The organism is Erwinia typographi, from assembly GCF_000773975.1.
Taxonomy (GTDB): Bacteria; Pseudomonadota; Gammaproteobacteria; order Enterobacterales; family Enterobacteriaceae; genus Erwinia; species Erwinia typographi.
In genome coordinates this window covers 1-57671 of the sequence record NZ_JRUQ01000026.1, presented here as the reverse complement: position 1 = coordinate 57671, position 57671 = coordinate 1, and the positions used below count along the sequence as shown (strand labels likewise).

At 58.7% G+C, this 57671-nt stretch carries 56 protein-coding genes (1 of these 56 running past the window's edge); 40 read left to right on the top strand and 16 right to left on the bottom strand.

What is annotated here, in order from left to right:
- From NG99_RS07275 to NG99_RS07250, 6 genes are all read left to right on the top strand, one after another.
- Nucleotides 1-165, top strand: partial view of a hypothetical protein gene (locus tag NG99_RS07275; RefSeq protein ID WP_052130606.1) — the 3' portion only. 219 nt of this gene lie to the left of the window's left edge; only the last 165 of its 384 coding nucleotides appear in the window; its start codon lies off the left edge, out of view; it ends in the stop codon at nt 163-165.
- A gap of 60 nt (nt 166-225) precedes the next feature.
- Nucleotides 226-525 carry a hypothetical protein gene (locus NG99_RS07270; protein WP_034890202.1) on the top strand — a complete coding sequence of 100 codons (300 nt, stop codon included), beginning with the start codon at nt 226-228 and terminating at the stop codon, nt 523-525.
- 83 nt (nt 526-608) lie between these two features.
- A complete protein-coding gene (locus NG99_RS07265; RefSeq protein ID WP_034890201.1) occupies nt 609-758 on the top strand; it encodes a hypothetical protein in 150 nt (49 codons plus the stop codon).
- On the top strand, nt 755-1120 hold the full coding sequence (locus NG99_RS07260) for a DUF5983 family protein (protein WP_034890200.1): 366 nt from the start codon (nt 755-757) through the stop codon (nt 1118-1120). Before NG99_RS07265 ends, NG99_RS07260 begins: the two co-directional genes overlap by 4 nt.
- Nucleotides 1121-1128: 8 nt before the next feature.
- A complete protein-coding gene (locus tag NG99_RS07255; protein ID WP_034890198.1) occupies nt 1129-1437 on the top strand; it encodes a hypothetical protein in 309 nt (102 codons plus the stop codon).
- Between the two features lie 23 nt (nt 1438-1460).
- A complete protein-coding gene (locus NG99_RS07250; protein WP_052130604.1) occupies nt 1461-2039 on the top strand; it encodes an LPD29 domain-containing protein in 579 nt (192 codons plus the stop codon).
- 263 nt (nt 2040-2302) lie between these two features.
- On the opposite strand, the gene NG99_RS07245 is transcribed toward NG99_RS07250, so the two are convergent.
- Nucleotides 2303-2803, bottom strand: coding sequence for a lytic transglycosylase domain-containing protein (locus NG99_RS07245; protein ID WP_034890196.1), 501 nt, complete (start codon nt 2801-2803; stop codon nt 2303-2305).
- A 431-nt stretch (nt 2804-3234) separates the two neighbouring features.
- Here NG99_RS07245 and NG99_RS28810 point away from each other — a divergent pair, with 431 nt between their 5' ends.
- Nucleotides 3235-3639, top strand: a complete 405-nt coding sequence (locus tag NG99_RS28810; protein WP_052130603.1) for a relaxosome protein TraM — start codon at nt 3235-3237, stop codon at nt 3637-3639.
- Between the two features lie 88 nt (nt 3640-3727).
- On the opposite strand, the gene NG99_RS07235 is transcribed toward NG99_RS28810, so the two are convergent.
- Nucleotides 3728-4843 (bottom strand): helix-turn-helix domain-containing protein, encoded by a 1116-nt coding sequence (locus NG99_RS07235; RefSeq protein WP_157032579.1) that lies wholly within the window; start codon nt 4841-4843, stop codon nt 3728-3730.
- Between the two features lie 523 nt (nt 4844-5366).
- Between NG99_RS07235 and NG99_RS07230 the strand changes: the two genes are divergently transcribed.
- The 31 genes from NG99_RS07230 to NG99_RS07085 all read left to right on the top strand — a co-directional run bounded on the left by NG99_RS07230 (nt 5367) and on the right by NG99_RS07085 (nt 36456).
- A complete protein-coding gene (locus NG99_RS07230) occupies nt 5367-5696 on the top strand; it encodes a type IV conjugative transfer system pilin TraA (RefSeq protein WP_052130602.1) in 330 nt (109 codons plus the stop codon).
- 14 nt (nt 5697-5710) lie between these two features.
- On the top strand, nt 5711-6007 hold the full coding sequence (gene traL, locus NG99_RS07225) for a type IV conjugative transfer system protein TraL (RefSeq protein ID WP_034890192.1): 297 nt from the start codon (nt 5711-5713) through the stop codon (nt 6005-6007).
- 13 nt (nt 6008-6020) lie between these two features.
- Entirely contained in the window at nt 6021-6596 is a 576-nt protein-coding gene (locus NG99_RS07220) for a TraE/TraK family type IV conjugative transfer system protein (protein WP_034890190.1), read from the top strand.
- Nucleotides 6586-7317, top strand: coding sequence for a TraK domain-containing protein (locus NG99_RS27500; protein ID WP_052130601.1), 732 nt, complete (start codon nt 6586-6588; stop codon nt 7315-7317). The genes NG99_RS07220 and NG99_RS27500 overlap by 11 nt, the downstream gene beginning before the upstream one ends.
- A complete protein-coding gene (locus NG99_RS27495) occupies nt 7307-8629 on the top strand; it encodes a TrbI/VirB10 family protein (RefSeq protein ID WP_052130600.1) in 1323 nt (440 codons plus the stop codon). Before NG99_RS27500 ends, NG99_RS27495 begins: the two co-directional genes overlap by 11 nt.
- A gap of 53 nt (nt 8630-8682) precedes the next feature.
- A complete protein-coding gene (locus tag NG99_RS07205) occupies nt 8683-9237 on the top strand; it encodes a TraV family lipoprotein (protein WP_157032578.1) in 555 nt (184 codons plus the stop codon).
- A 9-nt stretch (nt 9238-9246) separates the two neighbouring features.
- On the top strand, nt 9247-9630 hold the full coding sequence (locus NG99_RS07200) for a hypothetical protein (protein WP_052130599.1): 384 nt from the start codon (nt 9247-9249) through the stop codon (nt 9628-9630).
- A complete protein-coding gene (gene traC / locus NG99_RS07195) occupies nt 9627-12233 on the top strand; it encodes a type IV secretion system protein TraC (protein WP_052130598.1) in 2607 nt (868 codons plus the stop codon). Before NG99_RS07200 ends, traC begins: the two co-directional genes overlap by 4 nt.
- The gene (gene trbI / locus NG99_RS07190; RefSeq protein WP_052130597.1) at nt 12230-12598 is read left to right on the top strand and encodes a type-F conjugative transfer system protein TrbI; all 369 of its coding nucleotides are present in this window, start codon (nt 12230-12232) and stop codon (nt 12596-12598) included. Before traC ends, trbI begins: the two co-directional genes overlap by 4 nt.
- Nucleotides 12599-12635: 37 nt before the next feature.
- On the top strand, nt 12636-12839 hold the full coding sequence (locus NG99_RS07185) for a hypothetical protein (RefSeq protein ID WP_034890186.1): 204 nt from the start codon (nt 12636-12638) through the stop codon (nt 12837-12839).
- On the top strand, nt 12836-13465 hold the full coding sequence (gene traW, locus NG99_RS07180; protein ID WP_034890183.1) for a type-F conjugative transfer system protein TraW: 630 nt from the start codon (nt 12836-12838) through the stop codon (nt 13463-13465). The genes NG99_RS07185 and traW overlap by 4 nt, the downstream gene beginning before the upstream one ends.
- 24 nt (nt 13466-13489) lie before the next feature.
- The gene (locus tag NG99_RS07175) at nt 13490-14344 is read left to right on the top strand and encodes a DsbA family protein (protein ID WP_232298221.1); all 855 of its coding nucleotides are present in this window, start codon (nt 13490-13492) and stop codon (nt 14342-14344) included.
- Nucleotide 14345: 1 nt separating this feature from the next.
- Nucleotides 14346-15332, top strand: a complete 987-nt coding sequence (gene traU, locus NG99_RS07170; protein ID WP_034890180.1) for a conjugal transfer pilus assembly protein TraU — start codon at nt 14346-14348, stop codon at nt 15330-15332.
- Nucleotides 15302-15757 carry a type-F conjugative transfer system pilin assembly protein TrbC gene (gene trbC, locus NG99_RS07165; RefSeq protein ID WP_232298219.1) on the top strand — a complete coding sequence of 152 codons (456 nt, stop codon included), beginning with the start codon at nt 15302-15304 and terminating at the stop codon, nt 15755-15757. Before traU ends, trbC begins: the two co-directional genes overlap by 31 nt.
- A 16-nt stretch (nt 15758-15773) precedes the next feature.
- On the top strand, nt 15774-17615 hold the full coding sequence (locus NG99_RS07160) for a conjugal transfer protein TraN (RefSeq protein WP_052130596.1): 1842 nt from the start codon (nt 15774-15776) through the stop codon (nt 17613-17615).
- Between the two features lies 1 nt (nt 17616).
- Nucleotides 17617-18393 carry a type-F conjugative transfer system pilin assembly protein TraF gene (gene traF / locus NG99_RS07155; RefSeq protein ID WP_034890178.1) on the top strand — a complete coding sequence of 259 codons (777 nt, stop codon included), beginning with the start codon at nt 17617-17619 and terminating at the stop codon, nt 18391-18393.
- A gap of 3 nt (nt 18394-18396) precedes the next feature.
- Nucleotides 18397-18942 carry a type-F conjugative transfer system pilin assembly thiol-disulfide isomerase TrbB gene (gene trbB / locus NG99_RS07150; protein WP_034890175.1) on the top strand — a complete coding sequence of 182 codons (546 nt, stop codon included), beginning with the start codon at nt 18397-18399 and terminating at the stop codon, nt 18940-18942.
- A complete protein-coding gene (locus NG99_RS07145; protein ID WP_052130594.1) occupies nt 18942-20309 on the top strand; it encodes a conjugal transfer protein TraH in 1368 nt (455 codons plus the stop codon). The genes trbB and NG99_RS07145 overlap by 1 nt, the downstream gene beginning before the upstream one ends.
- 2 nt (nt 20310-20311) lie before the next feature.
- Entirely contained in the window at nt 20312-23146 is a 2835-nt protein-coding gene (gene traG, locus NG99_RS07140; protein ID WP_034890173.1) for a conjugal transfer mating-pair stabilization protein TraG, read from the top strand.
- Between the two features lie 22 nt (nt 23147-23168).
- Nucleotides 23169-23939 carry a hypothetical protein gene (locus NG99_RS07135; protein ID WP_034890170.1) on the top strand — a complete coding sequence of 257 codons (771 nt, stop codon included), beginning with the start codon at nt 23169-23171 and terminating at the stop codon, nt 23937-23939.
- 233 nt (nt 23940-24172) lie between these two features.
- Entirely contained in the window at nt 24173-25123 is a 951-nt protein-coding gene (locus tag NG99_RS27490) for a DUF6012 family protein (protein ID WP_052130593.1), read from the top strand.
- Nucleotides 25111-25389, top strand: a complete 279-nt coding sequence (locus NG99_RS07125) for a hypothetical protein (protein WP_034890167.1) — start codon at nt 25111-25113, stop codon at nt 25387-25389. Before NG99_RS27490 ends, NG99_RS07125 begins: the two co-directional genes overlap by 13 nt.
- Before the next feature lie 124 nt (nt 25390-25513).
- Nucleotides 25514-25771 (top strand): hypothetical protein, encoded by a 258-nt coding sequence (locus NG99_RS07120; protein WP_034890164.1) that lies wholly within the window; start codon nt 25514-25516, stop codon nt 25769-25771.
- Nucleotides 25768-27876, top strand: a complete 2109-nt coding sequence (gene traD, locus NG99_RS07115; protein WP_052130592.1) for a type IV conjugative transfer system coupling protein TraD — start codon at nt 25768-25770, stop codon at nt 27874-27876. Before NG99_RS07120 ends, traD begins: the two co-directional genes overlap by 4 nt.
- An 8-nt stretch (nt 27877-27884) precedes the next feature.
- The gene (gene traI / locus NG99_RS07110) at nt 27885-33089 is read left to right on the top strand and encodes a conjugative transfer relaxase/helicase TraI (protein ID WP_034890162.1); all 5205 of its coding nucleotides are present in this window, start codon (nt 27885-27887) and stop codon (nt 33087-33089) included.
- Between the two features lie 5 nt (nt 33090-33094).
- Nucleotides 33095-33604 (top strand): hypothetical protein, encoded by a 510-nt coding sequence (locus NG99_RS07105; protein WP_034890159.1) that lies wholly within the window; start codon nt 33095-33097, stop codon nt 33602-33604.
- Nucleotides 33605-33688: 84 nt separating this feature from the next.
- Nucleotides 33689-34222 carry a phospholipase D family nuclease gene (locus NG99_RS07100; RefSeq protein ID WP_034890156.1) on the top strand — a complete coding sequence of 178 codons (534 nt, stop codon included), beginning with the start codon at nt 33689-33691 and terminating at the stop codon, nt 34220-34222.
- Nucleotides 34223-34314: 92 nt separating this feature from the next.
- Nucleotides 34315-34707: a hypothetical protein gene (locus NG99_RS07095; RefSeq protein ID WP_034890153.1), complete on the top strand. Its 393-nt coding sequence runs from the start codon at nt 34315-34317 to the stop codon at nt 34705-34707.
- Nucleotides 34708-34856: 149 nt separating this feature from the next.
- Nucleotides 34857-35105, top strand: coding sequence for a replication regulatory protein RepA (gene repA / locus NG99_RS28090; RefSeq protein WP_072017554.1), 249 nt, complete (start codon nt 34857-34859; stop codon nt 35103-35105).
- 90 nt (nt 35106-35195) lie between these two features.
- Nucleotides 35196-35411 carry a hypothetical protein gene (locus NG99_RS30335; RefSeq protein WP_034890150.1) on the top strand — a complete coding sequence of 72 codons (216 nt, stop codon included), beginning with the start codon at nt 35196-35198 and terminating at the stop codon, nt 35409-35411.
- Entirely contained in the window at nt 35404-36456 is a 1053-nt protein-coding gene (locus NG99_RS07085; RefSeq protein WP_034890147.1) for a hypothetical protein, read from the top strand. The genes NG99_RS30335 and NG99_RS07085 overlap by 8 nt, the downstream gene beginning before the upstream one ends.
- Before the next feature lie 1279 nt (nt 36457-37735).
- Here the strand turns inward: NG99_RS07085 and NG99_RS07075 are convergent.
- The 13 genes from NG99_RS07075 to NG99_RS07010 form a co-directional block, all read right to left on the bottom strand.
- Nucleotides 37736-38317 (bottom strand): hypothetical protein, encoded by a 582-nt coding sequence (locus NG99_RS07075; protein WP_052130591.1) that lies wholly within the window; start codon nt 38315-38317, stop codon nt 37736-37738.
- A gap of 93 nt (nt 38318-38410) precedes the next feature.
- A complete protein-coding gene (tssG, locus tag NG99_RS07070; protein WP_052130590.1) occupies nt 38411-39451 on the bottom strand; it encodes a type VI secretion system baseplate subunit TssG in 1041 nt (346 codons plus the stop codon).
- Nucleotides 39448-41238 (bottom strand): type VI secretion system baseplate subunit TssF, encoded by a 1791-nt coding sequence (gene tssF / locus NG99_RS07065; RefSeq protein WP_034890141.1) that lies wholly within the window; start codon nt 41236-41238, stop codon nt 39448-39450. The genes tssG and tssF overlap by 4 nt, the downstream gene beginning before the upstream one ends.
- A 2-nt stretch (nt 41239-41240) precedes the next feature.
- A complete protein-coding gene (gene tssJ / locus NG99_RS07060; RefSeq protein ID WP_034890138.1) occupies nt 41241-41777 on the bottom strand; it encodes a type VI secretion system lipoprotein TssJ in 537 nt (178 codons plus the stop codon).
- Nucleotides 41764-45090: an ImcF-related family protein gene (locus NG99_RS07055; RefSeq protein ID WP_034890136.1), complete on the bottom strand. Its 3327-nt coding sequence runs from the start codon at nt 45088-45090 to the stop codon at nt 41764-41766. The genes tssJ and NG99_RS07055 overlap by 14 nt, the downstream gene beginning before the upstream one ends.
- Nucleotides 45083-46498, bottom strand: a complete 1416-nt coding sequence (locus NG99_RS07050; protein WP_052130589.1) for a hypothetical protein — start codon at nt 46496-46498, stop codon at nt 45083-45085. Before NG99_RS07050 ends, NG99_RS07055 begins: the two co-directional genes overlap by 8 nt.
- The gene (locus tag NG99_RS07045; protein ID WP_034890133.1) at nt 46499-46753 is read right to left on the bottom strand and encodes a PAAR domain-containing protein; all 255 of its coding nucleotides are present in this window, start codon (nt 46751-46753) and stop codon (nt 46499-46501) included.
- Between the two features lie 43 nt (nt 46754-46796).
- On the bottom strand, nt 46797-47528 hold the full coding sequence (locus NG99_RS07040) for a T6SS immunity protein Tli3 family protein (RefSeq protein WP_034890131.1): 732 nt from the start codon (nt 47526-47528) through the stop codon (nt 46797-46799).
- A 15-nt stretch (nt 47529-47543) separates the two neighbouring features.
- A complete protein-coding gene (locus NG99_RS07035; RefSeq protein WP_052130588.1) occupies nt 47544-49646 on the bottom strand; it encodes a T6SS effector phospholipase Tle3 domain-containing protein in 2103 nt (700 codons plus the stop codon).
- Nucleotides 49647-49649: 3 nt separating this feature from the next.
- The gene (locus NG99_RS07030) at nt 49650-52154 is read right to left on the bottom strand and encodes a type VI secretion system Vgr family protein (protein ID WP_034890128.1); all 2505 of its coding nucleotides are present in this window, start codon (nt 52152-52154) and stop codon (nt 49650-49652) included.
- A 34-nt stretch (nt 52155-52188) separates the two neighbouring features.
- Nucleotides 52189-52854, bottom strand: coding sequence for a type VI secretion system protein TssL, short form (gene tssL / locus NG99_RS07025; RefSeq protein ID WP_052130587.1), 666 nt, complete (start codon nt 52852-52854; stop codon nt 52189-52191).
- A 1021-nt stretch (nt 52855-53875) separates the two neighbouring features.
- Nucleotides 53876-54490 carry a recombinase family protein gene (locus NG99_RS07015; protein ID WP_034890121.1) on the bottom strand — a complete coding sequence of 205 codons (615 nt, stop codon included), beginning with the start codon at nt 54488-54490 and terminating at the stop codon, nt 53876-53878.
- 504 nt (nt 54491-54994) lie between these two features.
- Nucleotides 54995-55594, bottom strand: coding sequence for a hypothetical protein (locus tag NG99_RS07010; protein WP_052130586.1), 600 nt, complete (start codon nt 55592-55594; stop codon nt 54995-54997).
- A gap of 424 nt (nt 55595-56018) precedes the next feature.
- Here NG99_RS07010 and NG99_RS07005 point away from each other — a divergent pair, with 424 nt between their 5' ends.
- The gene (locus tag NG99_RS07005) at nt 56019-56648 is read left to right on the top strand and encodes a ParA family protein (protein ID WP_034890118.1); all 630 of its coding nucleotides are present in this window, start codon (nt 56019-56021) and stop codon (nt 56646-56648) included.
- A gap of 2 nt (nt 56649-56650) precedes the next feature.
- A complete protein-coding gene (locus NG99_RS07000; RefSeq protein ID WP_034890115.1) occupies nt 56651-56965 on the top strand; it encodes a hypothetical protein in 315 nt (104 codons plus the stop codon).
- Between the two features lie 55 nt (nt 56966-57020).
- Here NG99_RS07000 and NG99_RS06995 read toward each other — a convergent pair.
- On the bottom strand, nt 57021-57671 hold a 651-nt coding region (locus NG99_RS06995), incomplete at its 5' end, for a DinB/UmuC family translesion DNA polymerase (protein ID WP_034890112.1).

Below are 57671 nucleotides of genomic sequence, written 5' to 3'. Positions count from 1 at the left end.
CGTCCGCAGCTGCCGCTGGCCGCTGTCAGTGCCTGGGTGGCCGCCGGTGAGTTTGTGCTGGCGAATTTTGGTGACCTGGGCGAGGCAGCCTGGGATTACGCGGTGCGTCACCTGCGCGTGCAGCTGGCTGCCGGGCACGCGATGTTCACCGCAGACGTGGCCTGAATCAAAACACGGTCTGTCCGGTATGGCCGGGCAGTCCCTCAACCAGCAGGAGAAAACAGTATGCAGACACACGACGTCAACACCAGCGGGCTGACCGGCGGCCAGTTTTCTGACCTGTGCGCCCACATCCGGGAACACGGGAAATATACCGGCTGGGCGGGCATTGACTGGCAGGAGCTGAGCCATCTGAACGAAATCCGCGAGCCGGGTGACCTGCCTGAGCCGCTGACGGTTTACATGGCCGACGGCTGGCCGGTGGCGGTGTTTCAGTTTGATACCGGCTACACGGTTATCCCGGCGGCGCTGGCTGATGTCCGGGCCAGGCTCGCCACGTCAGGGGAGGGGAAACAGCAGGCGTAAAAAAGCCGGGCATACGCCCGGCTTCTTCACCGGTCAGTCCGCTGAAAGAGCTGACCGTTTTCATAACCACACGGAGGAAGTATATGAAAAATGACCCGGAAATCCTCGCACACGCGAAAGCCTTTGTAAATGGCCTTAAGGCCGGAAAAAACGCGCACGTTCCGGCGCTGCGCTTCGCCCAGTGGCAGCAGTTCATGACTGCCGTCCGTTGCCAGAAGGAACTTGCCGCATGAAAAACACGCTGAAAAAACCACAGCACGGGATGACTGAAGCTGGTGATCGCGGGCCGGAAATCGTCCGCTGTATGCTGCTGAGTGCATCACATATGACCTTTGAAGATGACGCCGTGCTGACCATGCTCACCAATCTGGAAGGGCCGGAGGAGGAGGACTGGTGCTGGATATACGAGACGGCCGCCGGTTTTATTTTCCGCCTGAATGCCTGCCCTGATGCCTGCGAACGGCTGGAGGAAAACGGGTTGTCTGCCGCACTGTGCCACCTGCTGGAGACGGTGGCGCGGGATTATGACGTGCAGCATATCCAGTTTGAAATCGGCGCAGCGGTGCTGCCCGGCTGGCCTGTATACGAATGGTAGGGGCGATCATGGAACTCACCGGAAGGACAACAATGCAGGAGGCCGCCGGGGAACCGGCGGTAACCGGACGGGGCGTGCTGACGGTGCTGGAGACCCACACGTCACGCGGCCGGGGCATTCATTTCTGCAATCATCCGCTGCTGACCGGCAGTAATTACAACCTGTGGTTTCCACTGGCGCCGGAAGAGGATGTATTTACCACGATCGAGCGCATCCTGGTAATGAACGGCGTGGCTGTTAACCTGACGCGGATAAGCCCGCTGCTGAGCTGTACGGAATACACCGACTGGCTGGTTACGTTCAACCGGTTGCAGTGAAACTGACTGAGAGGATCATCATCATGCACATGCATAACCCGTATGAGTCCCGTCCGGCGGCAGACAATAAGGACGCAGAGGTGACGGTATACCGGGCAGAAACAGACTACCTGAAAGCCGCCCCGGAATATAAACATCTGTCACAGGAAAAAAACGGCGCGGTTCAGGTTGCCGTTAATATCCGCCGGGAATTAAAAAAGGCTTTCCCCGGCGTTAAATTTTCCGTGACAACGCGCAGCTGCGACTGCGTTAACATTAAGTGGACGGACGGGGTGACGGAAGAACGGGTAAAAGCTATAACAGATAAATACCGCGACAGTTATTTTGACAGTATGCAGGATCTGGCCGTTTCCTGCCGCTCCCGGTTTAATGAAATTTATGGCGGGGTGGGGTACGTTTTCACTAAGCGCGAATACAGCGGGCGACTGAAAGAAAAAGCCAATGTCATTTTTATGCAGAAATACGGTCATGCGTTTACGGGGGAAGAAAAAACGCCGGAGATGCTGAAACGTGGCGAACTGTGGAAAGAGGGGCACTATTTTCACCGCAACGGTTTTGCGGTGCAGACGGAAATAAATAAAATTCTTTATCAGACTGAATGATAACCGGGGCCATACGGCCCCTTTTTTTATGCCGCGCTGTTATCCGTTTCCGGCATCGAACCGGTAACGGATAACCTGGTTGAACCTGAGTCGGACGGGTTGCCTGGTGTTTTTAATTTAACAACGGAAATAAAACATATGATAAATTACCGGGTGGTTATTATATTTGTGGTGATTAAAATTATTTTCATGGCACCGGACTGAAAAATTAATGTGCCGACAACGGGCGGGGCGTTCTCTTTACTCAACCTGATAATACACAGTCACTCTCCGATCGCCGTCCTCGGTATGCTGCCCGCTTTGATCCGTTTGTAATGGCTGTCGATGAGCATGGCGTATTTATGACGGTTCGCGATAGTTTCCTTTCTGTTTTTTACCCCTGCGTTGTACATCCCCACCGCCAGCCATGATGCGCCATATTGATTCATATTACGGCGCAGCACCATCGCTCCCACAAAAATATTCAGACACGGATCGTCCAGCAGCTTCTGTGTGGTCAGTCCGGGGTATTCTCGCCGGAATCCGTTCACGGTCATACTATTAATCTGCATGACGCCGTAATCGGTACTGGTGATTTTTCCGTTCCCGTCCCGGTTACTGTTTATGGCGCCAGGGTTATAACGGGATTCCTGCCAGGCGATGGCGCGAAGATAATCCGGGTCAATCTGATACCAGACCCCGGCACGGTAAAAACAGTCCGCCATCACAATCGGTGAAAAGATGCCTGATGCCAGCAGGGCGGCAACGCAGAAAAATATCCGCATAGGGGCCTCGGTTTTGAAAAGGGCGTGCAGAGATTATACCAGGAAAATAAAATTAAGACGAAATAAAACCACACCACTCGCAAAAGTTTTTTTGCAGATTTTTCCGTTTTTAAACAGTGATATGATTAAAAATCGTATGAAATTTAATCAATTTAATGGTTGCCACGGGGAGGCTTTAAAGTTGCCACAAGGTTGCTTTACGGCAACCATAAGGCATGTTGTTATTTATCAATTAGATATGTAATTTATCACAAGGAGTGGGCGTTATGGTTGCCATGCAGGGGCTTGCGGGATGCCATAAAGTTGCTTTAAGGTTGCCTGATGGGGGCCATGTGGTGGCCAGTAGTTGGCGGTTTTTCTGCCAGGTATCTCTCAGCATCAGAGGTCTGACCATGTACCAGTTTCACCTTTAAACCCGAAGGAAATATCCGATGAGCAATTTTGAAGATTCAACAAAAAGAAACCGTATCTATCTGACCGTTCCTTACTCTTTGCTGGAGAAGGTGGACTTTCATTTAGAAAAGAAGCTTGAGGATGGTGAATCCCGCGAAACGGCTAACCGGTCAGCATTCGTCCTTGAAATGTTCAAGCTCGGGCTTCGCGTATATGAAAACAAGATTAATAAAGATGCCAGCGAAAAAACACTCGACCAGAAGCTGGAGCTGATCGCCAAAAATGTCATCATCAATGGATTCATTACCGAGGCCATTTTTGCTATTCAGAAGGAAACTGTTGACACTGAAAAAGTAATTAAAAACGAACAATTCCTTGATCCTGAATGGATAAGAGCGGTAGAGGAGAGAGTTGCGGGTAAACTCAAAGAGTATTTTAAATAAACTGTTTTTACGTCACCAGGAGAGGTCGGTTATTTTCTGCCTTCCTCTCCGTGCTGTTTTTGTTCTGACTGTTATCGTTTTTTAAACGCTATGGCTTCTTCTTTTTTGGTTGCGGATTGTTTTCACCGATCTTGTCGGTAATATTACGTATCGCCTCAACTTCGCGATCCTTAAATTTCTTTATATACCGCCTCAACGTCAGTGCATTAATACCGTACTGCTCTGCGATCTTTTTACGGGTGATGCCTTCGAACAGCACGGCCTTGACTGCCCGGTCCTGATCGTGTTTGTTCAGTCTGTTACGGTTGTCATATTTCACTCTTTTACTGACGACCTCATCACTGTTCCGGTATTTTTTCCACACTTCCTTGACGTAATCCACGCTGACATTCAGGAGGCTGGCTGTTTCGGCAAGGGTCTTTCCTGCGACTCTTAGCTTAACGACTTTTTCCTGATACTCCTGTGGATAAACTTTGTGATTCTCATCCGGGCCAATATATTTAATCAGCGTGGCGCCGGTTATTTCATAGGCCCAGCAGATAACTTTACGCGTCACGCCATCCTTCAGCGCCTGACGGATATGCGCGACATCATCTTCCGTGAGCTTTTTATTGCGGTATTCTTCTGACAGCGTTATACCTTCTTTCTTTGCCACGTTCCTGACCGCGTTATATATCTGCCAGCGGCTGACGTTACAGAGTTTTTCTATTTCGTCCACGGTCCGGCGGGGTTTGGCGAAATACAGGTCCGCAATCATTTTCCAGCGCTGATAACGCAGATCCATCGCGGATATGCCTTTTATCCGCTTGATGGTCTGGTAAACGTAAGCCTCTGAGCAGTTCACCTCATCTTTAATTTCCTGCACCGTTTTCCCTTCGTAGAATTTCTGCATCAGCAGGTAATCATCCACTTTCTTTTTACGCGTGCTGACCTTACGGACTTTCCTTTCTTTTTTCTCCGGTGGAGGCGGAACAATCGGCGGCATCAGGTGGGGAAGGGGCCGTTCCGGGGTATTTTCAGACGGTGGGATCATGTCTCCACCCGTCAGGCTTTTTGTCAGAGCGGCGGCTTCCCGGGCGAACGGGACAGTCCTTACCATTGGGCTGAAGAAGTCCGCCCGGATACCGATATACACATCCGGGTCGGTGGCGCCGGAGGACAGATCGATGTGGACCATCGTGCGGCGAAAATACTCTGCGGCCATCTCACCGCCCGGGCGGTTTTCCATAAAATAAATGAAAGGAAGTGGTACCACTTTACAGACGTTCCAGGTCACTCCGTCATGCTTTACCTCAAACCAGCCGGGGGTCCGGTGGTAACGGAGCAGCGCATAAATGAGAATGGAATATAAGCATTCCTCATCTTTTTTTTGAAAAAACGTGGCGGTAATCCGGACTTTTCCGGCGGTGTGCACAAATAACTCAGCCCGACTAAGCATTAATTCCCCTTATATATCAATCTATTAATTATTCTTCTGTGTTGTTTCGTTTAATCGATCAATTTCATCGATCTATAAGATCGATTTAACTAATTTGATGTTCCAAAAAAAAGGGCGTAAATCTTCCCTGTTTCGTAAAGAAACCGCTCAGAACTGTAATTAATCATTCACGAAAACGCGGGAGGGCGACATCACAACATTCCTGAAATGAGAGATGAACACACCGGAAACGTCCGGCGCATTAAGAAAAAACTGACGTTAACTATAACCCCTTTCTGAGGATCTGAATATGAAAGGCAAGGCTCTGTTGTTTATGAAGGACTGTCGCAAGGCAGGGGCGGTAGCGTGGGAGAAGGTGAAGGAAAAGGCCTTAATGCTGACGGTTGCAATGCTCAGCGTACCGGCGTTGTCAGCCCACGCAGAAGACCTGTTTTCTGGTGGAAAAACAACGATTAACGATACGTTCGGCGGCTCAAGTACAATTGTGTGGGTGCTTTATTTGCTTGAGATCCTGATGGCCGTCTTCACCTACGTGAAAACTAAAAATCTCATTATGTTTGGCGGGATTGCAGCGGTCATGGTCTTCATCAATATCGCGTTCAGCATTATCCCATCTTAACTGAAAGGTGCCTGATGGACAAACGTAACCGGTATCAGTACGCGGCTACGTTTTCCGGACAGAGGCGCTTTGTGGGGCTGCCACCGGACGAGTTCTGTATCTACGTACCGCTCGCGCTGATGGCAATATTCATGAACCTGTGGATATTCGGCCCCACGCTTCTTATCGCCATTGTCGGAATTCGTCACCTCAAAAAAGGCCGTGGTTCTCAGTACCTTCTCAATCTCGCTTACTGGTGTCTGCCCACCTCCGTGATGCGCTTTTTCATCAACGCGCTGCCGGAGAGCTACAAGCGGCACTGGGTCTCCTGACCACTGAGGTCCTATGGAATACAGACTGCGTACGGCGGGCAACCGCAACATGGCCATCGCCCTTATGGTGCTGCTGGTCATGGTTATCCTCGCGCTTGGCCTGTGCTGGCGCATGTACAGCGACAACCGTGCGCTGATGGCACGGCTCGTGAATAACCGCGAAACCATCCTTATCCCGTATGGCGCAGACACGCCGTTCAGCTTCACCGGTCAGCGGGGCGATGCCCGCTACCTGCGCCTGATGGCGCTGAGCTGGCTGAACCTGCGCCTCAACATCAACAGTGAAAACGCCGCCGACAGCCATGAAATGCTGCTGGCGTCCGCCTGTGACGGCGCGGAGAAAACCCTGAAGCCGGTGCTGGCGGAGGAGAAGGCCCGCGTCACCACCAACGACGGCGGCTCGGTGTTCTACCCGAAAGACTTCCGGGTGTGGGCCGGGTCGGGGGTGGTCGACATCACCGGCCAGCTCTCCCTGACCTACGGCATGCACACCGCCGCCCCGGTGCCGAAGCACTACCGCATCCGCACCGATATCCGTAACGACCGGCTCTGCTGGAGCGCTTTCCTGGAGGTTCCTGATGCGCAGTAAACGTCTCCTTACCGGCACGCTGCTGCTGTTATCCGCGCTGCCCGCCCTGGCCCAGCAGCTGACGCTCAACCCGGGCGCCCGTGTGGTGCTTGCGGTCAGTAACACCGACCCCAACGCCATCCGCGTGAACGATGACCGGATTGTTGCCGTGCAGGCCACGCAGGGCGTGCTGACGGCAAAATCGCCGACGCCGGACGGCGGGGTGCTGTTCTCCACCGTCTCACAGAAGCCCTTCACCCTGTTCGTGCAGACCGCCTCGGGCTACAGCTTCTCAGCGCAGGCGACGCCGGGTAAACGTCCGGGCCTGACGCTGACCGTCGATAACCCGGCCATCCGGGGAACGGAGGAGGCGGCCAGGTGGGAGCAGACCCAGACCGGCTACAGCGGACTGGTCAGCACTCTCGTGAGCCGCTTTGTCAACAACCGGCTGCCCGCCGGTTACGTGTACACGAAGAACACGGCGATGCCGGTCAGCGACAGCGTGCTGCAGTCGTTCTCCCTGCGGCCGGTCAGCGCCTGGCAGGGCCGGAGCGTGCGCATCGTGCGCACCGATATCACCGGCATCACCTCACAGCGCATCAAACTCAGCGAGCGCTACTTCTGGTCACCCGGCGTCATGGCGGTGGCCTTCCATCCCCGTCTGGACGTGCTGGAGCCGGGCGGGCGCGTGTCGGTCATCGTGCTCTACCGCACGAAGGGGGAGGTGAGCGATGAACATTAACCGGCTGATTCAGGGTAAGCAGCGCCGCCTGCTGGCCATCATCGCCGGGGTGTTCATCCTGGTGGTGGGGGCGCTTTACTTCCTTAACCACCGGGCCAGCGCCCCGAAAGAAAAGCCTGCCGGTGACGCCGCGACGGCTGAGCCGGACCTGACCGGCGGCTCCGTGGCCAACACCTTCGACGGGGCAGGGCAGAACTCGGTGTTGCTCGATGCCCAGCTCAGGGAGAAGCAGGCAAAGGAGGGGCTGGAGAGCATGAAGAAGCAGTTCGGCTCGCTGGAAGAGCAGATGAAGCAGATGGCGCAGAATAACCAGACGCTCACGCAGCTGGTGACCAGCCTGCAGGCGAAGCTGGACAAACAGCCCCCGGCCGGGGCGCAGACGGCAGCGCCGGGCGCCACTCCGGCGGGCGTGCGTACGGAATATCGCGTGGGGCCGCCGCCGGTGGTGCCGGGTCAGATAGACAACGCGCTGCTGGACACCGACCAGTGGAAGCCGCCGGTGAAGGACACCTCGTTCTGGATACCGACCGGCACCTTCTCGGATGCCATCACCATCGAGGGCGCCGACGCCAACGCGTCTGTCAGGGGGGAGAACAACCTGGTGCCGATGCAGTTCAAGCTGAAAGGTCAGGCGCACCTGCCCGGCAACCAGAAGCTCGGCCGACTGGATAACTGCTTTGTCACCGCTGCCGCCTACGGCGATATCTCCAGTGAACGCGCCATCGTCCAGCTGCAGCGCCTCTCCTGCATCATTGACGGTAAGCACATTGACCAGGCGGTGAAGGGACACGTCGCCTTCTACGGCAAAAACGGCATTAAGGGCGTGCCGGTGATGCGTAACGGCAAAATCCTCGGGCTGGCCTTTACCGCCGGTGCCCTGGGTGGCCTCGGTAACTCAGTCTCTCAGGTTGGCCAGACCGCCGTCGGCGTCGGTGCCACCGCCAGCGTCAGCGGCGGCGATGTGGCCCGTGGCGCCATCGGCGGCGGGGTGAGTAAGGCGGCCGACAAGCTGGCGGATTACTACATCGAACGCGCCGAGCAGTATCACCCCATCATCCCGATCGGTGCCGCCAACCGCGTGGAGGTGGTGTTTATTGAGGGCTTTAAGGCGGAGTTCGTGGAAGACAAAGCTGCTGCAGAGCTGGCGAAGAAAGCCACCACGAAGGTGGCCGACACAACCACCCAGGCCGCCGGTAACAGCGGGCTGCCGCCGGAGCTGGTCGGCAAGCTTGGCGATGCACAGACCCTACAGATGGATGACTTTGTCACCCCGGGCAGGCAGGCTCCGCAGCAACCGAAGGGGGCGCAGTGAACAGCGCCTGCTCCACAACATCTGACTCATTCATCATCAAACTGGAGAACACCATGACTGATGCACGCAGCGTTATCGTCTGTCTGCTGGCGCTGGTACTGACCGGCTGCGCGGGCATGAACGGCGACTTTGAGTTCGACAAACCGGCGAAAGACTCCGGCATCTGGATGTCGCAGGCCGACGATATGTCTGCCGGTGCCAGCCGCAACGCCCCCGCAGGGGCAGCGGCCACGGCCGTCGCCGGAGGGATATCCCTGGAGCAGTACCGGCTGATGGACACCGGTGATATCCGGCTCGACGTGCAGCCGGTGATTTCCGGCCAGCCGGTGTCTGTTGCCTCACCGGCGCCCATCGTCCTGCGCACCGACGGAACGTCAGGCGTGCGGCCGTTCACGCAGGTGAATAACCAGCGTTACGTCAGCCGCGATGCGCCCGCCACCTGTAACGCCCTGCACTGCTGGCCGGAGCCGTCCTCCGCGTTCCGCAAGCCTGACGGCGTTGAGCGTATCTGGATAGCCCCTTACGTCTCCCCCGACAACAACGCCCACATGGGTGAGGTGATTTACACCGTCTCCGGTCCGTCGGACTGGAACGGCATCGTGATGTAAGGAACACGCATGCGTAAAGTCCGAAAAAAAATGAACCCGCCGGGCATGCCTGAGCAGGTGCCGGTCAGCAAACTGATCGCTGAAGATGTCCTTAACGACGTAAAAAATGAACGCCGTCGTCAGATGACAACCGCCGGACACACGCCAGCCGGTGACGACAGATACCGTCATGGGGTGCTGGCCAATGCTGGCGCAGCGTATGCCCTTCAGGCTGCTAACCCACACAATAATACGGTGCCTGCTGCCTGGCCGTGGCGTCATGACCTGTTCCGGTCCACGACACCCCGTCGTGATCTGATCAAAGCCGCGGCCCTTATCCTGGCCGAAATAGAGCGTATCGACCGCATGACCCTGTGCAGGGTGCCCGACACCGACGAGGACGCCACTGAATGAAAATACCCAAGTTTCATTTTGACCCGCTCAGCGTGGTGAACACCGTCACCGATATCCTGGGCGAGCGCGACACCACCGCCGAGACCCGCGAAAAGCTGGAGCAGCTGGACTTTCCCCACATCCGTGACCTGCTGCCGTTCGCCGACTATGACAGTGAGTCGCAGATCTGGGTCAACCGCAGTTCCCTCGGCTTCGTACTTGAATCCCAGCCGCTGATTGGCGCCAACGAGCAGCTGGCCGAAAGCCTGGAAACGCTGGCCCGGGACACCGTACCGCGTGGCACCCCGCTGCAGGTAATGCTGGTCTCCAGCAGCGCCATAAAAGACCAGGTGCAGTATGGCCTGAAGGATTTTTCCTGGCAGGGCCACCGGGCGGAGGAGTGTAACGACATCACCACCCGCTTTTACCTGAACGGCGCCAGAAATACCTTCAGTAACGGGATGGGCCACCCGCTGACGCTACGCGACTACCGGCTGTTCTTTATCTGGTCGCAGCCGGTGAAAAACGTCAGTGAAACGGACTTTATCCGGGTGCGCGACGTGCGGCGCAACCTGATTAACGCGCTGGTCTCCGCCGATATCTTCACCCGGGCCATCGGGGTGGATGAGTTCAGCGGCATCATGCGCGGGCTGATTAACCACGACACGCAGCGACTGGACGGCTACGGCGTCCCCTACGATCCGGGTGCTGACCTGAACACTCAGTTCGTGGACAGATCAACGTCCTGGCGGATCAAACCGTCCCATATCCGGATTAAAGGCACTGACCCGCAGGAAAAGCCGTTTGTCACCCGCATGGTGAACCTGAACCTTGAAAAAAATCCCGAAGAGCACTACCTGTGGCAGAACGGTGACCTGATCGCCGACCTGATGTCGCCGACAAAAGGCATTCCCTGTCCGTTCATCTTCTCGATGGTGCTGAACACCGAAAAGCAGGAAAAAAGTATCGGGGAGGCCAACAGCCGTTTTCTGGCGCTGGATTCACGGGTTAACACCAGTTACGCCAAGTTCATCCCCTCCATCGTGCGTGAGCACGCGGAGTGGAAGGATGCCCGCACGCGCCTGCTGGCAAACCAGACCTCCATGAGCAGTTACTTCTACGGCATCATGCTGTTCTGTCCGGACGACGACGATCTCACCTCCCGCTACACGGAGGCGACTCGCAACAGCTTTGCCTCGCAGGGGCTGCGCTTTGTTGTGCGTGCCGACTTTATGCAGATCCGTAACCTGCTGGCGACCCTGCCGTTTGCAATGTCCAGTAAGAAGCTGTGGGGCGACTGCAAAAAGACCGGCGCCATCCAGCGGGCCGAAACCTTTAATGCGGTCAACCTGCTGCCGGTTATCGGCGATAACAAGCTGTGCGCCTCGGGCATCCTTATCCCGAGCTTCCGCAACCAGATAGCCTTTATTGACGTGTTTGACCCGAACCTGCCCAACACTAACTTTAACTGGTTTATGTCGGGCACCTCGGGCGCCGGGAAATCGGTACTGGCACAGTCCATCGCCCGCTCGGTACTGGACACGGGCGGGCTGGTGTCGATTCAGGATATCGGCGACAGCTACAAGGCGTTCTGCAGCAGTATGGGCGGCACCTACATCAACGGCGAGACGCTGCGCTTTAACCCCTTTGCCAACGTCACGGATATCAGCCAGGCCGCCGAGCGCATCCGCGATCAGCTGTGCATTCTGGCCAGCCCCAACGGCCTGCTGGATGAGGTGCATGAGTCGCTTATCCTGGAGTCAATCACCGAGTCCTGGCCGCAGTACCAGCAGGACATGCGTATCGATCACGTCATTGAGTACCTGAAGAAACGCCAGAATGACGTCACCCGCCAGTACTCCGCGCAGATCGGCGGGCGCATTGAGGAAATCACCACGCTGCTGGCCAAGTTCTCCACGAAGGGGGTGTACGGACACTACTTCAATTCCTCGGAGCCGACGCTGCGTCCGGACCTGCAGTTTGTGGTGACGGAGCTGGGCGACATGCGCAAGCAGCGCGACCTGCTGGCGGCCATCCTGTTCACCATCATGATCTGGAACGAGAACATGATGTACAGCACCTCGCGTGCGCAGAAGAAGCTCAACATCATTGATGAAGGCTGGAAGCTGCTCGGCGGCTCCAGCGAGAAAATCAAAGACTTCATTGAGGAGGGCTACCGCACCGTGCGCCGTCACGGCGGCTCCTACGGCACGGTGACCCAGGGTATCCGCGACAAGAACCTCTCCACGGCGGCGCTGGCGGCCTACTCCAATTCCTCCTTCAAATTCACCTGTATGCAGGATGCGAAGGACTTCACCGACTTTGAGCGGGAGGAGCCGCAGGCGTTCAGCGAGATGGAGTGGGCGATGATCCGCAAGTTCCCCGAAGCCAAGAAAGCGCTCTACAGCGCCTTTCTGGTCAGCGTCGGGCAGTACTCCAGCTTTCACCGGCTGCTGCTCGACCCGCTGAGCGACGGGCTGTTCTCGTCAAAAGGGGAAGACTTCATGTACCGGGAAAAGCGCCTGAAGGAAGGGGCGGATATCAAGGACATCATCTTTGAAATGGCTCAGAACGACCCGCACAAGCGGGACATCCTTAACGTGCTGCGGGGAATGCCACTGTGAAAACGCTCAGCCCATTAGTCACCATCCTGCTGTCTGTCCTTATCTCGCTGGTCTGCTGCTGTGCCGCCTGGTTTTACCTGCTGCGCCCGCCGGTGCTGGTGACTTTCGACATGAAGGGCACGGTCAACGCCTTTATCCGCCAGAGCGCGAAGCTGGAGCTGGACGACGCGCAGCGGCGTCAGCTGCTCACCCGCTTTGACCGCAACATGAATGCCGTCACCCTGGAATACGCACAGCAGCATCACGCCAGCATTCTGGTCAGTGCTGCCGCCGTCAGGGGCGTGCCGGACGTGACGGCGGACATCCGCACGCGGCTGGCCAGCGCCATGCAGGAAAAAACCGCCCCGGCCGCAAAGGCGCCGTAACGCGGCCCGGTCACAGGAACCCACAGGAGACACCGCGATGAAAACAACCCTCAGTCCTGAACTGCAGGCGTGGCGCATGGCGCAGATACGCTACCGCGCCCTGATGGTGAAATACCGCCGCCTGTGCCGCCGCCCGGAGGTGCCGGTGACCGCCATCGTTGCCTGCATGACGGCAACAGAGCAGGCAAAGGCGACCTGCCAGCGGCTTAAACGCCCGGTGGTAAATAAGGATACAGCATGAAGACGATGCTCACCGCGCTGCTGCTGGCCGCCGCGCTTCCGGCGACCGCCGCGAACCTCGGTACCTATGGCGACACCTGGGGGATTGCCGAGCACGACCTTATTGGCGTGATGAAAAACAACCTGCAGCAGCACTTCGCCGGGCAGTCCCCGGAGGCGGTGCAGCAGGAGATGCAGAAGCGGGCGGAGGAGGACGCGCTGCGGCCACCGCCGGTGGAAGGGCTGGTCACCGCGAAAGAGACGCACACCCGGCTGTTTGACCCGACCTTCACGGTGACAAAAGACCTGGCCGACCAGAACGGCACGGTGTTCGCCCGTAAAGGCCAGCAGGTGAACCCCTTCGACATTATCCCGGTGTTTGACGAGACGCTGTACTTCATTGACGGAGACGACGAACGCCAGATTGCCTGGATGAAAGCGCAGCAGACCACCACCGCCGTACGCAAGGTCATCCTGGTGAACGGCAACGTGCGCGACAGCGCCGGAGCGCTGGGCGAACAGATGTTCTTTGACCAGACCGGCACGCTGGTACGCAAGTTCGGCATTAAACAGATCCCGGCGCGGGTGACTCAGGCGCCCGGGAAGAAACTTTTCAGCATCACTGAATACGGTCTGCCAGACCGTTAATCCCTCAGCTACGGAGAATAACCTGTGAATCCAAAAATTATCGTCGCATCCCTCGCCGCCGCCGTGATCGTCGGGGTGAGCGTGGTGAGTCTGTATACCCCATCCGCCATCAGCCTGTCGGGCGCCGCAGAAACCACCCCGCCGGTAAAAACGGCTGACAGCACGTTCACCCCTGCCCAGCAGGATGCCATCGGCAAAATCGCGGCGGATTATCTGCGCTCCCACCCTGAGTTGCTGATTGAGATGAGCCAGAAGCTGCAGGCGCAGGCGCAGCAGAAACAGGCCACGCAGTCGGTGCAGGCGGCGCTGTCACAGCAGGCTCAGCTGCTCGGTGACCCCGACAGCCCGGTACTGAACCCGCAGGGCGACGTCGCGGTGGTGCAGTTCTTTGACTACCAGTGCGTGTACTGCTCCCGCACCGCGCCAGCGGTTGAGGCGCTTATCCGGGCTAATCCGGGTGTCCGCGTGGTCTGGAAGGAGTGGCCCATCTTTGGCGGCAAGTGGCCACTGTCCGCCACGGCTGCGCAGACCGGGGTGGGAGTGTGGAAGCTGGGCGGTGCTGAAGCCTACCACCGCTACCATGCCGCGCTGTACGCCACCGGGCATATTGAGGGTGAGCTGACGGCGGCCGATATTGACGCGGCCGTGAAGCAGTCCGGCACCACGGCCACGGCAGAGGGTGGTTCCGCCACCGCTGCCCTTGACCGTAACAACGCGCTGGCGAAGGCACTGGGTATTCAGGGTACCCCCGCTTTTGTGGTGATGCCGGTGACCGGCGCCAGTGCAGATAACGTCTCGGTCATTCCCGGCGCGGTGAGCCAGGCAGCGCTGCAGGCGGCGGTGGATAAAGCCCGCGCATCCGCGAAGCAGGGCGGCTGAGATGCGTACGGTCATTGTTCTGCTGATGGCACTCGGCCTGAGCCTGTCAGCCCGGGCGGCCGACCCGACCTGTGACGGCCGGTGGATGAACCCCATCACCGACGTCTGCTGGGACTGCCTGTTTCCGATGAGCATCGGCAGCGTGCAGGTCTCACAGGGCAGCCTGCCGGATACGGAGAACCCGTCTTCACCCATCCAGTTCTGCCCGGCACCGCCGCCCATATTTGAGCGTCCCGGGATAGCGATTGGCTTCTGGGAGCCGTTTGCGATGACCGATGTCACCCGGGCGCCGGGCTGCATGGTGAACATGGGGGGCTTTTCCATCAGCATCCCGCACACCGGCACCGGCGCCGGGACCAAAACCGCCAACGAGCACCCGGGCACGTTCTACCACGTTCACTGGTACAAGTACCCGCTCATCAGCTGGCTGAACATCATCACCTCGGAGATGTGCATGCAGGGCGGGGAGTACGACATCGGCTACCTCTCGGAGCTGGACCCGATGTGGAAGGACGACAACCTGTCGCTGTTCATTAACCCGGAGGTGATGCTGTTTGCCAACCCGGTGGCGCAGATGGCCTGTGCGGCCGATGCGGTGACCTCCGCCGTCGGTAAGCCGCTCGATGCGCTGTTCTGGTGTGCCGGGTCGCACGGCTCGATGTATCCGTTTACGGGCAACATCGTTAACGAGTCCAGCGGGCTGAACAGCTCGGCGCTGCTCAGTGAGCGAATGGATTTCAAGCTGCACCGCGAGGGTCTCATTCTGGACTCGGTCGGGGTCAACACCGCCGTCTGCTACGAATATCCCACCGCCATCATGCCGAAAAGCCGCTACCGCTATCAGATGGTGAACACCATCCCGGACGTGGCGGCCTGCCACCCCTTCGGACGTAACGTCATGCTCTGGCAGACCGGTAAAGAGATGCCGGTGTCCAGAAAAAACTACGGGTACCTGATATGGAAAAAACGCAACTGCGTGGTGCTGTGATGCTGGCGGCCCTGCTGACCTTTCCTGCTGCTCAGGCAGCGGAACCGTCCGGCCCGTCACAGGTCGGTGAAACGCAGAACGAGATGGCTTACTTCCTCTCGTCCTCCATTCCGGAGAAAGAGCTGGCCCTCCTGATAAAAGGCGCTGAAGCCCGTGACATTCCGGTCTACTTCCGGGGGCTGGTCGGCGACAGCATGGAGCAGACCGCGCGGTACATGATGCACCTGGTCACCACGTATCACGTTAAAGGCGTGCAGGTTGACCCGGTGCGCTTTGAGAAGTACGGCGTGAAGCAGGTGCCTGCACTGGTTCGAAAGTGCGGCAGTCAGTCCGACATCCTCTACGGCAACCTCTCCTTTAACGATGCCCTGCGCATCATGGACACGCAGGGCGACTGCGCGAAGGCTGCTGCCGTCAGACCTTAACCCACCGAGGTGGATAATGAAATTTTCCCTCTGCGCCGCCCTGATGGCGGCCCTGTTCGCCTGCGCCGTGCAGGCCTCATCAATGGATGACGCCAATAAGGAAGGCGTGGATGCCGCGAAGGCGGCCAGCGGTATCACCAGTGCCGATCCGAACGGCTACTTCGATAACTACAGCGCGGATGCGCCGCAGAAGGATTACTACAAGGGCGGCACGCAGACCGACACCAGCATCGATGTGGCGGGGCAGGCCGAACTCAGCACCTCTGACCTCGGCAAAACCGCCCAGGAGTCGTATGTGAATAACCCGGTGGACAGCATCAGCTATGACTCCGACATGATAAAGCACAGCGATGACCTGCGCGGCAACGCGGAAGCGATAGCGGGCGGCACCACCGGGCAGTGCGTGGAGCAGGAGGTGTCGAAAACCACGTACACCATCCACAGCTGCGTGATGGGCAACACCCTGATGCAGACCTGCTCGCGTAAGGCGACGATTGAAACCACCGGCTCGCGGGAAACCTACGACACCCAGCTGGTGCTGAATGCCGGAAGCACCACCGGGCAGCGCACCGACGGTTACTGGGTGCAGATGAACCTCACCGTGCCGCAGGACGGCACTATCAGCAGCGGCACCTGGGAGTTCCTTTACCCCAAATCACCGAGCTATCACGGTGACCGGACAACGTACACCCTGGAGGTGCTCGGGCAGAGCATGACCGTGAAGCTCAATAACTCCGGCACCTTTTCCATCACGCCGCAGCGCGTCACGGCGGGCCAGGTCATCACCTTCCGCATCCGTACCAACACGGACGGTCACAACGATGAGGCGGCCGACACGCTGCGCGACAATCTGGCCAGCGGCACCTTTGTTGCCCGCATCACCCTGCCGATGCAGGCCGAACGCGACACGCTGAAGGCGGCGATTGTCTGGACCAGCAGCTGCCCGGCTGACATGGGGGATGCGGTGAAGCTCAGCGACAGCTGCACCGACCCCGGCGGCAACCGCACGGTGACGGTCAGCGGCAAAACCTTCACGCTCTACAGCGACTGCTGGGAATACACGCAGAAGTGGATGGTGAACGAAGACGACACCAACACCTGCCAGACCTATATCGGTGACCCCAACTGCAGCGAAGGCACCCGCACCTGCACGCAGAAAAGCGGTGACTACTGCATCCTGCAGAGCCTGACGTACCAGTGCGCCCACACGGTAAAAAGCACCGGCTACGTCTGCGGCAGCGAGTTTTACTGCTCTGACGGCAGCTGCGCGGCGATGGAAGCCGGACAGAACCAGAACTTTGAGGAAGCGGTCTCGCAGCTGGCTGCCCTTGCCGCCGCCGGGAAGGATTTTGCCGGGATGGACCCGGACAAGGTCACCGCGTTCACCGGCAAAGCGATGGCGTGCCGCAAGAGCGCCGCCGGGTTCAGCAACTGCTGCAAGAGCGGCGGCTGGGGACAGGATACCGGGCTGGCGCACTGCAATACGGAAGAAAAGGAAATCGGCACGGCCAAAGAGAAGCTGCTCACGGTGAAGGTTGGTTCGTACTGCGCGAAGAAGGTGCTCGGCGTCTGTCTGGAGAAGAAAGAGGGCTACTGCGTGTTTGACAGCAAGCTCGCCCGCATCGTCCAGGAGCAGGGCCGCCGCGACCAGCTGGGTATCAGCTTTGGCTCCGGCGAAAGCCCTGACTGCCGGGGGATAAAAATCGCGGAGCTGCAGGGCATCAGGTTCGACGCTATCGACTTCAGCGATTTCTATGCCGACCTCAACAGCCAGGTGGCCCTCCCGGACCAGGATGCGCTGACAAAGCGCATTCAGGAGAGCATCAACAGTAACCTCAGCGCAAACGGAGGCGGCTGATATGCGATTACAAAAACAGCTCTGTCTGCTCCTGTTATCCGTCCTGCTGCCCCTGCACGCAGAGGAGAAAAAGCCGGACGGGTACAACTATGACCCGGCGGTGGGCTGGTACTGGTACAACGAGCCGGTGAAAAAGGACGACCCTGCGTCGCAGGTGCCTCCGTCCTCACCGGCGCCGGAAAGCCCGACCGCCCGGATGAAGCGCCTGCAGGCGTTCCGCGACAACGTGATGAATGAGGCGATGCTCAACCCCACGCCCGCCAACATCCGCCGCTACAAAATCGTCCAGGACTGGATGGTGAACCAGGCCAGCCAGTTCGCGGCCAACTGGGAGCGGGTGCTGCTGGAGAATCCGGACCTCGACTACAACCTGCAGCACTCCTATTACAACGGCACCGCCAACATCCAGTACACGCAGCAGCGGCAGAAGCAGCAGCAGGCCATCCGCTACGTTAACCAGCACTACGGGGTGTTCTTCTTCTACCGGGGCAGTGAACCGCTGGACAACCGCCTCGGCGCCATCGTGAAGGAGTTCAGCCAGCAGTATGACCTGCCGGTGGTGGCCATCTCGGTTGACGGCCGTATCAGCGCCGACCTGCCTGACAGCCGTCCGGATGCGGGGCAGGCGGCAAAAATGAACATCACCCACTTCCCGGCCATCTTCCTGGTGGAGCCGCTGAAGAAACAGTACAAGCCGCTGAGCTACGGCTTTATCACCCAGGATGACCTGGCCCGCAGGATGCTCAACGTTGTGACCAACTTTAAACCGGAGGACTGACCCGTGTTCAGAAACTTACTTGTGGTACTGATGATGCTGGCCCCGGGTCTGACGGTGGCCGGAACGATTGATGACATTGCCCGGCTGGAACAGGGCAAGGGCGAGGATACCGCGCAGGTGCAGACGCCTGCCGTGACGCCGGTGACGAAACCGGCGGCGCCCACAGCGCCGGTCTGGTTTCACCTGCAGGACGGCCGCAGTATCGATGTCCGCCAGTGGCAGATAGTCCACTTCGTGCGCTCCGACTGCCCGTACTGCCACCGCTTTAACCCGGTGCTGAAGGCCGTAGCCGGTCAGGCCGGAATAAAGGTCTTCGTCTACAGCTTTGACGGGGCGGGTGATGCGGTGTTCCCTGACGTGGCGCCGGTCAATGACGGCATCCTCAAAGACTTCTTTGCCGAGCTGCCGCAGGCCACGCCCACCGACTTTATTGTCAACACGCAGTCGCTGGTCACCATTCCCCTGTCACAGGGTGAGATGAGTGAGGAGGCGCTGAAGCAGCGGCTGGATGAGTCCTTCACGCTGGCCGTCCGGCTGGGGGTGCTGTGATGAAGATTATGCTCCTGAGCGCCATGACCGGCGCGGGCCTGCTGCTGTGCTCTGCCGCGTCTGTGGCGGACGTCCACAGCGACCTCAACAAGTTCTTTGACCAGATGGGCGGCGGCGGTGGCAATTACACCCAGGCGGCAGCCTGGCAGGGCCAGTCAGCCGGGTACCTCACCGGCGGCAACCTGTTTATCCGCACCCCGGTGCGCAATATCCAGCTGATATCCGTGACCCTGCCCGACATCAAATCCGGCTGTGGCGGCATCGATGCCTACCTTGGCTCGTTCAGCTTCATCAACAGCGACAGCATCAAAATCATGGGCAAACAGATACTGAGTAACGCCGCCGGTTATGCCTTCGACCTCGGGCTGGAGACCATCTGCCCGCAGTGCAAGGCGGTGAAGGATTACCTGCAGAAGCTCGCCTCCGACACCAACAACATGAACATCTCCACCTGCCAGGCGGCGCAGTCCATCGTGGGCGGCCTGTGGCCTAAAAGCCAGGTGGCCAGCGCCAAAATCTGCCAGGACCTCGGCACGTCGCACGACGTGTTCTCTGACTGGGCGGCGTCCCGTCAGGGCTGCGGCGTCGGCGGGGAAAACGACAACGTCTACAACAAGGCTAACGACCAGGAGAAACAGCGTATTCCGCGCAACCGTAACCTCACCTGGGACACGTTCACGAAGCTCAACCAGTTCTTCAGCAACGACCGGGCGCTGAAGGAGTTCATCATGTCGATGGTTGGTACCGTCATCTATGACGGCCAGGGCAACCCGACGTTCCTGTCCCCGCGCGGCGGCAGCGAGGCGATGTTCAACACCCTGCTGAACGGCGGGACCGAGAAAATCTACCGCTGCAACGATAACGACACCTGCCTGAAACCGGCCATCTCGGAGTTCACCTTCACGGAGGATGAGGCGATGACCGGCCGGGTGCGGGAGATGCTCAACGACATCTTCCAGAAAAGCACCACCGACGCGGCGCTGACCAGTGACGAGAAGGCGCTGATATCCAGCACCCGCGTGCAGCTGCTGCGCTACACCATCGACTCCGCCTCGGTTGGTCTTGACCAGAGCGTGGTCAGCAGCCTCGCGGAATACGTCGCGGCCGACATGGTGATGTCCTACATCAACGGGCTGATTGACGTGGCGCAGACCGGGGCGGCCGGAACGCTCGATACCGAGGAAGAGAACAAACATTTTCGCGAGAACCTGCGTCAGGTACGCAACGAACTGAGCCAGCGGGTGGGGCGGATTCAGGTGCAGCAGAACGGCCTGGGTGAGTTTGAGCGCAACCTCTCGCAGCTCCGTCAGCAGCTGTCCACGGACGTGTCTGACACCATGATGTCCAACTATGACTTCGGAGGCTGACCATGACGCTTGATATCTGGGTGACCAGCAGCGGCGGTATGATAACGATGGGCCTGAACGCCGTGGCCGCGATGATGATGAACAGCGGCTGGAAGACCGTGATGTGGATTGCCGAGGTGCTGGGTATCCTCACCTGCGCTTACAGCTACCTGAAGACCCACGACCTGCGCATCATGTTCTACTGGGCGCTGACCTTTACCCTGGTCACCGCGCTGCTGCTGACGCCCAAAGTCACGGTGGTGGTCAACGACCTGACCGCACCTGACACCATCGGGCGCGTGGATAACGTGCCGCTGGGGCTGGCGGCGCCGCTGTGGATAATCACCGGCACCGGCTACACCATCACCACCGCCTACGAGGACTTTTTCCACTTCCCGGATGAGCGCACCTACACCAAAACCGGGATGATGTTCGCCTCAAAGCTGATGCAGGACAGCTTCACCATCGCCGGACGTGACCCGGTGGTGGCCATCAATATGGTGTCCTACACCAAAAACTGCGTGGTGCCGGACATCACGCTCAACCACAAGTACAGCATGCAGGACGTGATGGAGTCGACGGAGGTGCAGTCGGTTATCTTCAGCAGGCCCAGCCCTGTACGTGCAATTTACTGGCGCGATGCCAGCGGCAGCACCTTTATGTACTGCCGGGATGCGGCGCCGAAGCTTAAGAACCTGCTGGCCATTCAGGGCACGCCGGAAAGCAGCACCTTTATGTACCATGCGTCGCGGATGCTGCCGGGCAGCACCACTCCGGCCACGGCCTACGCTAACCAGCTGGCGGGCAGCTACAGCTACTTCTTTAACAGCAGTCAGGCGGCCAAAGACATTATCCTGCAGAACGTGGCCGTCGCCGGTCTGCGTCGCGGGCTGAACAGCTACGTCAAGGGGATGAACGATACCGCCTCGATGGTCGACATCGCCTCCGAGCAGTCGCTGATGAAGCTGCGCCTGTCGCATGCGGTGAGCTACACCATTGCCACCGAGGTGCTGCCGCAGCTGCACACGGTACTGCTGCTGTTCTGCGTGTGCATCTTCCCGGTGATGGTGCTGGCGCTGTTTGTGCGCGAAATCTCGATGGGGGTGTGCAAAAACTACCTGAACTTTATGGGCAGCCTGATGCTCTGGCCGGTGATGTTTGCGATATTCAATTTCGCGGTCAACTACGGCACCCAGGGCAGCTTTAATGCCACCGGCCCGACGCTCTCCAACATGAACCGGCTGATGGACACCAGTTCGACCACGGCCGGTATCGCGGGCTGGCTGATGCTCTCCATCCCGTTCCTTGCCTTTAAGCTGTTCACCCAGCTGGGGCAGAACTTTGCGAGCCTCAGCTCCAGCCTCGGCAGTGCGCTGGGCGGCGCCAGCACGGCAGACGCCTCGGCGGTTGCTTCCGGTAACTACAACATGGCCAACATGCAGATGGAGAACATCAACGGGTTCAAAACCAACCTGAACCGGGAATACCGTGAAGGCAGCTCCACCCTGCAGCTGGGGAACGGGGCGGTGGAAACCCATACCGCCGACGGGCAGACCGTTTACGACGCCTCTCAGGGGATGAGCCGTCTGCCGGTTGACCTGAACTGGGATCGTCAGCTGTCCAGCGCAGCGCAGAAAATGACCCGCGACAGCATGAGTCAGACCGAAACGGCGATGCAGGGCTATAACCACTCGGTGCAGCAAACCGCCTCCAGTCTGCGGCAGTTCCACGATCAGTATGGCAATAGCGATACGCAGTCACTGTCTGCGCAGACCGGCATGAGCGTGAATGAAGCTGAGCGAGTTAACCGCATGCAGAATGTGGCGCAGGACTATGCAAACAGAAATCACGTAGGCCTGAATCAGGCTTATAGCGAATTGCAGGATAAAGCACGAAACGAATCTGCAAATGTTGGCGCGAGGGTGCAAGTTGGGGCAGATTCAAGCAAGTCGCTTTGGGGTAAACCTGGACAATGGTTAACAGGGGCATCAATTAAAGGTGATGTTCATGCAGGTGCGGATGTGACAACGCGAACTGGTGCAACTTCGCAAACTTCTGAAGGGGGGCAGCAAGGACAAGATAACAGTCGTACACTCTCAGCGCGTGAAGCTACAGATTTCTCTCAGGGAATGGATGTACTACGTAATTACAGCGTGACCCATAACGGCCAGCATGTGGACAATAATGCTTCCGGTCTGATGAACCAGATCTCTGCCGGTATCAGCACATCAGACAGTGCCTATCAGCAGTACACCACAAGTCAGTCCCATACCCATGAGCTGCAGAAAATGGCATCCGAAACAGAGACGCTCAGTGCCGGTGCGAAGGAGAATTACAACCAGCAGTTCGTGCAGTGGGTTAAAGAGCGTGCGCCGGATGAGGCACAGACTGTTCTCACCAACGCATCTGACCCTGGTGTTTCACAGCGACGTGAAGGGCTGGTTGAGCAGTTTGTGGATGAGAAGCTGCGTGGCCGCATTGACAGTGACTATGAGCGCAACGCCGGTCAGACCGGGCAGGGCATGGGCGCTCCGGCCAATACTGCCGGTGCACAGTTCGGCGGCGCCTATAACACGGCAAATGCGGAGATCGACGGTCATATCGCTGAAAGAAATATTCACACGGATGTGAAAAAAGATGTTGCTGCAATGCCGGGTGTGGTTAAAAATAAAGCAGAGGATGCTAGAATTGAAATGGAACAAGGCAATCAAATGACACGCGATGGTATTGATAACAGGCGTACTGATTTTAACAATGCTGGAGATGAATTTGGAAAGAGTCACAAGGCGGCTGAAAAAAATCAGGAATCAATACTTCCGGGTGATTATAAAGATCACCTTGATGATCCTAACAAATAACTATTCCTAAAAGAGGTGTGAAATGGATGGTCTTGATAAGTTCCTAGTTCACAGGCAGGATGAGGGTAATGATCGGTCAGATTTGCCCTCTTTGCTTTCTGGAATAAAAAAAATTCCAATCATAATCGTTGTGTCTTGGTTTGGAGTCGTGCTTCATGAGGTTTTCCTTACCCCTTCTTCTGAAGGAAAAAGCTTGGTTAGTTTAGCCGTTTTTTTAACGGCAACTTTCACTATTATTCCAATCCTTACATATGTTGCCGCTTATACTGTGTCTCCTTTAGAAGTGAAGGAGGCAGTTCGGGCTAAGAAGATAAGTTCTTACATGAGAGTTAGTGGTATTGTCATGATGTTGGTAGTATCTTTTTCACTACTGGGCTTGTTAAGCGGAGTTTCGATTGAGACAAGTCATGTGGTTATTCCAGCTTTATTTGTTTTTGTTATGATGATTAATTGGATTAAATTCGCTAGAGAAAGGAGCTTACTAGCTAAAGTTCGTGATTCCCTTCTAAAAGATTTGTTCTCTGAGCACCGAAACCATCAGTTGGATGACATGTTCGACATAAATCCAGTAAATGGCATCCCTATGTTGAACTCAGCAATAGATGTACAGGGTAACGCTAGGGGGACGCAAGCTAATGTGACGCATGAGTATAGTGAAGGAAATATTAACTTAACAGATGTTGGAAGTTATAATTCAGCGAATGGCTTACCAATGTTTGATAGTTTTGTTGATATTCAAAATAATGCGTGGGGTTCCTCAGGTAATAATTTTCATGAAGACACTAAATATTAGAACTATAGTGAGTTGTTAAAGCGTTGAAATTCGATGACTTTAATTAAAGATATCGGATTAATGTAGAGCAGCAAGTTTATAAAAAGATTATCTTCTAGATTCCCAATAGCAATAACAAGAAGAACGTTCCTGTCTTCAAAAAACCTTCAACGTCATTTCGTGCATTCCCTTTCCGGATATGCGCCTCAGTGTCGTACACAAAATTCATATTTATCCCAACTAACGAGGTGAACATGCTGATTCATCTGACCCCGTCGTATTTCCTGCAGTACTGCAACGTGTCCGTGGAGCTGATCGATGTCTCCGTACCTGAGCTGGGACTGGTGCTGGAGAACGGCAGGGACGTGACCGTCCGCTTTCCTGCACCCAATAAGCGGCTGCACTACGTCTGCCGCAAAAAAGGCCGTAAAGCGGTATACGGCATTTTTATTGAGACCGACCGTCCTGTGAATGATCTCACCCTCATCACACGCTGGGCCGTGCGCGGTGCGGTGTGCCTGCACCGGGTGCATATGCATATCACCGGCACTGACGATGCGGTGACCGACGTCATTCACCTCTGGTCTGCGCACGCCCGCACGCCATTTGGTGACCGGTCATCGCCTGACTCCAGGGAGTGGATACCCGCCGCCTGTCAGCCACGGCTGAGCGTTGCGGCCGCAGACCGGGTCTCACAGCGTGAGACTGCCATCTGGCGCAGGGCCGACCCCGCTGGCCTTATCCGCGAGCAGACGGAGTTCTACCCGGTGCCGACCGTTGAACCCGGCCGTCTGACCACAGAGGGATGGTGGAACCGGCGTCTGCCTGTCCCGGATGAGGCCTTTATCGCCACCGTCAGGGACTGCCCTGACACGCTGCGCGTGCTGTATCCCGGTCCCGGTGTGACGGTCTGCCCTCTGTCAGAGCATCTGCAGCTGATACAGGACGACCTGACGCGGGAAGGGCTGGAGGAGGCGTTTAATCGTCTGATTGCTCCGGTCATGGAGGATATCCGCGCCCGCTGCCCGGTGTTCTTCACCAACACCAGCAATCTGATGGACAGCATCCGCTGCTTTTCACCGCGCTTCCGGGCATTGCCTGACGCCGGTAAAGCCTTTGTTGAAAGCCAGATTAACCAGCCTCTCTTTCAGATTTCTGACTGTGTCCCCCAACCCGAAACAGGAGTCAGTCCATGCGCAAAATAAGCAATCTCTCCGGTCGCGTGCTGTACCGGAGCGGGCAGCTGGTGACGTCTGCCAGCCACATCACCGCCAGTTTTATTCAGCTCAACGCCACGGGATGGGCACTGCTGCTGGCCGTAATGCTGATATGCCTCCCGGCCGCGGATATCCGGGAAACCATAAAAACCACCGGCGATGTTATCGCGCTGCTGAGAAACACCCTGTGGTTAAGCACCGTCATCAGCCTGAACGTCGTCCTGTTCAGGGAATTCTGTCGCCACACCCTCTGAGCCTGTAAACCCGACCCGCCCGCCGCAGTGCCTGACATCCCTGTCAGGACGAGGAGGCGGAATATCACCACCGCCCGTACCCGGGCACGTTAACACTGAACCCACACCCTGCGGGGGATAAATTATGCCTGCCAGTCTTATCCGCGTCACTCAGGTGACCTGCGGCGACCCGAACGCACCTGTCGCCTTCTTTGCTGCTGACGCTGCAAGCGTCGTGTACTTCGACACCGCCCCCGGCCAGGAGCCTGACGCGGTGTGTGCGCAGATATTCCGGCTCTTTGAGGATGCCATTAACCCGGACTACGACCCGGTCAGCGGGCAGGGCAGTTTTCAGACCCTTGACCGTGACCCTGACATCGCCAGTTATGAGGTGCCCGTATGAGCCTTAATGCCCGCGACTTCACCCAGGGTGGCCAGGTCCTGAAGTACATGATTGGCATGTTCATGCAAATCATGAACATCGCCTCTTACTGGGTGATGATGTTCACCCTCGTTATTTTCCTTGCCTGGATGTTACTGCGCCTCACGCTGCAGGCGTTTCTTCACGGCAGCGCGTACTGGCTGATTAAGTGGTTCATCATGCCCTTTAAGCACGTCACCGGTAAAACCCCGGGCGGCAGCTGGACGTTTCACTTTGAGCGTCCGACCGGCGAGGTGGTGACGTTTAAGCACACGGCGCTGCAGGTGATGACCGACCCCTACTTCATTCAGATGGGGCAGGAGGTGAAGAACGCCGCCTTCTACGGCTGGGGCATCGCCGCCTTCACCTTTGTCGGCACCATCTTTGCCATCACCTGGTATCTGGGGCAGAAGGGCAAAAAACAGCGCGACAACGAGCAGACCGGCGGCCGTGACCTGGTGGACAATCCGCAGGCGCTCAACCGGCTGCTGAAGAAAGCCGGGAAACAGTCACCGCTGAGCATTGGCAACCTGCATCTTCTGCTGGACGCCGAGATGCAGAATTTTGGACTGCACGGGACGGTCGGTTCAGGAAAGAGTACCGCGCTCAACAGCCTGCTGGAGCAGCTGCGTGCACGCGGTGACCGCGTCATCATCTACGACAAGGGCAATAACTTTATCCCGACGTTCTACCGCCAGGATAAAGACAAAATTCTCTGCCCGTTCGACGCGCGCTGCCCGTTCTGGGACCTGTGGGAAGAGTGCAGGACCGTCGGTGACTATGAAAACTTCGCCACCTCGCTGCTGCCCGACAGCAGCGGCAGCAGTGACCCGTTCTGGGTGCTGTCAGCCCGTGCCATCCTGGTGGCCTCCTCGCGACGCATGGCGCGTGAAAAGGACCGCAGCATCGGCGAGCTGCTGAAAAAACTGATGTCCATCAGCCTGGCGGACCTGCGCCAGTACCTGGAGGGCACAGACGCGGCCAACCTGGTGGACGGCAGCATCGAGAAAACCGCGATGACCATCCGCACCATCCTGACCACCTACGTGCGCTCGCTGCGCTACCTGCAGGGGCTTGAGGAGAACGGCGGCCGTTCTTTTAACATCCGCGACTGGCTGCACACGGAGGATGCCTCCGGCGACAACCCGTGGATATTCATCTCCAGCGACGGCCAGAATCACAACGCGCTCAAGCCCCTGCTCAGCGCGTGGCTCTATATGACCATGTCCGGCATTCTCGGCCTGAAGGCTGACCGGCAGCGCCGCATCTGGATTTTTCTGGATGAGCTGCCGTCGCTGCACAAGCTGCCCATCCTGCCTGAATTTCTGGCTGAAGGCCGTAAGTTCGGGGCCTGTACGGTGGTGGGGCTGCAGAACTTCCCGCAGATGGAAGAAATCTATGGCACCAACGCCGCCCGCTCTGTCTGGGATTTGCTGAACACCCGCGTCTTCTACCGCGCCCCGAGCGGCACGGTGGCCGACTGGGTGCAGAAGGAAATCGGCGAGCGGCGCCATAAAAAGTTCGAAGACGCCTACAGCTACGGCGTCGACATTATTCGTGACGGCGTGCAGTTCTCCAAGCCCGAGGTGAATGAGTTCCTGGTCAGCTATTCCGACGTGCAGAGCCTTAACGATCTTGAATGCTACGTCACCCTGCCGGGCGACTGGCCGGTGGTGCGCATGAAGCTGCCCTGGAAAGCGTACCGGCCCATTGCTGAAGACCGTATTCCCCGTGAGGTGGAGGACGTATTCGATGCGGACCTGGAGACGCAGCTGACCAGAGCGGATGTGCTGACGGACGTCGTGGTCAGGCGGCTGTTTGGTGACGGCGACAGCACCACTGCCGGAACCGTGCCACCGGCTGCGAAAGCGGCCGCCAGCGGCCCGCCCGCAGAGACACCGCCTGCTGCCAGTGAAGAGCCTGACGGGCGCGAGGTCAGCCTGCCACAGGTCAGCGCCGGTGACGCTGCTCCGCCAGCCACACCGGCACAGAGCACCCCGTCATCCCCACCGCCGCCGGACCTTACCGGTGCGCAGCTGGACGTCCGGCATCCGGACAAACATATCGATCATGCCGAACGTTTCTGAGGTGACCCATGCTGTCAGTATCCACAGTCAAAAGTGCGGGCGGTGCCGGTAATTACTACACCGCTGAAGACAACTATTATTTCCTGGGTGAGCAGTCCACGGGCTGGTACGGCACCGGTGCCGAGTCGCTGGGGCTGGAGGGGCCGGTTGATAAGGCGGTGTTCACCGCCGTGCTGGAAGGCCAGCTGCCGGACGGGACCGATCTGTCCCGTATGGAGAACGGCGTCAATAAACACCGTCCCGGTTACGACCTCACATTCTCGGCGCCGAAAAGCGTGTCGGTGCTGGCGCTGGTCACCGGCGACAGCTATCTGACTGAGGCGCACAACCGGGCGGTTGAAAAGACCCTTGATGAGATAGAGAAGATAGCCACCACCCGCACCATGCAGGACGGGGTGTCGGTGATGGAGCAGACCGGTAACCTGCTGGTTGCCCGCTTCCTGCACGACACCAGCCGTAATCTGGACCCGCAGCTGCACACGCATGCGGTGGTGGCCAACGCCACGCTGGCGGAGGACGGCTGGAAGACGCTCTCAACGGATACAAAGAACCGGCAGGGCTTCACCGACCAGGTGTGGGCGCTGCAGGTCAGCTACGGCGCCCTGTACCGGGGCTTTTTACGCAATGACCTTGAGGGGATGGGATACCCGATAGTCACCACCGGTGAGCGCGGGGAGTGGGACATTGAAGGCGTGCCGGTGAAGGAATTTTCCTCCCGCCGCCAGGACATTCTCGACGTGGTGGGCGCGGATGCCAGCGCGAAGGCCAAAAGCATGGCCGCGCTGGACACCCGGCAGAAAAAGGACTTCAGCGAGATGGAGTCCGTCAGGGAGCACTGGCAGGCGACGCTGCAGGACACCGGCTTTGATGCGGCTGCGCTCCGGGAGCGGGTGGCGGAGAACCGGGCGCAGCGTCAGGCAGAGCAGGAGCCGGAGCATGGCGTGCCGTCACAGGAGTCAGGCAGCGGTAAGGGAAAAGCCACCGGCGTCCGGGCGGAGGCCCGGCCGGAGCGGACAGCGATTGACGCAGAGGTGAGCAGCGCCATCGCCCGCCTGTCGGAGAAAAACGTGCGCTTCACCTACGACAGCGTGCTGACCAGCGTGCTGACGCATGTGCCGGTCGACGGTGGCGTGCTGTTTAAGGTCCGGACAGCCGTGGATGAGGCCATCTCCCGGGGCGCCATGCTGGCGGTCGACAAAAACCAGACTCTGTTCACCTCCGCCGCCCACCTGCGCGATGAGCAGCGCCTGTCGCAGGTGGCCGCCGGTCTGGCTGAGCGGGACGGCACGCTGCAGCCGCCGGGCAGTGAGCGGGGCGTGATGGCGCAGCTGGCGGAGGCGAACCGCGCCGTCACCCTGGTGGACATCCGGGGCAGCCAGGCGTATCTGCAGCAGTTCAGCACCTCGGTGGCGGCGATGGCGGAGAAAAATGACCGCCCGCTGGTTGTGGTGGCCGCCGATGGTGGCGGGGTGAAGCGCCAGGCGGCGCTGTTTGCTGAGCAGCGTGACGTCACGCTGACCACCCCCGCAAAGCTCGCGGAGACGCCGCTGCCGGAGAATGCGCTGGTGCTGGTCAGTGAGGCCGAGCGCTTCAGCACCACCGCCATGCACGACGTGCTCAAAACCGCAGGCATGCAGGGCGCCACCACGGTGGTGGCGGACACCCACGCCCGGCGCACCACCGGCTTTGCCACCGAGGTGCTGAAGGCGGCCGGGGTGAAGAGCTTTACCGCCAGCGCCGCCGGTGACGCGGTGGCGGTCACGCTGGTGCAGAAGGACACGGTCGACGACCGGCTGACGGTGGCCGCGCGGTACTACGCGCAGGAAGCGGCGGCCGGGAAACAGGTCAGCGCGCAGGCCGGTAACGCGAAGGCCCGGGCGCAGCTGACCGGCAAAATCCGTGAGGCGATGACGGAAGACGGCTCGCTCGGCCGGGTGCTGACGCAGGTGACCGTGCGCGAGCCGGTGTGGCTCGATGCCGCCAGCCGCAACGACCGTACAAAATACCGGGAAGGTATGGTGCTGGAGCACCACACCGGTGAGGGGGAGCAGGCGGACTTCACCATCACCGGCGTCAGCGAAAGGCACAATCTGCTGACGCTCTCGGATGAGAAAGGCCAGACGCAGGGGCTGAAAATCAGCGACATCGACAGTCATTACCGCCTGTTCAGCGAGAAAAAGCTGGAGCTGCGCGAGGGCGAGCGGCTGCGCACCTTTGCAGACATTCACGCGAAAGCCGGTGCCGGTGAGACCCTGACGGTCACCGGCCTGAAGACGGGGCGCTGGCTGTTCAGGGATAAGCTGGTGATGGCGAACAGCAGCGGCCAGCGGCTGCAGGTGAGTCCTGACGCCCCACTGTATGCCGGGTACGGCTACGCGGAATCGTTCGGCGCCACCCGGCGCACGGAAGGGAGCGTGATTGCGGTGCTGGCCGGGAAAGACGTCAGCGACACCACGGTCAACATGCTGAAGCGAAGCGGTGACAGCGTCACCGCATTCACCCCTCTGGATGAGCAGACCATCGCAAAACGCCTGGAGGAGAACCGGCCCTCCGTCACCGTCACCGGCAGCGTGACGTCCCTGAGCGGTCATGATGAACTGACGGACGCGCTGCGCACGCTGGAGTCGCGAAAGATGACGAACGGTGAGCGTATTGTCCGCCAGACCGTGGAGAAGGTGACGGGCGGTAACGTGACCTTCAGCACCGCGAGTGTGATGGCGGCCATCGTTGATGACCAGTCGATGTTGACGCAGGATGCGGCTCTTAAGCTGCAACTGCTGGAGAGCCGGGGCGAAATCATTCCGCTCAGCGCGGAGCAGGGCGCGGCCGGGCTGTACATCTCCCGCGATAACTTCAGCAACGAGCTGACCATCCTGCGCCACGTTGCAGAAGGGAAAAACGCGGTGGTGCCGCTGGCGCCCGGCGGGCTGACGACAGAGCAGGCCGGGACGCTGACGGACGGCCAGCGGCAGGCGGCTGACCTTATCCTGACCTCCCCGGACCGCATCACCGCCATCCAGGGCTATGCGGGGGTGGGGAAAACCACCCAGTTCCGCACGGTGGCCACTGCACTTAACGCGCTGGACAGCCCGCCGGTGATTGCCGGTCTGGCACCCACGCACCGGGCGGTCAGCGAGCTGAACGGCGCCGGGATACCGGCGCAGACCATCGCCAGCTTCCTGAGCGAGAACAGCCAGTGGCAGGCCTCCGGCGAGGCGCGGGATTACAGCAACACGCTGTTCGTTATCGATGAGTCCTCGATGAACGGCAATGCGCAGATGGCCTCCCTGCTGACGGCCATCACCGAGGGCGGCGGCCGTGCGGTGCTGAGCGGTGACCGTGACCAGCTGAAATCGCTGGAGTCGGGCGTGCCCTTTGCGCTGGCGCTGGAGCGCAGCGCCGCCGACGTGGCGGTGATGAAGGAGATAGTGCGCCAGACCCCGGCGCTGAAGCCGGCTATTGAGGCCATCATTGCCGGCAACGTGAAGGAGGCCGTCACCGTGGCAGAGCAGGTGCCGCCACAGACCGTGCCCCGCCAGGCAGCGGCTTACGTGCCCGGCAACAGCATGGTGGACGTGACGGCCCTGCAGGCTGAGGCAGCCAGAGAAGCCCGTGACGCGGGCATCCGGGCGGGACTGCCGGAGGATGAAATCTCTGTTCCGGCGGTGAACATTTACGAACTCGTGGCGGACGACTTCACCGGCAGAACGCCGGAGGCCCGCAACGACACGCTGATAGTGACCCCGCTGAACGCTGACCGGCGGCTGGTGAACGACCGGGTGCATGAGGGGCTGAAAAAGAACGGTGAGCTGGGTGAGTCCGTCACGGTGAGGCAGCTGGTCCGCGTCGGCAACAGCAATGCCGACCTCGGGCGGCGCTCATTCTGGCAGGAGAACCGGGGCAATACCGTACGCATGGGTGAGGCGTACTATGAGGTGGGCGCCTTTGAGCACCTCAGCGGCATTTTCCGGCTGCACGGGCTGGAGGGCGCTGACGACCGCTGGTTCATGCCGCCGGAGCTGCGTAAGGAGAACGTGGCGGTGTTTGAGTCCCGGTCAGTGGAAATCAGCACCGGCGAGAAAATCCGCCTGACCGCCACCGACCGGGAGCGGGGCGTGCGGGCGAGCGACATGGCCACCGTCACCGGCGTCACGCGGGACGGGCAGATTACGCTGGACACCGGCGACCGGTCACTGACCCTGAACCCCCGGGCATCCCTGGCTGACCAGCACCTGGACTACGGCTACGCCGTCACCACCTACAGCGCCCAGGGCGCCTCGGTGCCGTACGTCATTGCCATGGTGGGCAGCGACAGGGCCAGCGGCATGATGGCGACGCTGGACAACACCTACGTGGCGCTGTCCCGTGCAAAAGAGCATGTGCAGCTGTATGCCGGAAACCTGGACAAATGGACGGGGCTGGTTGAGCGCAACAGCGGCAGGCGCCAGACCGTGCATGACGTGATGATGCGCACGGAAGACCTGCGGGCGGGCCGGGAAGTGCAGCTGTGGGAGGCCAGCCTGCCGGTGGCGGAAACGCGACTGGCGCAGCGTACCGACAGTGAGCTGACGGCGGACGCGCGGTTCCTCTCCGGGAAGGCGCCGGAGGTGATGTGGCCGGTCATCAACGAACACGGGCGGCAGCGGGGCAACTGGCATGTACCGGTCTCACCCGCCACCGGCGCCCTCAGCCTGGAAAACGCGCACTATGAAGGGGCGTCTGACGGCACCCGCATCGTGCTGCAGAAGGGCGAGGGGCGCGCTGCCGTCCTGGAGGCGGCCACGCCGGATGAGGCGCTGGCGCTGATGGCGGAAAACCCGCAGAGTCCGGTGGTGCTGCGTAACGACCCGCCTGCCGCACAGGAGGACGCGACGCCTGCCGGAGATGAGCGGGTGCGCAGTGAGGCAGAGCTGCAGCAGGCCGCTGACGCCGCGCTGAAGACCCTGGAGCCGGAGCTGCAGCCTGAATCCACGGAAGAGCCTGACGCAGAACTCACTGCAGAGGAGGCGCTGCTGAAAGAGGCCGCACAGGCGCTGGAGCAGGACGCCGAGCTGGCGCAGGCGAATGACTATGACCACAGTCCTGAACACGAACAGAAGCAGGAGGAGAAACACGCAACTGAGCGGCTGAACGATGAAGTGAACATCATGCGCCACGACCGGCCTGAGCCGGAAGCGGACCGTCTACCCAACCGACAGAAAACCCTGGAGTAACCCTGATGATGACCTTACTGGCCCCGGCCACCGTGGCCGTGTTTGTGTACATGTTGCTGCTCTGGTTGCCGGAGCTGCAGGACCCCGCGCCGGTGCTGCGGCGCTGGAGCCGGACCGGCAGTAACCCGGCGGGCATCCACGCCGTTGATGCCGTGGTGACCGCCGCCACCGGCCGCTTTGCGGCGCGGCACGCGCTCACTGAGACGCAGACCGCCCTGCTGAACGGGATGAGCAGCCGTCCGGCGATGGTGCCGGTGACGCTGCTTATTCATCCGGCGCTGGTGCGCTATGACGGCACGCGCTTTGTGCGCGGTAGCGCGTTTAACCTGCTGCTGGCGGGGCTTGCCGGGCTGGGGCTGATATTTCCGCCGACGGTCGGCGCCGCGCTGGGTGACGTGCCGCTGTGGGTGTTCCCGCTGACGGACATCGTCACCTTCGCGATGGGCTGGTTTCTGCTGAAAAACGCGCTGTCAGATATCAGCCTGATTAACCTGGTGCTGACCGGGAAACACTGACGGCCTGCCGCCCTGCGGTTGGCCGGTCCCTCACAGACACGATTGAAAACCGCTGTCTGCTCACGACCCCTGAAAGGACATACCATGCACAAACGTCACCTGCCGCTGTTACTCAGCGGCCTGATACTGCTCTGCCCGCTGACCGTCCCGGCCGCCCCCGGCGTCAGCGTGGGCTTCTCACCGGAAGGTACGGCACAGACGCTGGTGCTGAACGTCATCGACAGCGCCACGCAGCAGATACGCCTCGCCGGTTACAGCTTCACCGCGCCCGATATCGTGCAGGCGCTTATCCGCGCGAAGGCACGGGGCGTGGACGTGAAGGTGGTGCTCGATGAGAAGGGCAACCGCAGCAAAACCAGCCTGGCGGCCATGAACCTGCTGGTCAGCAACGGCATCCCGGTGCGCACCAACGGTCGCTACGCGATCCTCCATGACAAGACCCTCATCACCGACGGCCGCACGGTGGAAACCGGCTCATTTAATTTTACGCGGTCGGCTGAGCAGCGGAACAGCGAGAACGCGCTGGTCATCCGCGACATGCCGGAGCTGGCAGAACGCTACCTCGCACACTGGCAGTCCCGCTGGGACGGCGGTGATGATTACCGCCTTCCGTACTGACTCACCCCCGATAATTGAACCTAATCAGGCGCTTACCATGACTGACATAACGCATAACCACTGTAACCCGGAACAGGACAGAGGGAGGATCGATGGCTAAAGAACGTTACCTGTTTGACGTGACGACCACGGACAGAATTGAGCACACAAAGGCGTACGAGGATTTTATCCGCAGCATCCGGCTTAACCTGCCCCGGGTGAAGAAAATTGAGGTGACCTGCTACCGGGCCGGTAATGCGGTCACCGAGCTGGTGATGTATCACAGCGAGGGCAGCCAGCTCTGCCTGACCATCTGGGAGGGGAAACTCAGCCTGCCCCCGCTGCTCCCGGACAATGTCCGCCTGTCGCTGCTGGAGATCTCGCTGCAGGACGTGACGGACATTCTGATCCTGGTGACGTCGCTGGCACGGGTGTACCGGCTGGCGCCGTATCTGCCGGGCGATCCGCACTCATCTGCGGTGCTGACGTTTATGCAGGAAGAGTAAAGTCGCTAATCTGAACGGTAAAAAGTACTCGATCACGTAATCGTCGGGTAGGTCTGTACGGCAACTGACCTTTCCGGTAAAAAGTGAACCCACTGACTAAATGCTGTGCTATCCTGCGGAAAAGTTTTCATTTTTTCTGAGGAGGCCTCATGCCACAGCAACAGTCATCAGCTGCGCAGCCTAAACAGAAACGCCCTTACAGAAAAGGTAATCCATTGTCAGGTACAGAAAGACAACTTGCCTCAATTGCCCGCAAACGTAATCATCAAAAAGAGATCAAAGTTTTTGTTGATCCGGATGTCAAAGCCATCCTGATGGATATGTGTAAGGAGCAAGGAGTGAGTCAGGCTGTTGTTCTGGAACGGCTTATAAAAGCGCATGCTGAAAATAAGAAGTGACTTCCGGGTTGACATTCCTTGATCCCACTCCGGTGTGGTGATAGATTACGGATCGTTTAGATATTCTGGCTGGCCACGCCGTAAGGTGGCATGGAACTGGTTCTGAAGAAGATTTACCGGAACCAGAAAAGAGAAAACCCCGATAACCTTTCGAAGTTTGCCGACTCTAGAAGGTTAACGGGGCATCACATAATCTGCATAGAAGCTGTTGCTCTATGCGGGGAGTATAGATTCATGCTCAGAAAAAGACAATACCTTCTGTGCTTACTCCTTCTGCGCGACATAAGCGCAGGCAGGAGTGGCTGACCAGATTGTTGCTTTACCTCATTCTGACACCCCCGGTTCATACCGGCCTTCACGGCGCGGCGAGTCCAACCGTCTCCGGAAAGGACTGTCCAAAACCCACCGTAATCATCAGCCCGTATTTAATGGTAAAACCCCGCGCGGCATGGCGGCCAAAGTCGTTGCCTGTTTCCGTGGCCACGACTGGTGCCGTAATCATGACCTGATTGCGCTGCGTCAGCAGGGCTACACGCCCTACACCCGCATGTTCGATCCGTCCTTCCGGCCGAAGCCGATGCGTATCACCCCGCGTTCAGAGAGCCGGGAAGCGCTCACCGCGCTGTCACTGGTGCTGGCGGCCAACTGCGACTACAGCCCGGACAGTGAATATATGTTCGAAGTGATGCTGCCGGTGGAAGAGATTGCCCGGCGGATGGGGGTGCTGCATGTCTACGAAAGCGGCCGTAAAGCCTACGACGTCCTGCTGCATGCGCTGCGCGTCCTCGAGCAGCTGGACTACGTCGTGGTTCACCGCGACCGCGATACCGACTCCGGCCAGAACAAGCCGGTGCGCATCTTCCTGACGGAGCGGTGCTTCACCTCACGCGGGATGACCGTCGAGAACGTGCGGGAGTGGCTGCACAAGTACCGCCAGTGGGCGGTGGCCACCGGCGTGGCCGAGTCAATGCGCGAGAAGTACGCCCGTCATCAGCTGAAGATGGCCAGGCTTGGCATTAATATCGACAGCCACCATTCCCTTAAAAACCGCCTGAAGAAGATAAAGCGCTGGGTGGTCAGCCCGGAGCTGAGGGCTGAACGGGAGCGCGTGGAGGAAGACCTGGGCGCGGTGCTCGATGAGCAGGCCCGCAAGCTGCGGCAGCTGCGTCCGCGCAGCACCGGCAACCGGTACGAAAGTGCATGGCGCCGGTTTATTGCCGGTGGCCAGTGCACGATGGCCATGCAGATGACGCTGGAAAACGCGCTGAAGGCGGACCACCCGCTGATGCACCATACTGACCCTGAAACGTACTACCGCCTGCTGCTGGAACGCGCTGGCGTCCCCCTTTAACACCCCTTTTTTAACTTACCGCGTCCTTCGCGGTTTTTGTGCTGGCGCTGAGCGGTAAACCGCGCATCCGGCAGGCATTCACACGCCCGTAACAGCCCTCCTGGCATCATAATGGCCACCCGGAAGAGTCCCGCACCGGCACCGTGGCCATCCCTGAACACAATTAAAGCAGTTAAATTCGGAACTGTGGCCATGCCCGCAGACTGCCTGCAGTTAACTTCGAAGTCCCTGCAGGTAAAAACGCTAATTTCGAACGTTACTTCTGAACAAAACATGCCCTTTAAAAAGGGAGTACTCTTGAGCCAGCCTGCCGCCTGGCATCAGGAGTAGCACCCCAGGCTTCGCCCGGGGCAAAATTATCCCTCCGGCCACCGTGCACACACTCCCACACCAGTATGAAGTAGCTCCCCGGACACGTCCGGGGCATCAGTCCGGCGAACATTTTAGTTACAACACTCACATAGCCCCCCGATCGGAGGCTGGATACTCTGCCGCTTACTAATCAGTGCCACGACTGAACCTCTGAGGATGTGTGGGAGTGTCGCTGTGAGAATAAAATACACGCCCGTAAGCGGCCCCCAAGGCCCGCTAACGCGGAGATACGCCCCGGCTGCGGCTACGCCTTGCCGTGACCACTCCGTCAGCGCAAATCAAGCTTCTTCATGGCTGAAAGCGGGTCTGGCTTTGCAGGGAGGGGGCTGGGATTGGTGAAATCTATCAAACCGGAGCGGCAAAGCCGCGTCACCGGCGACCCCTACCCTTCGCGATTCATGGAAGTGTATTTGTCGCCTTCATGCGTGAACGCATAAGACAATATTCTGATGGTACATTCAGTTAAGGGGGTTGACGCTCAACGGAGCGGTTTCACACGTTAAGCCTATTTTGTCCGATAAATCAGAATATTATGGACAGTGAAAAATGCGCCAAAAACGCTGTCTTTTTAATCGGAAAATGGTATTGAACGGACACCAGTGCCCACTAATTGATTTTTCGGACGACCTTTCTCGCCTGGCGTGAGTTTTCGTTCGACTGAGCATCAGACCCCTATTTCGCGAAGGCAGAACCCGTGCTGGAAAAGGCTGGAAATCCAGCCGCAGAATGTCTGAGCAATATGCGTGACACGATTGACGAAGTCAGACAAGAAACAGCACAAAACCCAGCAAAGTAATCCTCAGAACAAACCTGGCGATCGCCGGGTTTTCTTCATAAAGAATGTAGTGTAAATCACTATAAATATAGTCCCTTATCTCCTTAGCGTGGTTTTTTACACGGTTGACCCTCAAACCCCAAACAACGCCAGTTCATAATAATAAGGGGGATAGTCGTCAGCCCAGGCGATAAAAAGCTCACCGGCGCGGTCGATGTTTCCACAGCGTAACTGTTGTGACCCCAGCAGGTAGCGCACGCCCGGCTGATCGACCGGATTATACGCCAGCATCTTTTCCATCATCTGACTTGCGGCTCTGCCACGACCCAGCGGGATATACGAGACGGCCGCGCTGTGCAGCGCGCGTAAATAGGGGCGGTTGGCGACGTGTTTCCATTCAATCCGGCCATGAAAGCCCCCGGGGATCAGCCTGTTTCCCACGGCTACGCCGGCCAGCGCGGCCTTCAGCGCCTTTTTGGGGTTATCCTCTGATTCATTGAAGGCAAGCGACAGGTGCGCGTGGGCATCAATCAAATCAGGCTCTCTTTTGATCAGCATTTTCAGGCCCGTGAGGTAGTCTGTGTCCCGGATTGTCCCCGTCTGATAGCGTTTCAGTAACGCATCAACGCCATTCATGACCTGCCTGAAGCGCCCGTCGGGGTAAATGAACCTGCCGGTGCCCTCGTCGATGATAAACTGCAGCTTGTTGTCCATGCCGGTGTCCTTTCAGCGGTGACCTGTGACCCTTTCTGTTGCCTTCATGCGTGAACGCACAGGGCAACCCCCTGATAAAACATTCACCGCCCCCTATTCACGGCCGAATGTGGCGTCAGTTTTCCTGAGCCGGCCGACCTTTATCCGCGTGGTTGCCGGCAGTTCATCCAGATTATCGTCCCTCAGTCCCAGCATCATGTTGTAGCCGGAGAACAGCCCGGGAGCGCCCAGCCGGGGAACCGGCAGCAGTCGGGTGGGAATGGTCAGCCAGAGGCGCAGGTCATAATCGCAGCCCAGGCTGGTCTGTAATAATGTCATCACGTCCTGCCTGAGCTGACCATCCGGCATCCAGCCTCTGGCTTCATCCGGATCGTCCGTGGTCAGTTCAACCCGGGAACAGTACCCCGCAATGGTGGTTTCATCGCCCAGTATCGGGTGTTCACCGAGCGTCATGCCGTCCCGCAGGGAGAGGCGGGCCCGCTCTGTCACCGGCACCGTTACCGGATGATGCGGGTACACGTCAACCTGCGTGTGGGGGGCCTGGCTGCGGATGACTGCCGCTATGCCTTCCTCCGTGTGCGTCGGGTGCAGCAGGGGGGACAGGATGGCCAGTAAGCGTGATGCCGGCACCTCCCGGCTGCGGGTAATCCCCGTCAGCGCCATCAGGCTTTGCGAGACGGAGTCCGTGCCGCCGGGCTCAAAGGTGGCCGGGTAGCTGTACTTACGCCAGATGCGGTAAAACTGGGTCATCAGCCGGTGGTTGAAGATATCCAGAAATGCCGCCATCGCGTCCGCCCCGTCGCGTCCCTGGTTGATATCATCAATGATGGCCGTGGGGAGCGGCGAGTCCACGCCGTACAGGCCGAAGAACTGTGTCCTGACGGAGGGCGGCGCGTCCGGGTTCTCCGGGTCGGTTTCCGTGCATTTCAGCTCCCCTGACGGAAAGCCCAGCCGGGGGTTGGGCCGAAAGCGGACCGGGTCGCCGTCAGGCGTGCGCCCCGTACCCAGCCGGCTGCCGGTTATCCGCTCCGTCAGCTGACAGAAGCGGTAGAAGTTAAACCGCGCCGTCTGGTCACTGCCTTCGTCGTCCAGCCAGAACGGCGGCAGGGGCTTCTGGTCTTCTGCGTCGTTCACATCAGCACCCGGTCAATCCGGCGCTCAGGCCAGGCCCATTCGGTGCCGGAGCCGGTGAGCAGGACGGTCAGCTGGGTGAAACGCATAACGCTGGCGTACTGGGTCAGAAACTGCTCCAGCAGCTCGCAGAACAGCCGCGCGTCGCCGGTTCCGCTGAACTGCGTTTCGTCCAGCATCACGCGGATGCGGACCCCGTTCCAGTGGAACGACGTGTTATATGCCTGCCGCCAGCTGACGTGGCGGATACCGCTGATGCGCCGGCGGTTATGCTCATCATCGCCCCAGTTGAACAGCGACAGCGCCGCCCTGAGGTTTTCCGCATCGCTAATCATCTGGCTCAGCGCCCGGGGATGCAGCAGCGCCATCAGGTGCCACTGGTACAGCGGCGTGGTGGGCGGGTAAAACGGCATGGAGGGCAGTCCGCGGGTCTGTCCGCGCAGGGCGAGGTTGCCCGTGGCGTAATCAGCGTCAAACAGCGCCTGCTGCAGCGCCATCCGGGGGAAGGCCCCGTTGCTGCAGGTCAGGTTCAGCAGCAGCTTCACCCCCGGCTGCTGTTCGTGGGCCCGGCCGCCCGGCATCAGCACGGTTTCATGCAGGCCGCTGACGCCGCGCCAGATGCGGGTGTGAAAGTAACGGTCAGGCCACTGATTCTCATACCTGAGCATCCCGCCCTTCTGCCGGAAGTGGCGGTAGGGGGTGTAAGGCCGGGACTCATCCTCTTCCTCATCCTTCTGCACCACGGTGTCGACGCTGTAGATTTCGGTATGGCCGTCCGTCATCCGGTGCGGGCGCAGGCGGTAGCGTGTTTCTGCCGGCCGGGTCAGCAGCGGCTCGCCGGCCAGGCGAAAGAGATTAATCAGCGGGACGCAGTGCATGCGCAGGGCATCTTCCGGTATCACGGTGTCGTAAGGCAGCGGCACGGCCAGCGCCAGCTCCAGTTCGATATGCGTGGCGTTTGGTGCAACGCTGACCGTCTCCGGGCAGTTCAGCGTCAGAAAGAAATACCGCGCCGGGGAGGTGAAGTACTCGAGCAGCGGGCGGATTTCACCGCACAGCGCCGGGCTGTCGCTGTCGGGCCACAGGGGCGGATGCTGATGCAGCCAGCGTGGCGTGAAGGTGGCAGTGAACGGCAACGCCTCCGGGGCACCGCTGTGGCGCAGACGCACCCCGCGGACCTGCTGCGTCAGCGCCAGGTACAGCAGCGACTGCTGTACGCGGTCCCCGGTGATGCAGAGCGGAATGTCCTGCAGCCGCAGCGTTTTCGGCTCATTCTGCACCGGAAAGGTAAAGCGCAGCGTCAGGGCCTGGGTGCCGTCAGGGCGGGTATGCCGGGTAAGGCGCGCCAGCGAGAACGGATGCAGCACCAGGTCCCCGGTTGTGCGGTAAGGACAGCGGAGGCCGTTATGGTATTCACGGGGCTTCACCGGCAGACTCAGCAGCTCCGTTCCGGCCGGGAGCGTCTGCGCCTGCAGGTGCGTCAGCGGGTCAGCCGGCGAGAGCTCCACCACGGCGGTGGAGGGTAACGTGCGGTTGACCACCGGCAGCAGGTGGCTCAGCAGCGGTTCGGTCAGCTCGGGAACGTCATCATCAATCCGGCGCCGCACCTGCGCCATCATCAGCGAGAAGCCCTGGAACAGCTGCTCCACGGACGGGTCCGTTCTCAGCGACAGGCTGTCCACGCCGAGGCGGCGCCCCGCGTCCGGGTACTGCGCGGCAAACTCTCTGGCCGCGGCTTTCAGCCAGCGCATTTCGCCGTCAAAGTAGCGTAAAAAATCGTGGTCTGACATGTTCACTCCCTGCCCCGTATCCGGAGTTCCCGGTTGTTCAGTTCAATAATTGCCGGCCGGTCCGCGACCATATCATCGCGGGACAGGGTCAGCCGCCAGCTGTCCCGCTGCATATCCGGGTACAGGAAGAACGCCGCCACCGCCACCGCCTGCACGTCGTCAGCCAGCGGGATATTTACCGTGGTGGTGTTGCCCGGCAGCACCCTGACGCTCAGCGCCCTGCCCGACAGGTCCGCCGCCAGCGTGGCGGCATCCTGCTTCAGCAGCGCGCCGTAGGCGGCCTGAGTAAAGGCCGTGGTCTTTCGCAGCGGCCAGATGCGCACTTCGACCGGCGAGGACATCTGCGCCTCATCGGTATTCAGCGCGCTCCTCGCCGCCAGCTGCAGCTGCAGGGTGTCCACTTTTTTGTAGAAAATGGCGCGGGTGACGCTGCCCGCCCCTTTTTTCACGCTCTGCGTCAGGCCGCATCCGCTGAGCAGAACGGCCAGGATAAGTGCTGAAAGGCCGCGCAGGGCCCGGAGGTGTCTACGGCTGCCCATGGTCAGCGCCCTCCGCCGGACTGAACACGGTGGCGGGCAGCGTGAAGCCCTTCAGCGCCAGCAGGTCCAGCGGCCCGGCCCCGCTTTCTGTGCGCAGCAGCAGCGAAATGACCTGTCCGTTTTTATCCGTCCAGCTCAGCCGCCAGCGGCTGCTGTCAAGCTGCTCAGGGCGGGCTTTGTCCAGCAGCCTCAGCAGCGCCCAGGGGCCGTCAGCGGCCGCGACGGTCACCGGCGGCAGTACCGCATCGCCGTTCCGGTTCTCCGGGATGACGCTGAGCACCGCCTGCGGATGCGCGGTCTGCTTATCCGGCCAGGTGAAGGCCTGCCATTCGGCCTGCTGATTGAAGTATTTCAGCTGCGCGTCATCCAGCTGCAGGGTTGTCTCCACAATACCGCGCAGCGGCCGCATCTGAACGGCAAAGCTCAGGCGGGCTTCGCCCTGCGCAAACGCCTGGCGGCCGGTGCGGGCCAGCAGGTTGACGGCCGCCAGAAATGCCGGGTTGACCGTCATGGCCTGCTGTGTGGCGGCAACCGGCACCCACTCATCACCCTGTTTTTCCACCAGGCCGTGAAGCTGCTGGCTGATAAACTGCTCCACCACGCCGCGCTGTGGCGCGATGAAATGCGCCAGCAGGGGCAGCGACGCATCGCCGCTGCCGGCGGTAAACGGGTAACGTCCGCTGAACGCGGTCTGCCAGCTGTAAACCACCCGCTGCTGCCAGGCGTCATTGAGTGCCTGCGCGGCCGGGGTCAGGATGCTCTGCCAGGCCTGCTCCAGCGGTTCGCTGAAGGCGGCGGTGGCAAATCCGCTCCAGTCCTGCCCGAGGCTTGCCGCCATCAGTGAGCCGCGTGTGCGTGCAACGGACAGCGCGCTGTCCCTGCTGTGCAGCGTCTCCTGCATCAGGGCCAGCATTCCGCCCCGCGGGTCGTCTGACGTCGTGACCTGCTGCAGCAGGAGGCGCACCTGTGTCACCTGCAGCAGGTAGTCCTGCAGGGTCAGGCCGCCGGGCGGCGTGGCGGAGTCTTTCTGGCCCTCTTCTGCGGGCAGAATGGCCAGCAGCGGCGCGAAGGTCCGTGCCACCACCTCTGCAGGCCGGCTTTCCGGACTGTCTTCCCCGGCCGTCGCCGGCGGCGTTTCCGGCGTACCTGCGCCTGCTCCGGCGACCAGCTGTTTTGCCGACCGGAGCAGGGTGTCGCCCATGGTCCGGCCTTCCTGTCCCACGCCCGCCTGACGGCGCAGCATTCTGCCGAGCCGGATAAGCGGCGAGCGCTGGCTGTCGCCGAGCAGGCTCAGCTGGTCGAGGGTGTCGCTCAGCGTGGCGCCCTGCTGCCAGCGGAGACTGTTGAGAAACCCCAGCCAGGCGCCGGCATAATCGGCGAAATAGCGGGCGGTCAGGCGCCGGCGCAGCGCGTCTTCACTCAGCACCGGCGACGCCGCCGTTCCGGCCTCATCCAGCACCGGGTCCGTCGTGACCTGCCGCGCGGCGGAGACCTTTGCGATAAGGCCGCGTACCTCACTCTCCCAGGCTTCACGGGTGAAGATGCCCGGCAGCGCCTGGTCCGTGACCAGCAGGCCGGCGGCGGCGTCATCGTCCAGCAGCGCGCTGAGCGACAGGGCCGGATGGTGCTTTTTCGCCTGCAGCAGCACCGACTGATAGAGGGCGTTCTCACTGTTCCGCAGGCCTTTCTGGCCGCGCAGCAGCGTGCGTACGGCGGCAACCAGCCGGTCATCCGGCGCCTGCCGCCAGTCAGGATGCCGGGGCAGCTCGTGGCTGAAGAACGCCGTCATGCCTGAGGACAGCATCATCCATTCACCGGGCGGAATACGCGGGTCCGGTGCGGGCCACAGCGGCGTCAGGGTTTGCTGCAGAAACGCGGGCTCTGCCCGCTGCGGCTGCGTCAGCATCAGCAGGGTCTTGAGGTCCCGGTAGGTTTCGCCGGCCTGGCTGCGGCGCGCGGCGGAGCCGGGCGGCAGGTCGGTATACTGACGAAGGCGGGTGGTCAGCTGCGCCATCACCGGCGCCAGCATCAGCTGCTGAGCCTGCTGCTGCCAGACGGGCCACAGGCGTCTCAGCTGCCGCGCGTTCTGGTCCAGTCCTGAGCGGTACAGAAGCGGTGACCCTTCCCGGCTGCGCCAGAGCAGCACGGCGGTCTGACGCTGCAGCCCGCGCAGATGGCGCAGCCGGGCCGCCGTCTCCGTACCGGCGGCAGTCTGCGCCAGCAGCGCACTGTTTTCCTTAATCAGGCGGGCGTTCAGGCAGGCCGACGTCAGCATCCCGGCCCACCACACAGCGATGGCGGCCAGGGTGCCCCGGTACAGCCAGTCGCGGAAAATCAGCCGGTCCCGCTGCCCGCGGCGGATACGCGCCTGATGCAGCAGCGCGTACCAGGCGGGTGACAGGCTGATGTCCCGGTAACCGGCATGCTGGCCCGGCGGCGGGGGCGGCATAAAAAACACCCCGGAAAGCAGCACGCCGCTCTGTACATTCACGAGCGGCTGCAGCGTCGCGGCCAGCGGCGACAGTGCGGCGTGGCGGATATCCTGCGCCAGCTGCAGCAGCCAGCTCCAGCGCCGGTTATGCTGCACCTGTCTCATCCCCTGCGCCACCAGGTCCGGGACCAGCCCGTCCAGCCGGGCGCTGATGTCCACTGACGTGCCGGGCGTCCAGCAGAGGCCGGTCCCCTGCAGCGGGCGGTCGTACTGGTCGTGCTCATTCTCCCGCCGTACCACGGCATACACCGGCAGCCGCCAGCCCAGCTGCGCCCCGGTGCGTTTCAGCTGCTGCCAGAGCGCGTGGCGGGTGATGTCATCCCCGCGCCCGGCCTCTCCGGCGTCCGTTACCCACAGTACGGCGTTCAGGGCCCGTCGCCCGCGCCGGCGGCGCAGCCAGGCGATATCCGCGCCGGTTATCTGGCCGGGCTCACCGCACCACAGCAGTATCCCCCGGCGGCTGACCTGCCAGCGTTCGGTTATCAGCCCCGGCATCAGCGACTCAACGAGTGCGGCCTGCCCGGTGACCAGCAGCCACGGCAGCCGCTTTTTACGCGCCTGCCAGAACGGCGAAGGATGCCGGTCACACAGCGGCCCCAGGACGCGCTCCGCGTCGTCGTCCTGTCTGTCCGCCGGGCGCAGCCAGGGCAGCAGCTGTACGGCAAAGCCAAAGCGCATGACCAGCAGCCAGCCCAGAAGAATGCCGGCCTGCACAATCCGGACGGTGCCCGGGGCGGAAAACCAGTGCGGGGCCTGTATCTGGCAGAGTGCCAGCAGCAGCAGGGCCGTCACCAGCCAGAACAGGGAGGCCATTTTACTCATGAGAACGTGTTTCCGCCGTCAGCCATTCCTCTTCCAGCCGGTACTGCCAGAGCGTCAGCGCCAGCGGAATGGCAAAGGCCAGCAGCAGGGCATACAGGGCGAAGCCCGCCAGCAGCCACGGCCAGAGCGCCAGGCGGATGGCGGGAGACGGCAGCAGGCCGTACAGGGTCAGCAGGCAGGCTGACGCGCCCAGCCACGCCAGCGGGTAGCGTGAAATGCGGTCTTCCGGCGCGGGCACGGCATCCGCCGGCCGGACGCTGACCTGCACGCAGGCGATACTGTCCCCCACCGGCGCCACCACCATCTGCCCCTGCTGACCGGTATCGGTGGCCGCTGCCGCGAGGGTCAGCGCCAGCATAAACCCCGCGGGCCCCTGTTCGCCCACCCGTGACGGCAGCAGATGCATACCGGTGGCGGGCAGCGGCTCGCCGTAAATATCCAGCGTGGCGAGCAGCGTGTTGCGGGCGCGGGCATCCAGCCCGGCGTCCCACAGATGGCGGCGGTGACCGGGAGGGCACTGCTGAACATCCAGCAGCGCGGTCAGTTTTTTCTCGGGGGCCTGACGGGGCGTCAGCAGCGGGCGGAATACGTGCACCGGGCGAAACGGCAGCCGTTCCGGCAGGCGCTGATTACGCGGCATGAACAGGAGGGCGCAGCTGAACTCCATCGCTTTAGCGTCATCCTGAATCTGATGCAGGCACAGCACCAGCCGGGGAATATCCGACGGCTCATCACACCAGCGGTCAAACAGCAGGGCATCCGCAGGCTGTTCCAGCCAGTGGACGCGGGCGTCAGCGAGCGGGCGGTTCAGCAGCGACTGCCAGCCCTGCGCCAGCGCCAGACGGCAGTCCTCTTCCTCCTGTCCGGCGGCGGACAGCCAGAGCTCCACCACCGGCAGGGCGGTCAGGGCCGGCGTCAGCGGAGCCAGTAAACTCAGAAAAAGCGGGCGCAGCGGCGACTCCCCGAGCTTACTGCCGGCATCCGGCGGTAAGCGCAGCGTGGCGGACGGCGCGTCCGGCGGCGTGCCGCTCATGCCGGTGATGCGAGACATCAGGTCCGGCTCCGGGGTGACCAGATGCCAGGCGGCCAGCGTCAGGGCGCGACGGCCCAGCACCATCCACTGCGCGCGTTTACGGTCAAGAAACAGATGCCGCCACGCAATCTCACGCCGGCGGTGCAGCAGGTGGCTCAGCCAGAACAGGCCCAGCGTCCCCGCAACCAGCAGGGGCGCCGTCACCAGCCAGAACCAGAAGCGCAGGCTGGCAAAGCCCCGCTCAACCGGCCAGGTGAACAGCAGTATCACGCCGGCAACGGCCACACAGGCCAGCGGCAGAATGAGCCACGCCCACCAGGCCGGAAACGCCGGCCGCGTTTTACGCGCCAGCGGCGGCAAAATCCATTGCATCACTTACTCTGCTCCTGCGCCCGGCAGCGTGGTGCGCAGTACGCACCCGCAGGCTGACTTACAGCCATCGACAATGACCGCCCGGCCGGACATTATCCAGGTCGGGTGCCCTTCCGTCACCGCAGACTGTCCGTGCTGCGGGCACGAAACCGTATCCCCGGCCAGCATCACCTTTTTACCGGCAAACAGCGCGCCGGAGGCGGTGGCGACGGTACCGCCGTGTGAATGGGGGTCGCCAAGGCGAATGACTCCGCGCATAATCAGTTTCCGTTACTCATTCGGTAAATATCGATGGGCAGCATTAATACTCACCCAGATCCGGGTTGCACTGCATATGATCCCATCCGGTATAGTTTTTCACTTCAGGGACGTTATTGGGGATGTTTTGCCATTTGGGATCGTGTGCAATAACCCCCCAATGGTCAGGTCCATCTACTGCATTCCATGAGATATATTCTCTCCCCCAGTCCAGGCCGGCAGAGCCTGATTTCAAACGGGCGTGCTGCACAGAACCGTCATAATCACGGTAGGTATAGGGAATTCCTGCCCCACCTGGTTGCAGGCGGGGATCGTCAAAGGGTTTTGAACTCATATAGAGATCGCCGGTTTTGGTCTGGATAAAACCCTGATCGTTTATGACGGTGAAGGAAACAATTTCGTCGCTTTCAGGATTTGAAGAACCGTATTGGTTTGCGCCTCCCCCCGGCGTATATCTGGCCAGATACCATGTCTGACCATAGTCTTTTGAAACAAAGAAACCGGCCCCTTCATACATGGTAACGGCGATATAACGTTCTGAGGGGTGAAGATAAGGCTTGGTAAAAATACGGTAGAACTGCGATGTTACTTCGCTATGTATATTGCGTTGGGTATCAGTGAACCAGAGCTCACCCTCGCAGTTAAAGCCTGTCAGCTCCAGATAGCGGTGGTCGTCAAAGCGATACACTACCTGGGTGGGTACTTTTCTGGGGGCGGCATGACAGCCACTGAGCGCAAGCAATCCTATAATTAGAAACCAGTTTTTTCTGCTCATCCTGCCTTCCTTAATTTATACCAGCGGTTTTGGCATTTCCCATTGCAGGACATCCACCATTTTATTTTCCATATCCCGCTTTGTGCCGGGCTGAACCCGCTGGCGTGGACCGTAATCATTCACCACGCCAAACTCACTGGTTGGCATTGGTTTTTCGCCCGTTTCCGGTTTATTCATCAGGGGCTTGAAGTCTGGCGGCAGAATACCTTCCTGATAGTATTTTTTGATTTTAGGCTCCGGGTTTCCGGGTCTGCGCCAGTCTGCCTGCAACAACAAACCATCCCAGAATTTCTCATTCTCGAACGCTTTGTTCTGCCCGATTGCCAGGTCATAGGCCATGGCCATTCTGGGGGCGTACTGGCTGCATACAATGGATGAGTGCTGGCTGTAGGATGAGAGGACCTCAACGGCTTTATCCAGCTCACTGTCTGTCATCCTGCGGCGAAGGGTTAATTTCTGTACAGGACCGTCAGGGTGACCTGTCACCCGGCCATCCACGATTTCGGGATTACCCGGCTTACGCGCCGCAATCTCTTTTACCTGCTCCGGGCTGAGCATCTGGCCGTCACGCAGGGCGATGAACGATCGGGTGTTTGGCACGCTGACCGTTTCCGTAATAAACCGTTCTGCTTTTATCGCCGCGCGGGAAATAAGCTTGTCAGACTCCGACAACCTGTAGCTGTAACCCTGCTCAGTCATCAGCTTAAATTCAAACGGCTCGGGCAGGAGCGGAGCGTTTACAGTGACATCATTAAACTCCCAGCTGGCATCCTGTAACGGTACTTTCTGGTCGTCCATCTGCCGTGGTGGCATAGTGAAGTGGTAGCCGGTTTTATCCCCGACCGTCACCCCTTTGCAGAATACCCGCTGCCGGAAGTTATCGCCCAGTTGACTGCGAACCCCGTCGCGCGCACCGCTCCAGCCAAAGCCCTTAACCGGGAGCATCGAAACCACCAGGTCATTCGGGCAGAAATAGTTGTACACCATGCCAAAATTATTGCGGCTGAATGCCGTATCGCTCCAGCGATTGACCCGGTGCAGGCAGGTGCTGTCAAACAGTTGCTGAATATCGGTAGCATCATGCGCTTTTCCGCCGTTATAGCGGGCGTTGGTTGCCATCAGCTTACAGAAGTTCGTCAGCGTTTCCTGTCTCGCCTGGCTGGTCTGATGTTTTCCCGGCTGGGCGTTTTCCAGGATGCGGCTTTCCAGTGAATAGGGTGAGTGGTTAAGAATTACGCAGTCGGCAGGTTCATACCCTGCCGCTTTTACCCACATATTTGCCAGCAGGGTGATAATGGTGCCCTGGCTGTGGGCAACAATATTGATGGTGTCGTATTTGGTCGGTTCATTGAGTCTGATAGCGATAATCAAATCCGCCAGCCGCCTTGCCGCATACGCCTGATAGATGCGATGCGGGTTCTGATAAATAGGATGACTCCAGTCACCGCCGTTCATCCGGGAGCGGGAGAATTTACCGATAATATCCAGCGCCGCGCCACTGGCACCGGGGCCAAACATATCCGGAATATTGGTGGTGGCATTGGCAAAGGTTCCCCCGCCTTTGGCGAAACCGGTATCGAGCCAGTTATTCAGGTTGTCGGTGTTCTGGTTATCGTGATTTCTTTTTTTTCCGGCATCATTCTGCTGGTAGGTATCGTAAGCCAGGTCGGCCCTGTTTCCCTTTTTCTGCAGTTCATCCCGGTAGCGCTGCTGGTCGGCAGTAAACGTGGCGTTATCCACGGGTTTATAGCCCCAGTAGAAGGGAATAATGGGCGACCGGTTGACCACGCCAATGCAGGTCTGTTTTTCGACAGAGCAGGTCTGTGTTGAGAGATTTCCGTCTGCGTCAGAGATCATAAACTCATGCTCTGTCCAGTCATGGGGATGCAGATCGTCACGGCCCAGACGATGGTTCAGCCCGGCACAGATGCCTTCATCCTGGTTCTGATAGGCTTCACCCACGTCATTAACACCGTGAACCAGAATAACAATGCAGGGTAACGGGCGATGAACTGCACATCGCCGGTTCACCATCTCTCCCCCGGTGCTGCATACGCCAATATCATCTTTCGAGATAACGCCGCGTGTTCTGATATTTTTCGGTTCCGTTCCGTTCATTGGTTAGTCCCTGATAATCTCAATTGCCATTTTTTCCAGCTCATGCATATTCAGCAGAGACGACTGTCCCTGCCCGTCCGTCACGCCTTCAGTGACCGAACCGTCCTGCCGCCGTATGCGGAATTTCTGATCCTTAAGTACATGTCCGGGATCACCCTCGGCGTGAAGCACATAGCGGCGGGAAAACTCTCCGTTCCTGAACGACGGCACTGCCTGGCTGATGCTGTCGCCGTCCTGATACACCAGATTCGGGGTTTTCTGCACAATGCGGGTCGGGCCGAGTTCTTCAATCACGCCGTTTTTGATGCGGATCCCTGCCCCACCGCACATCAGCAGCAGTTCTTCTTTGGCATTCAGTACGATCCGGCCACTGGTGCTGCTGATTTGCATATCCGCAAAGGAAGTGAGTTCCATCTGGTCTTTCTGGGCCTGTATCTGCACCTTGCCCGCCGCGGCAATCAGCTTCATACCCAGTTTATGCGCGAACAGGGAGACCCTCTGACCCGCCGTCACGGAGAACTGACGGAAGACGCTGAAGCTGGCGTCCTGACCGGCTGTGGCAATCAGGTTTTTCCCCGCGGACTGCTGCAGTGATGCCGGCGTGGTCGAGGCAATCCCCGCTTCACCATGCACCAGAACGCCCGGTTCTTTCAGCGTGTGAAGCGCGGTGTTCAGTTCCTGCTGTGGGGCGGTGTCCGCCGGTGAAGCCTGAGCTGTACTGGCTGTCTGCTCCAGCGTCCGGGCCAGCGCCAGCGCTTTTTCCAGTTGCGCAATGGTCGCCGTCATATCCAGCTGCTGACCTCCGGCCCCGGGCCGGGCCTCAGAGGTGAGCAGCACGCCTTTTGCGCCGCGCAGGGCAATACGGGCATCGGTGCGCAGCTCCGCACCTTCGCCGCGCTGATTTTTGTCTTTATCGACCAGGCTGCCGAGGTTCAGCTCGCTGGTGCCGGAATGCGGCGTGCTGAGTTTAATAAACTCATGCTCCCGCCAGTCATCCATCAGCAGGGTGTTTTTCGCCGGCGTCAGCAGAATATTGCGTTTATGGTTCTGCTGCGCCACTGTGTCTGCGTGGCGGGAGTCGTGCATCACATGGGCAATGTAGGGGCGGTCAATATCCCCGCTTTCAAACGCCACCATCACGCCGGTGCCCTCCAGCAGCGGCCAGTGAAAACCGTATTCTCCTCCGGCATACGGTCTCGCCAGACGAACCCAGCCGCTCTCAAAGCCTTTCTGCCATTCTGCCCGGTCAAGATCAAAGCGGATGCGGTAGCGCCCCTGTGCATCAATGTGAGCGTAGAGGTCGTTTTCCTGCATCGAGGAGACACGGGCGGGTAAGGTGCCGCTGATGGCCGGCCAGGGCTGTTCTTCCGGGCGGTAGGTGGCGTGAGCGTTCCACGGGACGGCGGTGAAGGTGATGAAATAGGCCGAATCGCGGGCGATATTTTCGCAGGTGGTCGAGACAATCAGCAGGCCGTCAGGGGCATCAGGCCATTCCTTACCCCGCGTGTTGATGATCATTCCCGGCCGCAGCGTCATACAGTTGGACTTGCCTGAAAACGTCACCAGCTTACAGAGGTGTCGTTCCTTACGGATACCGGCGTACCATATCCCCTGCCCCGGCTGCTCTTCGTAGGCTTTTCCTGCTTCGGGGTAGTGCTCAGCCCAGCGGTTATCAACGCCGCGCAGCGCCCGGTATTCTTCGCTGGTTTTCACCTCTGCCTTCATATCACTCAGGGCATCGCAGTAATTGTCATCATTGACGCCAACCTGCTTTGGTACCGCCGAGCGCACAACCTGCATATCCCAGACCGACTCAAGCCCGCCATCAAACAGACCGGAAGGGTGACGGTACGGAATCGCCGGCCCGGTTACCCAGCCACCCGGGTGATCCGTGAGGATAATGGCATCCTCAAGGCTTTCCTCATCATACTGGCGATAAAACGCCACGCCAGAATCGGCCAGTCGCCGGGCGATGTGGGCATAATCCGACTCTTCATACTGCATCATGAAGTCGCGCAGCGGATACCGGGTGCTGAGCTTCAGGGCGAAACCCAGCCGGTCGATCAGGTGATTTTCAAAGGTTTTTTCCGTCAGGCTGATGATGCTGTCGTTGAGATATACCGCGCTGTTACGTCCCTGCGTCATGCGGGCCATTTTGTGTTCAAGCACCACGCTGTAACGGGTCTGGTCGGCGCTGGTCCCGTGCTGGCGAAACCGGGTGATAATGCCGGGAACAATACGCGGCGTGAGTGTCTCCCAGGGGGGCCCGTCCGGGTACATCAGCAGCTCGGCAGAGTAGTTAATCAGAAGCCGGGCGGGGATATCGCAGGTGGTGCTGGTGAACTCTATTTCATAGCGGGGTATCTGGCTGATGGCCTCCTGCCCACTGAATTTCAGCACGGAAATCTGAATATCCGGATGCTCACGGTTGAGTTTTTTTAAGCGGAGCTGGTAATGGTTGTAGGTACCGTATTTACCACCCGTAATGATGTAGTCCGCAATTCCCATTGCTTCCCGTCCTTATCGTGTTGTATCAGTCCAGTCACTGAGCCAGTAAAAACATCCTCAGGCCAGCCCACATCCCCGCCGTAAACAAGACCAGTGCCATCAGGACCACCGGCGGCGAATGCCACCACTGACCTTCCCGGGGGCCGGTACTGACGACAATATCCTGGTGACGTTCGTTGCCCGGAACGTCAGGGAGTAACGTCTCCAGTTGTCGCATCAGTGATAAACGCTCACCGTTATCTTCGGTCCGGCATTTGCCCTTATAGCCAAGCAGTAACATCCGGTGGTAACAGGCTGTAATGGCAACAGAAGGTGCAGGCTCGCGAAGCAGCTTTTTGATGTGTTCGTAGAAGTATTCGCCGCCGCGAAGGTGCATCAGCAACCTCGACTGGAGTGGCGATTCATGCCACCAGAACGAGACGTCAACATCCTTCTGGGTCATCACGGCCTCATCCAGAAAGACACAATGCGCGAACTTGATTTCTTCGCAAACAGCCTCGGTGGCCCCCGCCTGCTGCAGCTTTTCCTGAACCGCTTCGATTTGCTTAAGGCAGTACTGGTAAAGCTGTTTATCCACCACCACGCCTGGCGTGTTACGGATGGCAAGCGCCAGAAGCCAGGTGTCCTGAAAAATGACGTCCATAAAGGCAGCGGGATGCTGACTGAAGCATGGGGTGGTTTCGGTTGCAGAGGCGGTCACGACACCTGACTTCCTTATCTGTATGAAATATCTTCCGGTGCACGGATTCTGGCAGATATCCGGTAAATCAAACTGAAACGGAAAGTAATTAAAACCTTTTGGTTATTATGGATAACGAGTTTGTTGTGAAGGGGCTGCGCCATTCTTCCGTTTTTTAGCCCGGGCTGTTCGGTGCTCACTGCGCTGTGCTCCGCCTCAGTCCAGGCTAAAAAACGTTACTGGGATTTGGAGAACAACGGAACAGTAAACACAGTTAAATGGTCATTTAGTGGCGACAACAGCCCTGGCATGGGGGCTCTCACCATCTTCCCGAATTTACACCACGCCTCAAGACTCTAATCTGTCCGGACGGCTCACAGGCATTCAAATATCAGGTGTTTGACAAACTGGAATGTGCGTAAGCGTCCACCGGGGGGCGTATTGACGGGGATGTGATAATTAGTCGGCAGTGTGATGAAGCGCATCGTTCAGAAAATACGGCAGTTGCTTTACGCTCAAATGTCCCCATAACTAGTCTGGTTTAATGGTGCAGCAGTTACTTTCCAGATTATTTAGGGGGAAACAAGAGTATGGCAAGATGTACGGCTCCTGTACGTGGACACAGCTCAGCAGCAGCAGCTGCTGCCTGTCCCGCATGTCGTAATCGCAGTGGTTATCGCCGCAGTAGCTACATTTATGATAGTTACCCTTCTTACTCATCATCAGGCTCTAGCGGTGGTGGAAGTTATGGAGGCAGTGGCGGATCCAGCAGCAGCGCGAAGCCACGCTGGTCAAAATCAGGGGCTTCCGTTTCCTACACAGCGGCCCAAGTACAATCACTCACACCAATTCGACAAGCGGTTGAGAAACTTGCCGTTGAGCAACCTGATCTGCGTGATGTCTTCCTTTGCCATGCCTGGGATGACCGACAAGGTATTGCCAAAGAGCTGCACGCTTATGTCGAGTCAGTCTCACGTCATTTTCAGAAAAAAACAGCACCAAATGCCAGAAGCGGGCTGCACTGGCTACCCACGGCGACAACTCAGAGCTGATTGAGTAGTTTCTTTCCGTCAGGCCGCAGTTCACCTGTCGGCGACAGGTGACGGTATAACGTCTGCCTCGAGATACCAAGCTCTTTGCATAAATAACCTATCCGTGTCTCAGGCTTTCCCATTGCTGCCATCGCCAGGCGCAATTTGGCCGCCGTCATCTTGAACGGCCTGCCGCCTTTTCTTCCCCGGGCCCTCGCTGAAGCCAGCCCGGCAAGGGTGCGTTCAGATATCAGCTCTCGCTCAAATTCAGCCAGGGCTGCAAAAATACCAAAAACCAGTTTACCCGCTGCGGTCGTGGTATCAATCGCTGCCCCGTGTCCCGTCAGTACTTTGAGCCCTACTCCCCGCCCCGTCAGATTATGCACAGTATTTATCAGATGGTGTAAATCACGGCCCAGGCGATCCAGTTTCCAGACAACCAGCGTGTCGCCTTCCCGTAGTGCCTTCATGCAATTAATCAGACCGGGTCTGTCTTCAATTTTACCTGATGCATAGTCTTCATAAAGATGCGACGGGTTAATGCCAGCGGCCAGTAAACCGTCGCGCTGGAGATCGGTCGTCTGAGAGCCATCTATCTTTGATACCCGCATATATCCAATTAACATTTTTCACCTGTCACAAATACGTTCGATTATGTGACAGTCTGCATCAGAACACTTCGAATATCAAAAGTAGTCACTTAATCCGTCATTCAATCTAAGGTGTGTAAAGGGTGCTGAGCTGAGGTTATGTGACATGGTTTTATAGGGGTACCATTTCAGCAAACACAGTTTGCCAACGAGCCAGAGATTTCGGATCTGAGCTGGAAGTGGAAAATCTCCAAAATTTTGCATAATCGGCACTTAATAACATAATGGCTCTTAAGCGCCCCGGCCGGTCCGGGTTCGTGACGAAACCGCCCTCCCCTCACTAAAAGATCACCTTTTCCCCGGCAAAAGCGGCCGTTTTTTATGTTGCCGGCTTGTTATCATAAACTGATTTTCCAACTGAGTGTCATTTCACGGCCAAAGCGCTATTTTGACAGGTTTTCTGTGTGAGAAAAAAATCACGGCCGGAAATTGTGGAGGTTCCGGCTGGATTTGCCCCTACTACTCAATTTATCCAACAAATCAACTCTGATGGAGATTTTTAACCATTATGGCGTGGAAACCACGTACAGTTTGAGGGCCTATGGTGTTAAAACGTTCATTGCTAAAGTTAATACCAATGCCATATTGGTACTGGTAGTAGATCCACCACCGTGCATGTTCGAATTTCATCAATGCAAAGGCGCGGGGAGCGTTTGCATCACCATAATCGTTAAAGACCATAGAAGCAGCAAGTCCCAGTCCGTGTTTATTCTGTTCGTATTCTTCCTTATAGTAATTGGAACCTCCCTGTACGTGGTATACTCGATATTTATCCCTGTCAATCTGATCCACCATGAGTGAGCAACCGCTGAAGTCTGGGGTAAATACAAACTTTCGTGTTCCTGGGTTCGCGGGTATAACACAAGATTGACCCTGCGGAACCCAGTACCCTTCAAGAGGGGTGGACATACCGGGGGGATCCAGAGTCATTATATTAAACTTCTTATTTACAAAGTGATGGTTAAGGTCAAAGTTATTTGGGCCAGCTAAAAGTCTATCAAGGCGGACAGCGGTCAAGAAATTGTTCTTCATAATGTCTATAGTTGAATTACTAAACTTATTGTTGAGTACTGTAGTCATTACATCTCCTTGTTCTAGTTGTGATGTTAGTAGACCTGCCATTTACTTGGATCTGTTATAGCAATAGGGAGTCCCCTATTGTTATAGGAAAGCCTCTTCAAAAAACAGGCTCGCCGTACAATAATTATTTATATCCAATCGGCCCCGTTTATGTGGTGAGTTTGGATATGGGAAATTTTTGCACCATATGATTATAGCTGCAAGATTGCAGCTAATTTTTTTGCGTGTTTACGCTACTTTTTTCAAGATGATGAAGGCTAATGGTTGGTATTTTGAGGATGTAATCTTGCTGCTATATTGCTGCTATATTTTATATTGCAATCTTGCAGCAAGCTGCTATCATTCTTATAGCTTGCTGGGCTGGGGAATTTTTTAAACAAGTAAATTTTTAGATAGCTGCAAGATTGCAGCATGAGGGGTTGCTATGGCTTGGATTGTTGCTTTTGTATCTCAGAAAGGTGGTCCTGGAAAAAGTACTCTGGCAAGAGCATTAGCTCGGGAGTCAACATCCGGAGGGCTGAAAACAAAAATTGGTGACCTGGATACTGAGCAGGCTACATCAGCTGATTGGCATCGTCGCCGTCTAGCTGCAGGATTGCAGCCAGCTGCTTCTGTTGAAGTATTCTCTACAGCTGCACAGGCTCTTGCTGCTGCAGATAACTATGACTTATTGGTTATAGATGGCCCTGCCCGTGCCAGCAAAGGAACCACTGAAATTGCTAAGGTTGCAGATTTAGTCGTTCAGCCTACAGGAGCTTCCCTGGATGATCTCATTCCTGCTGTGAAAGTTTTCCATGGACTTGTTAAGGCGGGAATACCTCGTTCAAAACTTGTTTTTGCCTTAAGCCGTATTGGAACTGAAGCTGAAGAAAACGATGCAAGAGATTATATCCAACAAGCAGGCTATGACACTCTTGACGGTTGTATGTTTGAAAAACCAGCCTACAGGCAGGCGCAAAATGCCGGATTATCTGTTACCGAAACACGCTACAAAGGCTTAAATACGCGGGCGGATGAACTGATTCAGGCGCTAATTAATAAGATGGGAGATTAAAAATGGCTGATGTGTCCAGGCTCCGTAGAAAGAATTTAGGTACCCCTCCAACACCTGAAGATGCAGCAACCAGTCTTAACGCCCCGGAAGTGGCCCCAGCAATTCCAGATGCAGGCCATCTTTCAACTAATGCAGAAAGTTATGTCAGGCGTGATGGGCGCTCAGCACGAAAAACCAACAGGACGCTGGCGTTTGCTACGCGTGTAACTGAAGATTTTGACAGGCAAATTAGAGATATAGCTGACATGGAAGGTCTAAAGCTAGTTGAAGTTTTGGAAGAAGCTCTTCAAGCTCTTAAAGAAAAAAGGGGATATTGATTTTTAAGCTGCAATCTTGCTTTTATCTTTCGATTAGATAGCTGCAATCTTGCAGCTATCTAATTTTTGCCACAGGAATATCTGTCCAGCGAGTCGTCCATGCCGGTGACAGCATTTCCCGCTTCATCTGCCAGGCTGGCTCAATGCCTTTCCCTGCAAAGCCGATCCGGAACCGCCCGGACCGGTTCATCGCATCCAGCAAATCCATCAGTTCATCACTGCCACGCCGGGGCGTTTGCTCACCGAACAGGTTCAGCTGCGCCACGCCGTCGGGCCTCAGTTCACTCAGCATCACGCCCGCTTTGGCATACCTGAACCCCGGGCGCCAGATGGCATCGAGCGCCTGCACAGCCGCCCGGATGATGTCCCGGCTGTCGCGGGTTCCGGTGCCAAGCTTTATGGTGGCGGTGTTGCCGTAACCCGGCTTACCGGCATCAAACGGCGAGGTGCGGACAAAGCTCGCCACATGGTGGCAGTACTGGCCATCTTCCCGCAGCTTCTCCGACACGCGCTCCGCGTAGCCGCAGATGGCCTGACGCATGTCGTCATAGTCGGTGATGCGTTCGCCGAAGCTCCGGCTGACCACAATCTGTTGCTTCGGCGGCGGCGCCTCTTCCAGCGGGATGCAGCTTTCCCCGTTCAGCTCACGCACGGTCCGCTCCAGCACCACGCTGAATTTTTTCCGGATAAACGACGGGCTGGTGCG

What these genes read in the sequence shown, in the direction of transcription:
- NG99_RS07270 (WP_034890202.1), top strand. Translation starts at nt 226, where the DNA reads ATGCAGACACACGACGTCAACACCAGCGGGCTGACCGGCGGCCAGTTT.
- NG99_RS07265 (WP_034890201.1), top strand. Translation starts at nt 609, where the DNA reads ATGAAAAATGACCCGGAAATCCTCGCACACGCGAAAGCCTTTGTAAAT.
- NG99_RS07260 (WP_034890200.1), top strand. Translation starts at nt 755, where the DNA reads ATGAAAAACACGCTGAAAAAACCACAGCACGGGATGACTGAAGCTGGT.
- NG99_RS07255 (WP_034890198.1), top strand. Translation starts at nt 1,129, where the DNA reads ATGGAACTCACCGGAAGGACAACAATGCAGGAGGCCGCCGGGGAACCG.
- NG99_RS07250 (WP_052130604.1), top strand. Translation starts at nt 1,461, where the DNA reads ATGCACATGCATAACCCGTATGAGTCCCGTCCGGCGGCAGACAATAAG.
- NG99_RS07245 (WP_034890196.1), bottom strand. Translation starts at nt 2,803, where the DNA reads ATGCGGATATTTTTCTGCGTTGCCGCCCTGCTGGCATCAGGCATCTTT.
- NG99_RS28810 (WP_052130603.1), top strand. Translation starts at nt 3,235, where the DNA reads ATGAGCAATTTTGAAGATTCAACAAAAAGAAACCGTATCTATCTGACC.
- NG99_RS07235 (WP_157032579.1), bottom strand. Translation starts at nt 4,843, where the DNA reads ATGGCCGCAGAGTATTTTCGCCGCACGATGGTCCACATCGATCTGTCC.
- NG99_RS07230 (WP_052130602.1), top strand. Translation starts at nt 5,367, where the DNA reads ATGAAAGGCAAGGCTCTGTTGTTTATGAAGGACTGTCGCAAGGCAGGG.
- traL (WP_034890192.1), top strand. Translation starts at nt 5,711, where the DNA reads ATGGACAAACGTAACCGGTATCAGTACGCGGCTACGTTTTCCGGACAG.
- NG99_RS07220 (WP_034890190.1), top strand. Translation starts at nt 6,021, where the DNA reads ATGGAATACAGACTGCGTACGGCGGGCAACCGCAACATGGCCATCGCC.
- NG99_RS27500 (WP_052130601.1), top strand. Translation starts at nt 6,586, where the DNA reads ATGCGCAGTAAACGTCTCCTTACCGGCACGCTGCTGCTGTTATCCGCG.
- NG99_RS27495 (WP_052130600.1), top strand. Translation starts at nt 7,307, where the DNA reads ATGAACATTAACCGGCTGATTCAGGGTAAGCAGCGCCGCCTGCTGGCC.
- NG99_RS07205 (WP_157032578.1), top strand. Translation starts at nt 8,683, where the DNA reads ATGACTGATGCACGCAGCGTTATCGTCTGTCTGCTGGCGCTGGTACTG.
- NG99_RS07200 (WP_052130599.1), top strand. Translation starts at nt 9,247, where the DNA reads ATGCGTAAAGTCCGAAAAAAAATGAACCCGCCGGGCATGCCTGAGCAG.
- traC (WP_052130598.1), top strand. Translation starts at nt 9,627, where the DNA reads ATGAAAATACCCAAGTTTCATTTTGACCCGCTCAGCGTGGTGAACACC.
- NG99_RS07185 (WP_034890186.1), top strand. Translation starts at nt 12,636, where the DNA reads ATGAAAACAACCCTCAGTCCTGAACTGCAGGCGTGGCGCATGGCGCAG.
- traW (WP_034890183.1), top strand. Translation starts at nt 12,836, where the DNA reads ATGAAGACGATGCTCACCGCGCTGCTGCTGGCCGCCGCGCTTCCGGCG.
- traU (WP_034890180.1), top strand. Translation starts at nt 14,346, where the DNA reads ATGCGTACGGTCATTGTTCTGCTGATGGCACTCGGCCTGAGCCTGTCA.
- trbC (WP_232298219.1), top strand. Translation starts at nt 15,302, where the DNA reads ATGGAAAAAACGCAACTGCGTGGTGCTGTGATGCTGGCGGCCCTGCTG.
- NG99_RS07160 (WP_052130596.1), top strand. Translation starts at nt 15,774, where the DNA reads ATGAAATTTTCCCTCTGCGCCGCCCTGATGGCGGCCCTGTTCGCCTGC.
- traF (WP_034890178.1), top strand. Translation starts at nt 17,617, where the DNA reads ATGCGATTACAAAAACAGCTCTGTCTGCTCCTGTTATCCGTCCTGCTG.
- NG99_RS07145 (WP_052130594.1), top strand. Translation starts at nt 18,942, where the DNA reads ATGAAGATTATGCTCCTGAGCGCCATGACCGGCGCGGGCCTGCTGCTG.
- traG (WP_034890173.1), top strand. Translation starts at nt 20,312, where the DNA reads ATGACGCTTGATATCTGGGTGACCAGCAGCGGCGGTATGATAACGATG.
- NG99_RS07135 (WP_034890170.1), top strand. Translation starts at nt 23,169, where the DNA reads ATGGATGGTCTTGATAAGTTCCTAGTTCACAGGCAGGATGAGGGTAAT.
- NG99_RS27490 (WP_052130593.1), top strand. Translation starts at nt 24,173, where the DNA reads ATGCTGATTCATCTGACCCCGTCGTATTTCCTGCAGTACTGCAACGTG.
- NG99_RS07125 (WP_034890167.1), top strand. Translation starts at nt 25,111, where the DNA reads ATGCGCAAAATAAGCAATCTCTCCGGTCGCGTGCTGTACCGGAGCGGG.
- NG99_RS07120 (WP_034890164.1), top strand. Translation starts at nt 25,514, where the DNA reads ATGCCTGCCAGTCTTATCCGCGTCACTCAGGTGACCTGCGGCGACCCG.
- traD (WP_052130592.1), top strand. Translation starts at nt 25,768, where the DNA reads ATGAGCCTTAATGCCCGCGACTTCACCCAGGGTGGCCAGGTCCTGAAG.
- traI (WP_034890162.1), top strand. Translation starts at nt 27,885, where the DNA reads ATGCTGTCAGTATCCACAGTCAAAAGTGCGGGCGGTGCCGGTAATTAC.
- NG99_RS07105 (WP_034890159.1), top strand. Translation starts at nt 33,095, where the DNA reads ATGATGACCTTACTGGCCCCGGCCACCGTGGCCGTGTTTGTGTACATG.
- NG99_RS07100 (WP_034890156.1), top strand. Translation starts at nt 33,689, where the DNA reads ATGCACAAACGTCACCTGCCGCTGTTACTCAGCGGCCTGATACTGCTC.
- NG99_RS07095 (WP_034890153.1), top strand. Translation starts at nt 34,315, where the DNA reads ATGGCTAAAGAACGTTACCTGTTTGACGTGACGACCACGGACAGAATT.
- repA (WP_072017554.1), top strand. Translation starts at nt 34,857, where the DNA reads ATGCCACAGCAACAGTCATCAGCTGCGCAGCCTAAACAGAAACGCCCT.
- NG99_RS30335 (WP_034890150.1), top strand. Translation starts at nt 35,196, where the DNA reads ATGGAACTGGTTCTGAAGAAGATTTACCGGAACCAGAAAAGAGAAAAC.
- NG99_RS07075 (WP_052130591.1), bottom strand. Translation starts at nt 38,317, where the DNA reads ATGGACAACAAGCTGCAGTTTATCATCGACGAGGGCACCGGCAGGTTC.
- tssF (WP_034890141.1), bottom strand. Translation starts at nt 41,238, where the DNA reads ATGTCAGACCACGATTTTTTACGCTACTTTGACGGCGAAATGCGCTGG.
- tssJ (WP_034890138.1), bottom strand. Translation starts at nt 41,777, where the DNA reads ATGGGCAGCCGTAGACACCTCCGGGCCCTGCGCGGCCTTTCAGCACTT.
- NG99_RS07055 (WP_034890136.1), bottom strand. Translation starts at nt 45,090, where the DNA reads ATGAGTAAAATGGCCTCCCTGTTCTGGCTGGTGACGGCCCTGCTGCTG.
- NG99_RS07045 (WP_034890133.1), bottom strand. Translation starts at nt 46,753, where the DNA reads ATGCGCGGAGTCATTCGCCTTGGCGACCCCCATTCACACGGCGGTACC.
- NG99_RS07040 (WP_034890131.1), bottom strand. Translation starts at nt 47,528, where the DNA reads ATGAGCAGAAAAAACTGGTTTCTAATTATAGGATTGCTTGCGCTCAGT.
- NG99_RS07035 (WP_052130588.1), bottom strand. Translation starts at nt 49,646, where the DNA reads ATGAACGGAACGGAACCGAAAAATATCAGAACACGCGGCGTTATCTCG.
- NG99_RS07030 (WP_034890128.1), bottom strand. Translation starts at nt 52,154, where the DNA reads ATGGGAATTGCGGACTACATCATTACGGGTGGTAAATACGGTACCTAC.
- NG99_RS07015 (WP_034890121.1), bottom strand. Translation starts at nt 54,490, where the DNA reads ATGTTAATTGGATATATGCGGGTATCAAAGATAGATGGCTCTCAGACG.
- NG99_RS07010 (WP_052130586.1), bottom strand. Translation starts at nt 55,594, where the DNA reads ATGACTACAGTACTCAACAATAAGTTTAGTAATTCAACTATAGACATT.
- NG99_RS07005 (WP_034890118.1), top strand. Translation starts at nt 56,019, where the DNA reads ATGGCTTGGATTGTTGCTTTTGTATCTCAGAAAGGTGGTCCTGGAAAA.
- NG99_RS07000 (WP_034890115.1), top strand. Translation starts at nt 56,651, where the DNA reads ATGGCTGATGTGTCCAGGCTCCGTAGAAAGAATTTAGGTACCCCTCCA.